Source organism: Thermophilibacter provencensis, from assembly GCF_030372065.1.
Classification (GTDB): Bacteria; Actinomycetota; Coriobacteriia; order Coriobacteriales; family Atopobiaceae; genus Thermophilibacter; species Thermophilibacter provencensis_A.
On the sequence record NZ_JAUDEA010000007.1, the window covers coordinates 1 to 57,671 of the forward strand.

Genomic DNA, 57,671 nt, shown 5'->3' on the forward strand with positions numbered 1-57,671 from the left:
TCTTGTCGCCAACAAACTCCGGCGGGGCCGCGCGCGGCGCGGGGGCGCGCCCCCCGCCCCCCACAAATCTGCCGAGAGGAACGTGGGCTCGCTACAGCGCCATCGCGCGGGCGCGGTCGATGCGGGCGAGACAGTCCTCGCGGCCCACGAGCGCCATCGTCTCGCCGAGCGGCGGGGACACCATGTTGCCGCAGACGGCCACGCGCACGGCCTGGAAGACCAGGCGCTTCTTGAGGTCGAGCGCCTCGGGCAGCGGCTCCAGCGCGGCGTCGATCGCGGCGGCGTCCCAGGCCTCAAGTCCGGCCAGCGCCTCGCGCGCGGCGTCCAGCACCGCGCCCATGCCCTCCTTGGCGAGGCCCTTCTCCACGGACTTCTCGTCGTAGACCAGCGTCTCGGCGGTGGCAAAGACGGGCGCGGCCACCGTGACCACGTCCGCGGGGAACTTGGTGCGCGGCTTCACGATGGCTGCCAGGGCGTCGATCCATGCCTCGTCGTACTCCACGCCGCCCTCGACGAGACCGGCCTCGTGGAGCTCGGGCAGCATGACCTCGTCGGCAAACTCGGCGTCGCTCATGGAGCGCATGTACTCCGCCTGGATCCAGTCGAGTTTCTTGGGGTCAAAGGTCGCGGGGTTCTTGGACACGTGTTCGAGCGAGAACTGCGAGGCAAGCACGTCGCGCGGGATGATCGTGGTCTCGCCGTCGAGCGACCAGCCGAGAAGCGCGAGGTAGTTGACAAAGGCGTCCGAGAGGTAGCCCGCGTCGCGGTACTCCTCCACGTTGGTGGCGCCGTGGCGCTTGGAGAGCTTCTTGCCGTCAGCGCCCAGGATCATGGAGATGTGAGCGAAGGTGGGGACGGGCGCGCCCAGGGCCTCGTAGACGATGACCTGGCGCGGGGTGTTGGAGAGGTGGTCGTCGCCGCGGATGACGTGGGTGATGCCCATGGCGGCGTCATCCACTACGGTGGCGAAGTTGTAGGTGGGGGTGCCGTCGGTGCGCTGGATGACAAAGTCGTCGAGCTCGCGCGCCGCAAAGGTCACGTCGCCGTGAACGGCGTCGCGCACCACCACGTCGCCGCGGTCATCGGGCACCTTGATGCGCAGGACGTACGGCTCGCCGGCGGCAATCCGGTGCCGCGCCTCCTCGGGGTCAAGATCGCGGCAGCGGCGCTGGTAGCCCTGGAAGGGGTCCTTGCGCGCTTGCGCCTCCGCGCGGTCGGCGGCAAGCTGCTCGGGCGTGCAGAAGCAGGGGTACGCCTTGCCCTCGTCCCAGAGGCGCTGCGCGGCGTCGCGATACATCTGCGCGCGCTCGGTCTGCTTGTAGGGGCCGTAGTTGCCGCCGACCTCGGGGCCCTCGTCCCAGTCCAGCCCCAGCCAGCGCATCGCGCGCAGGATGATCTGCGTGTTCTCCTCGGTGGAGCGCTCGGGGTCCGTGTCGTCAATGCGCAGGATGAAGGTGCCGTGGTTGGCGCGGGCAAAGGCCCAGTTGTAGATCGCGGTGCGCGCGCCGCCAACGTGGAGCTTGCCGGTGGGCGAGGGCGCAAAGCGCACGCGAACGGGGGTCTCGGACATGAGGCTCCTCTCCGTGGTTCTTATCGTCACATACGCAACAAGTATAGCGCGCAGCGGGCTCTCACCGTCATGTTCTTGTGCCGAGAAAAACCTGCCCCTGTACCGCATTCCTCAAGGGGCTCCGAGAAAAACCGCCCTCTGTACCAGCGGGAAGGTCACTCCGTTGCCCGACATGGTACAGGGGCTGATTTTCTCGGCGCGCGTTCCCAAAAGTGGTACAGCCAGTCGATTTTCTCGGCACCGGCGCCGCGCCCCTCACATGAGGCGGGTGTCCTCGAGGCGCCGCTCAAACCACGAGCCCAGTCGAATCAGCGGGCGCCTCACCACCAGCCCCAGGAAGAGCGCCGGCGCCAGGTAGGCGAGAAGAACGCCCAGCTCGTGCCAGAAGTCCCCGTTCCAGATCCCAAACATCGCCGCGCGCAGTGCCGCCTCGCTGTGGACGAAGGGCAGCCACCGGTAGAGCTCCTGGAACGCCGCGGGCAGCATCTCCGGGGGAAACGTTCCGCCCGAGCCCGCAACCTGGATCACCATGAGAACCACGGCCACGGCCTTTCCCACGTCCCCAAAGGCCGCCGTCAGCGAGAAGATCACGTTGACGTAGACAATCGACGACGCCACGCACGCGAGCAGCATGAGCCACGGGTGCTCGCACTGGACCCCAAGGTAGAGCAGGTCGCCGCCGCAGATGAGCGCCGCCTGCGCCACGCCCACCGCGCAGAAGAGCGCGAGTCGCCCCAGGTACGCCTGACCTGCCGAGCAGCCCGTCTCCTCGAGGGCCGCCTCGGAGGGCGTGGCCCGCACGAGCGCCGCGAGCACCACGCCGCCTATCCAGATGGCGAGCGTGGTGTAGAAGGGCGCCATGGCGGACCCGTTGTTCTCCACGGCAAACACGGCCGTGCGCTCAACCGAGACGGGCTCCGCGACAAAGCGAGCGAGCTCGGTGGGGCCGGCCGAGAGCACCGCGCGCACCTGGCCGGCGTCCCCGGAGTCGAGGGCGCCGCGCAGTTGCTCGTGAAGGTCGGAGAGGCGCGCGGCAGCGTCATCGAGCTCGTCGGCGGCCCCCGCGAGTGCCGTAGCACCGGAGTCGAGCGACTGCGCGGCGCCCTCCGCGGAGGCGCCTGCGCCCGAGAGCGCGCCCGAGAGCGCGTCGCGTATGGAGTCCGACTGAGCTGCCGCGTCCTCCACCATCCCCGCAAGCTCCTCGAGCGAGCTCCGCGCGCCCCCGTCAAAGGCGGTACCCGCGCCCGTCACCGCGGCCCGCGCGTCCGCAACGAGCCCCGCGAGCTTCTCGCGCGCCGCCTCGGCGTCCGCCTTGCCGGAGTCGAGGTCGGCGATTGTCTTGTCGAGCCCGTCCGCAAGGCCGCTCAGCTCGTCGATTGCCTGGCCCACGCGGTCGCGCAGGCCCTCAACGCTCACGCGCACGCTCTCCACGCTCTGCGCTTCGGCGCTCCCCGCAGTAAGGGCGCCCTGAAACTCCTTCGTGAGGCCGTCCTGCTCGTCAAGTGCGTCGTGGAGCCTCTCGAGCAGGTCAATCTGCGCGGAAACGGCGTCGCGCGCCGCAACGAGCCCCGCGCGCACCTTCGTGAGCTGAGCGCCCGCCGTGTCAAAGGCGCCGTCTATGGCTGTTCCCACGCCGTCAACTCCAGGGCCCGCCTGGGCAAGCGCCTCCTCAACAGAGGTTTGCGCTGCGTCCAGTGCCGACCCAACGCCATCGAGCCCGCCCGCCGCGTCGCGCAGCGCGTCGCCCGCGTCCTGCGCGGGGGAGAGCGCGGCGTCAACCGTCTCTGCGCCGCTTCCCAAAAGACCCTGCGTCGAGGCGAGAAGTGCCGAGAAGCCCCGGACGCTGCCCGCCGCGGACTCCACCTCCTGCTCCGCTGCAGAGACGGCGCTGTCCAGCCTCCCGGCAAGGGCGCTCACCGCGTCGTCGTCGAGCGTTCCGGCGAGCTCCTGGAGCGCGCCGGCGCCCACGCTGGTCACGGCCTCGGCAAAGCCGCGCTCGATGTCGCTCTGCACGGCCGTGGCCGCCTTGCCCGTCACGATGGAGGCGATGGCGTTCTCCTTCTCGTTCTGGTAGAAGCGCACCTCGGCGCGCACGGGATCTGCCGAGAAGACCGTCATCAGGTCGCGCGAGAAGTCCTCGGGTATGACCACGGCAGCGTAGTAGCGCCCGGAGCGCACGCCCTCAAGGGCCTCGTCCGCCGAGGTCACCTCGTAGCCGATGGACGTTGACGAGCAGAGCTTTGCCACCACGCGCTCGCCCAGGTTGACGCGTGCCGGCACGAGCGTCCCCTCGTAGCCCGCGTCCTCGTTGGCAACGGCCACCCTCACGTCCCCGGTCCTGCCGTAGGGGTCCCAGCTGCCCGCGATGTTGAACCACGCGTAGAACGACGGCACGGCGATCATTCCCACGACCACCGCCACGGCCATCACGCTCGTGCGCAGGTTGCGAGCGTCGCGGCGCACGAACCTCAAGATCTTGCCCATCACGCTCGCCCCTCTCCCGCGCCCGCGGCGCGTCCCTCTCCGCCCGCTCCGAGTTCCTCCGCTCGCTCCTGCGTCCGCTCGTGGTCAAACTCGAGCCAGATGAGGCGGCCGGTTGCGACCACGAGCAGGATCACCCACAGCACCAGCAGCGCCATCCTCCCGGGCTGCGCCGGGAGCAGGGCGAGAAGCGCGAGCGGGCAGGCAAAGAGGGCCAGGACGGTACGCCGCGCGCGGCGGGGGTACGTGGCGCTCAGGCGTTCCGCACGGGCGAGAAACGCGTCTCGGCTGGGGGCGGACCCTGCGAGCGCGCGGGCGTAGAGCTCTGCGGGGCCGGTGTCCTTCTCGGCGTCTCGCTCGCTCACGAGCAGGTCCGTCTGGGCCATCTTGCGGTCAAAGAGTCGGTTCACGCCGATGAGCCTCCTTCTGGCCACGATGCCCAAAAGCAGCGCGGGAATGACAAAGAGCAGCAGGGTGAGAAGGTCGCGCGCAAAGAAGCCGTCGTAGAAGCCCGCCACGGCCTCGCGCATGGCGTTGATGCCGTAGGTGAAGGGCAGCCACGGCGAGAGCGCGCGGAAGAGGGAGGGCTGCATCTGAATGGGGTAGAGCCCCGAGGCGCCGGGAATCTGCAGCACCACGAGAAGGACCGCGAGCGCCTTGCCCACGTGCTTGAGCGCCACGGCGAGCGCATAGACGATGAGCACGTAGACGGCGGAGGCCACCATGCCCGCGAGCACAAAGGCCGACGGGGAGACGCACTGCACGCCAAGGGCGATGTCGCCCGCGCAGCAGACGAGCGCCTGAATCTGACCAAGCGTCGCGAGCAGCAGCCAGCGGCCGAGAAAGGCCTGTGTGGGCGTTGCCTCGATCCCCTCCAGGCCGGTGCGGTCCACCTCGAGCTTGTAGATGGCAACGAGCACGAAGCCCCCCACCCAGAGGGCGAGGTTGGTGTAGAACGGTGCCACGCCCGAGCCGTAGTTGGCAACGGGGAAGATGGGCTCGCTCACGAGCTCGGCGGGGGTGCCGAGCGCGCCGCCCGTGCGCGGGGCGCTCAACGAGAGGGCGTCTGCCGCAAGGGGGAGCGACTCGGCGCTCTGAACGGCGGAAAGCTCGTCGGCAAGTTCCCCAACGCGCTCTGCGGAGGCGTCCAGGGACGAGGCCGCCTCGCCAAGGGTCTGGTCGCACTGGGAGAGAAGGGCGTCCAGCTGCTCGAGGGTGCCCTCTGCCTGCCGGATCTCTGGCCCGAGCGCCGAGGCGCCCCCGGCAAGGCGGCCGCCGGCTGCGGCAAGGGCGTCAAGCGCATCCGTGAGCTGCAAAGACGCTCCGGACGCAAGCTCGTCCCTCAGGCTGTCGAGGCTTTTGGTGCCCGTCTGCACCGCGTCGTTGACGGCGCTTGCGAGCCCGCGCGTGGCGTCGGCGCCCGCGGAGAGGTCCCCGGAGATTGCCGTGAGCTCGTCGAGCTGGGCGAGCTGGGCGTCAGAGAGCTGGACGAGCAGGTCGATCTGCGCGGTGAGGGATGAGCTGAGCTCGCCCTGCAGGTTCTTCTCGGCGTCGTCTTGCGGCGTGAGGGACGCTACGGTCTGGTGCGCGTGCTCGAGTGTGGCGCTCAGTGTCTTGACGGTGCCGTTTGCCGCGCGGATCTGCGAGATGGCCGCGTCGAGCGTGCCCTGCGCCCAGCCAACGTCCCCGGCGAGCTGCCCGATGTCATGGCTTGCCAGCGAGGAGAGCCCAGAGATGGTTGAGGCGCCCGTTCCCAGGGCATCGGTGAGGTTGCGCGAGAGGGCGCGCACGCGCTCTCGGGCGTCTCCGAGCGAGCCGAGCGCGCCCTCCGCGGAGGAGGCGAGCGCGTCTGCGGACTGCGCCGTGGCGCTGAGGGCGTCTCGCGCCTGGGCAACCCCCTCGCGCGCGGTGCCGATGCCGTCTCGCGCGGCGCCCACCTGGCCGCCAAGATCTGCCATCTGCTGCTGCGCCGAGCGCAGGGTGGAGACCGCGTCCGTCCGCGCGCCGTCGATCGCGGCCGCGGCATCTCCCACGGCGCCCTGGAGCTTCTCGGTCACCGCCTCGCCCGCCACGGAGACAAACTCGCTCGAGATCTGGTCCTCGAGCGTGGTAGCGCCGGTGTCGGTGACCTTGGGGGCAACGGCGTTGAGCTTCTCGTTGACGTAGTAGGCCACGTGCGCCTGGGAGACGTGGCCGTCGAGCGCGCCCGCGAGCGTGGCCGTGAAGTCCTCCGGAATCACGAAGGCTGCGTAGTAGCGTCCGGAGCGCACGCCGTCGAGCGCCTGGTCCTCGCTGTCAACGAAGGTCCAGCCGAGCTGGTGGTTCTCAGCTAGGCGCTCGCGCACCATGGTGCCGGCGTTGACCTCGCCCATGCCGGGGACCCGCGCGCCGGCGTCCTCGATGACCACGGCGATGGGAACGGTGCCCGTGTTCTCGTACGGATCCCAGTTGGCGAGGATGTTGAGCCAGGCGTAGAGCGAGGGCAGCAGGCACACGCCCACCGCCACGACGAGGGCAACGGGGTTGGTGACGATGCGACGGAGGTCGCGAGCAAAGATTCGCGCGATGACGCCCATGTGATGCCTCTCCTGCCTTTCTGCCGCGCGCCGAGGCGCTTCTCGATAGCGTGCTTGTAGCCGTTGGGGGAACCGTTTATACACGCGAGTCAAAGAAATTTGAGACAAATTCAAAAAGTCTGAACGGATGCTAAAATGGGAGCGCCGGCACGGAGATGATCGGAGGGTCCATGGCAACACGGAGAAGTGCGAGGCTCGCAACGCGCAAGAGCGCGGCCACGCGCGAGAAGATCATGGCCGCCGCGGCGGAGCTCATGGAGGAGCGCGGCGGTGCTGACTTTCAGATGGCCGAGGTCTCGGAGCGCTGCGGCATGTCAAAGGGCTCCCTCTACTACTACTTTGCCGATCGGTCGGAGCTCGTGCGCGCCGTGATGGAGGGTGCGGTCGACGAGCTGGTGGCGAGCGTGGAGGAGGTCGTGGCCACGGCGCCCTCGGCGGCGGAGTCCATCGGCGGCCTGCTGCGGGCGCTTCGCGAGGCCGTTCGACCGGGGGGCGCGCTCGTGCTGGCCATGATGCACGGCGCGCCCGCGGGTGAGGGCACGGGTGGCGCCCGCGTGGAGGAGTCACGCCTCGCGCGGATCGTCGAGATTCTCTCCGCGCAGATCGAGCGCGCCAAGGGCGAGGGGCTCGTGCGCCCGGAGGTCCGCTCGGGCGTGGCGGCGGCAGCGGTGGCCGGTGCATTTCTGGTGTTTGAGCACGTCTCGCCCGTTGTGGGCGACGAGGTGCGCGCGGGCGAGTGGGACATCGCGCGAAGCGTCATGGACCTCGTGTTCTCCGGCATTGGCACCGAGAGGGCCCGTGAGCTGCTCTCCGCGTGACGCCCTCGCGGCGCGTGGCGCCAGATTCGTTGCGAGAAAAGCGGGGGGCTGTATCACACCGCTGGCCCTGCCGCCGAGAAAAGCCCGGCCCTGTACCAGTTTCCAGAAACCCCGCCGAGAAAACCCGCTCTCTGTGCCATCCGCGTGGTTGCCCCGCCGAGAGAATCGGCCCTCTGTACCAAGCCTCCCTCTTCCGCGCCGAGAGAATCGGCCCTCTGTACCACAAACGCGCCAAAGCGCCGAGAAAAACAGGCAGCTGTACCAGCCTTGACGCCCCTCCCGTTGAGGGACTGGTACAGGGGAGAAGTTTTCTCGGCGGCGGGTCCGGCGGGGAGGTACAGAGGACCGCATTTCTCGGCAGGGTTTCTGGAAACTGGTACAGGGCCGGGCCTTTATCGGCAACCGGCTTAGCGGGGTGGCACAGAGGTGGGCTTTTCTCGGCGGCAGGATGAGAACGTGGTACAGAGCCGGGTTTTTCTCGGCGCGGCTTCGCGTGGCTGGTACAGCCCCGAGGTTTTCTCGGCGTCCGGGCCTGTTGCGAGCGGGGTGAGGGTGACTTTGTGAGCGCACGCCTCCCTCGGGTAGCCTCGACGGGCAAGTGGGTAGGATATACACGTTTCTGTTGAAGCCCGGCGGAATGGTAACGGTCGCCGGGCGGCATCGTCTAAGGAGCACCAACCATGCAAGACACCTCTCGTTCCACCACACCCCGCAACTACCTCTTCACTTCGGAGAGCGTGACGGAGGGGCACCCCGACAAGATCTGCGACCAGGTCTCCGACGCCATCCTTGACGCCCTTCTTACCAAGGAGGCCCAGCTCCAGACCGAGGGCTACGTCGCGCCCAACGGCACCCCCGCCAACGTGGACAACGTCCGCTGCGCGTGCGAGACCTTCGTGACCACGGGCACCGTCGTCGTGGCCGGCGAGGTCCGCACCGAGGCCTACCTTGACGTTCAGGCCATCGCGCGCGACGTGATCCGCCGCATTGGCTACGACCGCGCCAAGTACGGCTTTGACGCCGAGACCTGCGGCGTCATCAACATGATCCACGAGCAGAGCCCCGACATCGCGCAGGGCGTGGACGAGTCCTTTGACGCGCAGGCGGGCCGCACCACGGACCCGCTCGACCTCATTGGCGCGGGCGACCAGGGCATGATGTTCGGCTACGCCACGGACGAGACCTCGGTCTACATGCCCATGCCGCACTACCTGGCCTCCCGCATGGCCGAGCGCCTGGCCGCCGTGCGCAAGGACGGCACGGTGCCGTACCTGCGCCCGGACGGCAAGACTCAGGTGACCGTGCGCTACGAGGACGACAGCCCCGTGGAGGTCACGGCCATCGTGGTCTCCACGCAGCACGACGCGGCGGTGGCCGACATGGACCGCGTGCGCGAGGACATGATCGAGCACGTCATTGCGCCGGTGCTGGACGCCGAGGGCATTGCCTGGGACAACGCCACCATCTATGTGAACCCCACCGGGCGCTTTGTGGTGGGCGGCCCCATGGGCGACACGGGCCTCACCGGCCGCAAGATCATCGTGGACACCTACGGCGGCATGGGCCGCCACGGCGGCGGGTGCTTCTCCGGCAAGGACTGCACCAAGGTGGACCGCTCCGCAGCATACGCCGCGCGCTGGGTGGCCAAGAACGTGGTGGCCGCGGGTCTGGCTCACCGCTGCGAGGTGGAGCTTGCCTACGCCATCGGCGTCTCCCACCCGCTCTCCGTGATGGTGGACACCTTCGGCACGGGGGCGGTTGCTGACTCCGTTATCGAGAAGGCCGTCGAGCAGGTCTTTGACCTGCGTCCCGGCGCCATCATCCGCGACCTTGACCTGCGCCGGCCCATCTACGAGAAGACCGCGGCCTACGGTCACTTTGGCCGTGAGCTGCCGGAGTTCACCTGGGAGCGCACGGACCGCGTGGACGAGCTGCTCGCCGCGGTGAACAAGCTTGGATAATATATGATGAGAGGTGACGGTCCCTCTTCATCATTGCGGGAATGGGCGGGCAGGCGTGTACGACGAGGATAGCCACGAGAAGGACAGCGAGCTCAAAGGTGCTCACTTTACGGTGGAGCTGCCCGGAGACCGGGAGTATCTCGAGGGCTCCTCCGTCCGTCCCGCCCATCTGGATGACGAGGCCGCGCGCAGCCTTGCCTCGGGTGCCGTTGGGATGATGCCCGCGCTCATACGCGAGGATTCGGGCGAGGGCGGCGAGAAGGACTCCGTGGCCGAGAAGCACGTCGACGCGGGGCCACGGTCGGAATCGAGGCCAGAACCGGGGCCGGAATCTGCCCCGAGCCCCGAGCCCGCCCCCGCACATGCCGCGTCCCACAGGACCTCTCACGCCCCGGCCCACGCGGCGGGGCATCGGGGCAACCCCCTCGCGCGTCTCTCGCTTCCCGCCAAGGTCCTTCTCGGCCTTGCCGCGGTTCTCGTGGTCGTGGTCATTGCCGGCGTGGCGTGGGTGTCGAGCCTCAACGCTACGATGGGCATTGCCGGAGAGGACCGCGAGGAGCTCAACGCCGCCCTCGCGTCGTCCGAGTCGGCCGTAACCGAGCCCTTCTACGTGCTGCTCATTGGGTCTGACGCCCGCAAGAACGATACGGTCTCGCGCTCGGACACCATCATGCTCGCGCGCGTGGACATCGCCGAGGCCACGGTGTCGCTCGTCTCCATCCCGCGTGACACGATGATCTACACCGAGGGTGGCTACGTCGACAAGATCAACTCCGCCTACAACAACGGCCCGGCGGCAACGGTGCGCGCCGTCTCGGAGTTTTGCGGCGTGAACATCACGCACTACGTTGAGATTGACTTCAACGGGGTGAAGGACGTGGTGGACGCCCTGGGCGGCATCACGGTGGACGTGCCCGAGGACATCGACGACTACAAGGCCAAGCTCACGCTCTCCGCCGGCGAGCAGGTCCTCGACGGCGCCACGGCCCTCAAGTACGCCCGCGCCCGCTACGACGTCACGGGCGGTGACTTTGGTCGCGTGCGCGCCCAGCGCCAGGTGGTGGAGGCCATCGCCCGCAAGGTTCTGGCGAGCAGCCCCATGGATCTTCCCGGCGTGGTTACGGAGCTTGCCGAGTCCATCACGACGGACCTCTCCGTCACCGACATCATCTCCTATGCCCTTGCGGTCCAGCAGAGCGAGGACGGGCTCACGATTTACTCCGCCACCGTTCCGAGCTACGGCTATGAGCAGGGCGGCGTGTCCTACGTGGGCACGGAGTTCGACGAGTGGCGCGCGATGATGCAGCGCATGGACGCCGGGCTTGACCCTGCGGACGAGTCCGCGGCCATCCCTGCCGAGCAGCTCGAGGACGAGCGGCTGGGCGCCGCCACCAACTGCGCGGCACCGCGAGACTACTACTATCTCGCCGAGATCTCCGGCTTTACGAGCGAGGACGTCGCCCAGGCGGGTGTCGACAAGCCCGGGCAGCAGAACTCCCACCCCAACGAGCTCTTGCGGTAGGTGGGCCTATGTCCCGCTTCTACCTCTCGGAGCGCGGCAACGCCGCAAACGAGGACTTTGCCTATGCGGCGGTCTTGCCCGGCGGATCGTACGGCCTGGTCATTGACGGGGCGACGGGCCTTGTGGACCTGCCGCTCGTCTCCGGGGGCTATGCGACCAACGCACAGTGGTTCTCGCACACGGTTGGTGGGCGCGTCTGCCGCTTGCTCGAGCTCGGGAGGGCTCCGGGGGAGGCGCTCGCTGCGGCGGTGGAAGCTGCGCGCGCGGAGTTGGAGGCGGCGCTTGGGTGCGAGGTGGAAAGCCTCGAGGCGGCCGCCGTGCCCTCGGCCACGCTCGCGCTCGCCGTAAGGCGCGGCCGAGAGCTCGAGCTCTGGGGCCTCGCGGACTCGCCGCTCGTGGTGCTGATGCGCTCGGGCGAGCTCGTGGTCTCCACCGATGAGGTGCTCGAGAGCCTCGATGACGCGGCGGTGGCGCTCATGGTTGAGCGCTCTGCCGGGTGCGGCCTCTCTGCCGTCGAGAAGCGCGCGCTGGTGCGCGACGAGGTCATTGCCAACCGGCAGATGAGAAACGTCGAGGGCGGCTACTGGTGCCTGGACCCAACGGGGGAGGGTCTCTCCCACGCGCGGAGGCTCACGCTGCCGGCGTCGGATGTGGCTGCCGTGGCGGGCATGAGCGACGGCTTCTTTCGCGCGTTCGGCCAGTACGGGATGGCTGGTCTTGGCGAGTGGATGGCGGGTGCCACGTACTTCTCGGCCCTCTCGCTCTGCGACCGGATGCGCGTGCTCGAGGCGGCGGATGCGGCGCTCGAGCGCTTCCCGCGCATGAAGGTCGGGGATGACGCGAGCATCTTCTGGATGGGGGAGTGACTGACCCGCCGCGTGTCCCAAAGCAGCTACTTTTGCGCTGGGGCGGGTCCGCGCGCTTCTCGCCTTGTCCTCCCCAGGGTATTCCGGGCGGTTTTGGGCAAAACCTTTTATGTCGCCTCCCCAAGCCCCGCCGCGCGCCCTTCTCGGCGGCGAGGGAACCGCAGGTGGAGACGCCCGTCCCTGTTGGGGCTCCGCGCCCGCATCAAAGGTTTTGCCCAAAATCCCGCCCCCTCGCGCGGGCCCATCAAAGGTTTTGCCCAAAACCGGGCGGTTGCGCTGGGGCCGACGAGAAGGACCGACGAGCGAGAAGGACCCGGACCCGGCGAGAATCGCCGCCGCGCGCCGCCGGCGGGTACAATAGTCCGTCAGGAGACGGCGAGAAGAACGGAGGGCCTCATGCGCTACGCGAGCGTCGTGCTCGACATACCCACGCGCTCGCTGGACGGGGCGTTTGAGTACGCCATCCCGCCCGAGCTGGAGCACGAGGTCAAGACGGGCGCCACCGTGCTCGTGTCCTTCTCGCACCGTGTTGCCGTGGGCTACGTGGTGGCAACCTCACCGGTGCCCCCAGCCGGCCTCAAGTCAGAGAAGATCAACCCCATCGAGCAGGTCCTCGCGCCGCCGGCCTTTGACGAGACGGCGGCTGCCCTCGCGGCGTGGATCGCGCGCGAGTACGCCTGCACGCTGCCGGACGCCATCCGCCCCTTCCTGGCCCCCGGCCAGAAGGTCAAGGTCACGCGCTCCGCGCCCGATGCCCCCTGGGAGCTTCAAAACGAGCGCGCGGGCGCCGTCGACGCGCGCTGGGCGGCGCTTGCCCTCGCGGCGAACGACTACGAGCCCGCTCGCAGCGCCTCGCGTCAGCGTGCCGTGATCGAGGCCCTGCGCGAGGGGCCGCAGCGCGTCTCCGAGCTCTCCGCCACCATCCCCGGCGCGGCATCCGCGGTGAGCGCCCTCGAGAAGCGCGGCGTCGTTGTCGTGGAGACCCGCCGGCAGATCCGCGGCGGCGATCAGACCACGCTCTCCTCGGCAGCTGCCCCGCGCCCCGAGCACCTCACCGCCGGTCAGCGTGCCGCCCTCGCTGCCATCGACGCCGCCCGCACAGCCGCCCGTGGCGACGTGGTGCTCGTCGACGGCGTCACCGGCTCTGGCAAGACCGAGGTCTACCTCGCCGCCATTGAGCACGCCCTCGCGCAGGGCACGGGCGCGCTCGTCCTCGTGCCGGAGATCTCCCTCACGGCCCAGACCGTTGGACGCTTTCGCAGTCGCTTTGGCGACAACGTTGCCGTGCTTCACAGTCGCCTCTCCACCGGTGAGCGCTACGACCAGTGGGACCTCGTGCGGTCGGGGCGCGCCCACGTGGTGGTGGGCGCCCGCTCCGCGCTCTTTGCCCCGCTCGCAAACGTTGGCCTCATCATCATAGACGAGGAGCACGAGGGGTCCTACAAGCAGGACAAGTCCCCGCGCTACCACGCTCGCGAGGTGGCAGCCGAGCTTGCTCGCGCCCGCGGAGCCGCGCTCGCCCTGGGTTCCGCCACGCCCTCGCTCGAGAGCCTCCAGCGCTGTCGCGCCGGCTCCTTCCGCGGCGCCACCTGGACGCGCGTGGAGATGCCGGAGCGCCCGGGCGGCTCCGTCCTGCCGCGCGTTACCGTGGTGGACATGGCGGAGCAGTTCCGCGGCGGCGGTCGTGGGGTCTTCTCGGGGCCCCTTGTCCAGGCGCTGCGCGCCATGGTGGAGCGCCGCGAGAAGGCCGTGCTGCTGCTCAACCGCCGCGGCTTTGCGAACTTCCTCATGTGCCGCGAGTGCGGCTGCGTGCCCGAGTGCCCGCACTGCTCCACGGCGCTCACCTACCACGAGCGCGGCCACATGCTCGCCTGCCACAGCTGCGGGCGCAGCTGGCCGGTGCGCGCCTATCCCGATCCGTCAACGAGCTGCCCCAACTGCGGGAGTCGCTACCTCGCGGCCTTTGGCGTGGGCACGCAGCGCGTTGAGGACGAGCTCTCCATGCTCCTGCCGCCCGACGTCGAGGTCATTCGCATGGACGCGGACACCACGCGCGCCAAGGGCGCCCACCAGCGCCTGCTCGAGCGCTTTGACGCCGCGGAGTGCGCCGTGCTCGTGGGCACCCAGATGATCGCCAAGGGGCTCGACTTCCCGGAGGTCACGCTCGTGGGCGTAATCAACGCGGACACCATGCTCAAGCTGCCGGACTTTCGCGCCGCGGAGCGCACCTACGACCTCCTGGAGCAGGTCGCCGGCCGCGCGGGCCGCGGCGAGCGCCCGGGCGAGGTCATCGTCCAGACGTACTGGGCAACGCACCCCGCCATGCGGGCGGTGGCCTCCCACGACCGCTCCGTCTTCCTGGACGCGGAGCTCGCCGAGCGCGCGGAGTCTGGCTACCCGCCGTTCAGCCGCCTGGCCAACGTCATCGTATGGGGGCGCTCGGAACGCGACGTGCGGGCCGTGACCGATGAGCTCGCCGCCGCGGTACGGGCCCGTGTGGGGCGGACCCCCGGCTGGGAGGTCCTGGGGCCGGCGGACTGCGTGAAGGCGCGAGTGAAGGACCAGACCCGCCGCCACCTCATGGTGAAGGCCCCGGTTGACGCGGACGTGGGCGCACTGCTCGGCGCATGCGTCGCGGGGCTCTCGCGGCGCGCGGGTAGTAACATTGCAGTGGACATTGACGCCTACGACATGATGTAGGCACGACGCGCGGGAGAAGGACGCCCGCCAGACAGGAGGACCATGAACGAGCTCAAGGAGATCGTGCTCTCGCCGGACCCGCGCCTCGCGCAGGAGTGCGAGCCCATCGAGACCATCGACGACGAGGTGCGCGCCCTTGCCAAGCGCATGCTCAAGATCATGTACGCCGCCGACGGCTGCGGCCTGGCCGGCCCTCAGATCGGCGAGATGAGCCAGATCGTGGTGATTGACGTCGACTACGCCGGCAAGGGCTCCAAGAAGAACCCCTATGTGCTCATCAACCCGCGCATCGTCACCGCTGACGGCCTCGAGAAAGAGGGCTCGGAGGGGTGCCTCTCCTTCCCGGGCGTGAGCGTGCGCGTGAAGCGCCCGAGCCACGTGGTGGTGCAGGCGAGAAACCTCGACGGCGACCTCATGCAGTACGAGGCGGCCGACAACCTCATGGCCGTGTGCCTGCAGCACGAGATCGACCACGTCCACGGCGTCACGATGTTCGACCATCTGGCGCCGATGGCCCGCGCCGAGGCGGAGCGCGAGTACGAGGCTGCGCTCGCCGCGGGCGCGCTGCCGGGCGAGACCGAGGTCGTCGAGTAGGAGGTCCCCATGCCCACTGACAAGCTGCGCGTCGTCTTCATGGGGACGCCGGAGTTTGCCGTTCCCTCGCTCGAGGCGCTCGCAGAGCGCTGCGACGTGGCGCTCGTGCTCACGCGACCGGACGCCGTTCGAGGCCGCGGGCGCGCACTCGTGCCCTCGCCGGTGAAGGCCCGCGCGCTCGAGCTGGGCCTTCCCGTCATGGAGGCCTCGCGCGTGACGCCGGAGGTCGAGGAGGCGCTGCGGGCAACGGGGGCGGACGTCTTCTGCGTGGCGGCGTTTGGCTGCATCCTGCCCGACGCGGTGCTCGAGATGGCGCCGGGCGGGTGCGTGAACGTGCACGCCTCGCTGCTGCCGCGCTGGCGTGGCGCCGCCCCCATCCAGCGGTCGATTCTTGCCGGGGACGCCGAGACGGGCGTCTCCATCATGCGGATAGGCCACGGCGTGGACACCGGCGCGTACTGCGCGCAGGCATCGACTGCGGTGGGCGAGAAGGACACGGCCGAGCTCACGGCCGAGCTTGCGCGCATGGGCGCCGAGCTGCTCGTGGAGACGCTGCCGAGCGTGGTTGACGGCTCGGCGCGCTGGGTCGAGCAGGACGAGGCGCTCGTCACGCACGCGGCAAAGATCGAGAAGGGCGAGCTGCTGCTGGACCCGACGGACGGCGCGCGGGCAAACGCCCTGCGCGTGCAGGCGTCCGGCGACACGGCGCCGGCGCGCTGCGTGGTTGCCGGCCGAGGGGCGCGCGTGTGCGCCGCACGCGTTGGCGAGAAGGGCGTGGCGGCCGGTGGCGTCTGCGTGGCGCGCGGGCGCGTGTGGCTGGGCTGCGCCGACGGTGCCCTCGAGGTGCTGAGGGTGAAGCCGGAGGGCAAGCGCGAGATGGAAGCCTCCGCGTGGGCCGCGGGCCTGCGCGGCGACGCCCTTGTGTGGGGGCGTGCCTAGTGGCGCGCGCGACGGTGGCGCGGAGCTGTGCGCTGGCACTTCTCGGCGAGCGAAGGCGGCGCGGGGCGCGTGCGCGCGACCTCCTGCGCGGGGCGAACGAGCTCGATGCGCTCTCGGAGCGCGACCGCGGCTTTGCGGTGCGCCTCGTCATGGGCGCGACCGCTGCCGAGGGCGAGCTCGACCGCGTGATTGAATCCCATCTGCGTCGCGGTGCCAAGCTGGAGCCGCGCGTGCGCGACGCCCTGCGCCTTGCGACGTTTGACCTGCTGTATCTGGGTGCCCGCCCGGACGTGGCGGTGAGCCAGGGCGTCGAGCTCGTGCGCTCGGTTGCCCCGCGCGCCGCCGGGCTTGCCAACGCCGTGCTCCATCGCATTGCCGAGAAGGACGTGAGCGCGCTCGCCGCCGCCCGCGACCGCGTGGCGTCGGGAACGTTTGACGTCTGCGACCTGGCGCGCGTTGGTGCGCTGCCGGAGTGGCTGTGCGAGCGCGCCGTGGCATCGCTCGGGACCGAGCGAGCCGCCGCATGGGCTCGCGCCGCGCTCGAGCCCGTGGGCTCCTGGGTCGCCGCCAACCGTGCCCGCGTTACAAGGGGACAGTCCCTTTGTCACATGCTCGAGGAGGCGGGGTGCGAGCCGGCTGAGGGCCCGCTGCCCGGGTCCTTCTCGCTGGGCGCCCCTGCGCGGCTTGCGCCGTCCGGCTTGGTGGAGCGCGTGGACGCGCTGCCGTGCGACCTTGCGGCGCAGGAGGTCGCGCTCTCGTGCGCGCCCGCACCGGGAGAGCGCGTGCTCGAGGTGGGCCAGGGTCGCGGGACCAAGACCGTGCTGCTCGAGGGCGCGGCCGCTGCGGCCGGCGGACCGTGCCAGATCGTGGCGGTTGAGTCCGACGAGCGTCGCTCCGCGCGTGCCGCGGCTCGCATGGAGGCGGCGGGCATCGCCGACCACGTGCAGTGCCTGTGCTGCGACGGTCGGGGGCTTGATTCCTCACTCGGTACCTTTGACCTGGTCTTCATTGATGCCCCGTGCACGGGGACGGGTACGCTCGCGCGCCATCCCGAGATTGCCTGGGGTCTTGAGGAGAACGCGCCGGAGAGGCTCTCCGCGCTCCAGGGCGAGCTTTTGGCCGCCGGTGCGCGGCGCGTTGCCCCGGGGGGCCGCCTCGTGTACGCCACCTGCTCCATCCTCGCCGAGGAGAACGAGCGCGTGGTGGAGGCTTTTCTTTCCAGCCCGGCAGGCGCGGGCTTTGAGCTCGTGCGGGCGGGACGTACGTCCTGGCCCGGTGCCGACACGCACTTTCACGCACACCTTGTCCGTGTGCGTGGCTAGGGGCGCGTACCGCGCATCGTAACCGTCCGATTGTTGCCCGTACTTGAACCACGGGCAACAATCGGACAGTTTTTCTCGCCAGAACGTCCGCACTCTGCCCGTACTTTGACTACGGGCAGCTTCTGGACGGTCTGACGACAAGAACCGTCCGCCCGCCGCCCGTACTTTGAGGTTGGGACGCCGGGACGGGGCAGCTACGCGCCGAGCACGTGCTCCCAGCCATCAATCCAGAGGTCCGCCCCGCGGCGCAGCTCCGTTGCCGGTTGGCGGGGGTCGTCGCAGCGCACCGCCACCGTGGTCATGCCCGCCCCGCGCGCGGAGAGCACGCCGGGCAGGATGTCCTCGAAGACCACGCACCCCGCGGGGGCCGCACCCAGGCGCCGGGCCGCCTCGAGGTAGATGTCCGGGTGGTCCTTGCCGCGCGCCACGTCCACCCCGCAGACCACCTCGTCAAAGAGCCCGTAGACGTCAACGTGCTGCATGGCCCTCAGTACCTGCGGGTTGTTGGTCGTCGCGAGCGCAAGCCTCACGCCCCTGTCCCGCAGTGCCCGGAGATAGCCCTCCGCTCCCGGTCGCAGCTCAACGGAAGTCTCGTAGAGCGCGGCTCCCAGGCGGTTCCACTCGTCGACGATGTCCTGCACCTCGTCGCGCAGACGGTAGGTCTCCACGCACCAGCGCGCCCCCTCGGCAAAGCCGAGCGTTGCCAGGATCGTGGACGCGCTCTCGTCGAACTCCAGCCCGCGCGTGGCAAAGAAGATCTCGTCCACGCGCCGCCAGAGGTGCCACGTCTCGGCGAGTGTGCCGTCAAAGTCAAAGATCGCCGCACCAAAGCTCGGCGGCCAGAGCGTCACCGAACGCCCGCTCATCGGTCCGGCTCGTCCTCGAGCGAGCGGAGCACCCCAAAGGTCACGTCGTCCCTGAAGAGCGAGCAGAGCGACTTCACGAGGTCGCGCGCCGCCCAGAAGACGCCGGCGTCCACGGCGGAGCGCGCCGCGCCCAGAAGCGCCTCGCCAACCTCCGCGGTGGGCGCAAGGGGGATGCCCGCGCCCCTGAGCGCGTCCTCCTCGGCGTCCTGCGGGAGAGTGCCGTCGGTCGCGCTGCCCACCTGGCTGATGAGCGCCACCACGGCAAGCCCGGCGACGATCGCCGCGCCTGGCAGGCTCCGGCACGCGCGCTGGTAGCAGGCCTGGGCCGCGAGCACGTGACCGTCTCGCCACTGCAGCTGCGACATCCTGAGATAGCCAAGGCCAATGGTCTCCGGGTCGTGCGCCAGCGAGAGGAGCCGGCAGAGCTCGTCGAAGGCCCCCTCGTCCTGTCCCGCCGCCTCGAGGCACTGGGCGAGGTGCAGGCTCGCCTGGGAGGAGAGCGGGGCAAGCTCGCAGGCGCGCTTCGCGTGGGGGAGGGCGTCGCGCGTGCGCCCCTGAGCGAGCGCCGCCGCGGAGGCGATCAGGTGCGCCTCGAGGTAGCTCTCGCTCACAAGCTCGCAGCGCTCGTGGGCGGGCGCGAGAAGCAGGTTGTAGAGCGCGCGGTCGGTATAGGAGCCAAACGCGCGCCAGACGAGGTCGTCCCCGTCGCGGTAGGTACCGGCCTCCTCGACGGGGCTAAGCGCCTCGAGCGCGCACTTCTCGGCACCCTCCATGTTGCGGCCGTAGAGGAGCTCCCGTGCCGCGACCGTCTTGCGGGTGAGCTCGTCTCCGCTCACGAGCGCCTCGGCAACGGCGAGCGGGTCGTCGTCCAGCTCGCCGGCCACGAGCTCGCGCACGCAGCGCAGCGCGGCCTCGCGGACGTCGTCGTGGGAGGTGCCGTCCGCGAGGGAGAGCAGCGCGCGGACGTTCTTCTCGGTGGAGTCCCCCAGTTCGCGCACGAGCTCCGTTGAGGCAAGGCGCCGCGCGCAGGCCTCGTCCGAACCAAGGTCGCGCACGCGCGCGCAGCCGAGCCCCGCCGCGGCGGCGGGGAGCAGCACCCGCTCGGACGTCTCCACGGGCTCGTAGCGCAGCTTGGGGCAGAACGCCTCGTCATCGAGGGAGAAGCCCTGATGCACGGGCATGAGCTCACGGTCCTCCGCGTCCAGGGCGGCCCCCGCCACGCGCATGACGGCGTAGGGGTCAACGGGGCCCTCGAGGTCGAGGCCCTCCAGCAGGGAGCGCGTGATGCGCGCGGAGTAGTAGCAGGTGTGATCGCGCGCCGTGTCCACCACGCCGGCAACCCAGACCTCGGCGAGCTGCGGCGCCACGAGCAGCGCGTAGGCGGAGAGAAGAACCCCCAGCCTGAGGTTGTAGTCCGAGGCCGCGCGCCGGCGCATCTCCGCCGTGGCGCTCACGACGCCGAGGCCGTCCACGTAGGCCGTGGCGGCCCAGGCCTCCGGGGGCACGAGGTCTATCTCGATGCCGGCGCGGCCGTGCGCGACGTTGGTGCGAAAGCGCGCCGTGAGGCGGTAGGGGAGCTGCAGGCGCTCGATTCCCGCGGAGATGGCGTTGCGCACCGCCCACTCGCCGAGCGCGGGCCCGTCGTGGCGGCGGGCCTCCACAGGCGCCTGGGAGACGATGGAGCGGCAGATGCGCTGCTCGCAGCGGACAAGCTCCTCGAGCGACGCCTCGTTGGGGCTGGGGAGCGCCCGCGCGACAAGCAGCGCGCAGTTGAGCGCGGCCTCGATGCGCAGCAGCCTCACCTTTGACGGCCAGGGCATGGACTCGTCAATGACGCGCAGGTAGAAGAGGTCGGAGGTGCGCGGTCTCACGATGGAGAGGGCGGGGAGCGCACCGTCCCTGTCGGCAATGCCCGCCTCGGTGAGGCGCGTGGCGAGATAGAGCTCAAGGGGGCTGGGGGGAAGCGACGGCGCAGGCGAGCCCGCCCCGTCCGCGCGACGGCGAATGTCCGCGACCATCCCGCGCAGCACGCCCATCGGGTCCGTTGACTTTGCGAGGACGCGAGAGAGCGCCTCCATGTCCAGGACGGTGGTGTTGCCCGCGTCTGAGGGGGCGTCAACCGCGGCCTCGCTCGCGCCCGCGCCGACCGTGAACTCGTCCTCGTTGCCCACGAGGGCCGCGAAGAGCCGCCCCAGGCGCCCGCGCGTGCCCTGATCGTCAAGCTCGTCGGACATGGCTTCCCTCCCTCCGTCGACTCATATGTGCGTTATACCCCGCTTTGCGACTCGCGTCGCGCCTCAAGCGGCGGCGGGTCGCCGGTAGCCCTACTCCTCCGGCTTGCGCTCCTGGGTGCGGTCCGAGTGGGACTCGCAGTGGTTGATGCGCCTGATGAGCAGCCCGGAGAGCAGCTTGGGATCGAGCCAGGTGGACTTGGGCGGCATGATGAGGCCCCGGTCCGCCACGTCCATGAGCTCGCGTAGCGAGGTGGGGTAGAGCGTGAAGGCCACGCCCTTCTCGCCCGCGCGCTCGGCGACCTCCTCTGCCGTGGCGAGGCCTCCCACAAACCCCAGTCGGTCGCAGCTGGTGGGGTCGTTCACGCCGAGCACGGGGCCGAGCACGCGGTCCTGCAGGAGGGAAACGTCGAGGCAGCCCACCGCATCGTCGGGGACGCCCTGCGCCACGAGCTCGCGCCAGGCGCCAAAGGCGTGCATCCCAACGTGGCCGCGCTCGGCGGGCATTACGGGCTCCTCCCGGCGCGGACCCACCGAGAAGCCCGCGGACTCGATGCCGCACACGAGACCCTCCTCGGAGAGGTCGGCTGCGTCCGTGACCACGCGGTGATAGGGGAGCACCGTGAGCTGGCTCGTGGGGAAAAGGGCGCACAGCACGTAGTTGTAGGCCTCGTTGCCCGTGTGGCGCTCGCCGCGCTCGGTGCGCATCTTCTGGCACACGTGCGCGGAGGCCGCCATGCGATGGTGACCGTCCGCGATGTAGGCGCGGCCCACGTGCTCGAGCATCATGCGCAGGGACTCCACCGCCGCCGGTCGGGCGACGCGCCAGATCGTGTGACGCACGTGGCGCTCGTCGGTGAAGTCGTAGAGGGGCTCGGCCACCTTTGCGGCCTCGACGAGCGCCTCCAGGACGGGGTTGTCGTGGTAGGCGAGAAACACCGGGCCGGTCTGGCAGCCGGTCGCCTCGATGTGGCGGAAGCGGTCCGCCTCCTTCTCCGGGCGCGTGAGCTCGTGGCGACGGATGATGCCATTGGTGTAGTCGTCCACCGAGCACGCCGCCACGATGCCGGTCTGCTCGTGGCCGTTTGCGCGCAGGCGATAGAGGTAGTAGCAGCGCGTGCCGTCGCGCAGCAGGGTGCCGTCGGCAACGCGTGCGGCAAGGAGCTCGTGGGCCTTCTCGTAGACGTCGTCCGCGTAGGGGTCGTGGACGGGGGAGAAGGCGGTCTCGGGGCGGTCTATCGCGAGAAACGAGCGCGGGTGGCACGAGACGTACGCCGCGGCCTCCGCGCGGGTGAAGACGTCGTAGGGAAGCGAGGCAAACTCGGCCGCCGCCTCGGGGCGCGGCCGGTAGCAGGTGATGGGTTCGGCGTGCATGGGCCCTCCTTCAAGTGGGACTGGGCAATCATAGCGCGTGCGCGTTTTGGCTGTGTGCACGCGGGGGCGAGCGGCGGGCGACCCTCGGCTGCGCGGGTGGTCTGGACCCCTTTGCAGGGGGTCGGCGCCGAGAAAACCGCGGGGCTGTACCGGCATCCCGGTTGCGTGCCGAGAAAACCGCGGGGCTGTACCGGCATCCCGGTTGCGCGCCGAGAGATGCGGGTCTCTGTACCAGCCCCGCGTCTCAGCGCCGAAAGAACTTCGCCTCTGTACCAGTTTTGAGAAACCGCGTCGAGAAACCCCGGGCTCTGTACCATCACCAGCGCAAGGTGCCGTGCTCCGCGGGTGCACTATGGTACAGCCCCGCGGTTTTCTCGGCGATGACCTTACGCGCCCCCGCCGCGGACGTGCTACGCTTGACAAACGCAACGAAGGGAGAGGGATGGACGTTACCAGCAGAGACGTGGTTCTCTTTGACTTTGACGGGACGCTCGCCAACACCGTGCCGGCAATCGCGCGCACCGCGCGGCGCGTCCTTCTTGCGCACGGCCTCACCGACGAGACGATCGGCGATATCATGCGCCTCATTGGCCCTCCCTTCCCGCAGGCATACAGCCTCGTCTACGGCTTCTCTCCGGAGGAGGCGGTCCAGATCACGGCCGAGTACCGCGCCATCTACACCACGCTGGGCGTTGAGGGCTGGCCGCTCTTCGAGGGCACGCGCGAGCTGCTCGAGGACCTGCGCGCCGCGGGCAAGCGCCTGGGGGTGGCGTCCTCCAAGCGAACGACCCTCGTGCGACAGGCCCTTGCGGACAACGACGCGCTCGACCTCTTTGACGTCGTGTGCGCAAAGCCCTCGGACGATGAGATCTCAAAGTCCCAGATCATCGACGGCGCCCTCTCCGAGCTGGGCGCATCTCCCGACCAGGCCGTCATGGTGGGAGACCGCCACAACGACGCGGAGGCCGCCATCCAGAGTGGCATCCCCTGCGTGGGCGTCTCCTACGGCGGCGCCACAAAGCCGGGCGAGCTCGAGGCCGCCGGCGCGTGCGCCGTTGCGTCCACGGTTGACGAGCTGCGCCGCATTCTCCTCGGCTAGAGCCAGGAGCGTCGGGGCGCAAGCGGCGGGCGTCCCCCGGCCCCCGCTGCCGCCCGCCGACCGAAAAGTCGTCGCGCATTTTGGGTAGAAGGTTGAGCATGAGGGTGCAGGTTCGGCCCACGCCAAGAGATGGGAGCAGACATGGCAGACTTTGACCTTACCGAGGGTATCCGTAAGCTCTTCCTTGCCAGCGTCGGTGCCGTGGCAATGGGTGCCGAGAAGTCCCAGGAGGTCGTTGAGGACCTCGTCAAGAAGGGCGAGCTGACCGTCGAGCAGGGCAAGACGCTCAACCAGGAGCTCACCCGCAAGGCCAAGGAGGTCTTCGAGAACACCTCCGACAGCGCCCTGCGCGCCCACCTGGCCTCCATGACGTCCGAGGAGCGCGCCGCCTATGCCAAGAAGGTCGCGCAGATGTCCGCGGACATCGATGCCGCCTCCGTCAAGGTTGAGGTGGACGAGGCCGAGAAGACCGAGGACGCCGCCGAGTAGGGGAACGCGTGACGCCGAGCGAGAGGGACGAGAGAGTAGATGACGCGTCGGGCGAGGGTCCGGACGTCCCCGAGGTGCCCGAGGGCGCCGAGGGGGGGCGCGGCCTTGGCTCGACGCGCACCTCGCAGGAGATCATCGACGCCTGGTACGAGCGGATGGTCTCTGGCGAGGAGGGCTCTGGCCTGCAGACCATCGGACTTTTTGGGGGCAGGAGCGGGGAGGACTACGGCCTCTCGCGCGGCTCTCGCCTGGCGCGCATCGGTCAGATCGTCTCCATCGTTCGCCGTTATGACATTTTCCACGGCCTCACGCCCAAGAGCCTGCGTCGCATGCTCGAGGAGCTGGGGCCCACGTTTGTGAAGGCCGGCCAGATCCTCTCGATGCGCTCTGAGATCTTGCCCCAGAGCTTCATGCGCGAGCTTGGCAAGCTGCGCACCGACGTGGAGCCGATGGACCGCAACACGGTGCTCGAGGCCCTGCGCGCCGAGTACGAGACCCCCATCGAGGACATCTTTGACGCCATTGATGACCAGCCCCTCGGCTCGGCGTCCGTGGCGCAGGTCCACAAGGCGCGCCTCGTAACCGGCGAGATGGTTGCGCTCAAGATCCAGCGTCCGCACGTCCAGGAGATCATGGCGCAGGACATCTCGATCATGCGCTCCCTTGCGCGCTACGCCAGCAAGTTCATGGGCGACGAGCAGTTCCTCGACCTGCGCTCCGTTGTGGACGAGCTCTGGCAGAGCTTCCGCGAGGAGACGGACTTCCTCGTTGAGGCGCGCAGCCTCGAAGAGTTCCGCCGCAACAACGCGGGGTGCGCCTTCGTGGACTGCCCCAAGCCCTACCCTACGCTCTGCACCAAGCATGTTGTGGTGATGGACTACGTTGAGGGCATCCCCATCAACGACGCCACGCGGCTCGTGAGGGAGGGCTACGACCTCTCCGAGATTGGCATCAAGCTTGCGGACAACTACACGAGCCAGATGCTCGACGACGGGTTTTTCCACGCCGACCCGCACCCCGGCAACCTCGTGATTCGCGACGGCAAGATCGTCTACCTCGACCTCGGCATCATGGGGCGCCTCTCGAGCCACGACCGCTCGGCGATGCGCGACATGGTGACGGCCGTGGCGCAGTGCGACTCGCCGGGCCTCGCGGAAGGCCTCAAGCGCTTCTCGATCTCCGACACCTCCGAGGTTGACGACGCACACCTTCTGGCAGACCTCGACGCCATCGTTGCGGACTACGGTCTGGCCGACCTCTCCGACCTCGACGTGGGCGCGTTTCTTAACTCGCTCATCTCGATGGCGCAGAAGGACGGCATTGAGCTCCCGAGCTCGGTGACGATGCTTGCGCGCTCGCTCGTGACGCTCGAGGGCACTGTGCACGCGCTCCTGCCGGGGACGTCGATCGTCGAGATCATCCATGCGCACCTGCGCGCCCACACCAGCGCCTCCGAGCTCGCGCGCCGCGAGACCAAGCGCATCGCCCGCGAGACCGTGGCCGCCACGCACGGCCTTCTCAGCGCGGCGAGCGACGCCGGGCTCGCCATGCGTATGCTCACCCGTGGCCAGCTCCGCGTGAACCTCGACCTTGCCGGTACGGAGGACCCACTCGAGGACCTTGCGCGCATCGCAAACCGCGTGACGCTGAGCGTGATCATTGCCGGCCTGTTCATCGGGTCGTCGGTGGTTTACTACGCGCGCATCCAGCCGGTCATCTTTGGCATCCCCATCATCGGCTTTGTGGGATATCTCGCCGCGCTCGTGCTGGGCGTCTGGGTGGCCCAGGACATCATCCGCGAGAGCCACCGTCGCCGTCGCCGCAGGTAGGCTCTCACGCGCGGTTCTTCTCGGCGGTGCTTGGCCCCGTTGCGTTGCCCCCCCGTCTGTTGCGTTGCCCCTCCCGTTGCCGTTTCTCCCGGTTTTGGGCAACAAGTTTGATGCGCTGGCGCGTCCCGTCCGCACAAAACTTCCCATACTGTGCAGATCGCTCGTAATTGCTTGGGTTTTTGTCGCGCGGTCATCCCATCGGATGCTGCGATATAAAAAATGTGCCCCACAACTAGGGGAGAAGCGACAAGAACGGTCTTCTCGCCAGCGCGTCGGCTCCCAAAACCCAAAAGTGCCCGTTTCTGGACACGTTGCGGCAAACGACGGCTTGCGACCATTCGGGTCAGTTTTGGGCAACAAGTTTGATACAAGGGTGCTCCCCGCAGGTTAATTTGCCGTTGGCGAGAAGATTGACCTGCGGAAACGTTGTCGAGTCAGCCGAGATGCCACTGCCGTGACTGCCTAGACATAAAACTTGTTGCCCAAAACCGGAGAGATCGTCTCCAGACGGGCGCTCTTCTCGGCTCCAAACGTCCCGAGCGGCCTCTGGAGGACTTGGGAAGGCAAAAACTATTGAACTGCATACGGAGAAGGACGAGAAGACCATCCGCGTAAGTTTTTGAGCTCGCGAAAGGAAGGGAGTCCCTGGCGCGTGCGTGACGGTGTGCTTGTCCGCGACAAAGCTCGATGCTGCGGCAGGGGGGACCGCGCGCGGCTATCGCCATGGTTGCGGACACAACTGGGTGCGGTCAGCTCACGTCGAGCTGTGTGGAGGAACGGTGTCGGTGCGCCTTCTTTCAGAATTGTGAGTTCTTAAGTAACAATTTGGGCAGAAGAGAAGTATCAGCCGGCCCGACACCCGGGCCGTCCCTTGGAAGGAATCCCAGTAATGGAACGGTATGACTCAAGCTTTGACCACGTTGGCGACTTTGTCGAGCGCTGGAACTCCAGCGTCAGGCGGACGCGCCTGTGGATGATTCTCCTTGCCGTCGCGCTCATTCTCGTGGGGATGGGGAGCGCCGTTGCGCCCTTTGGTCTCTACGAGCTCATTCAGACTCTGGTCTCCGTTGCGCTCGTCGTGGGAGGCGTGGGACAGGTCGTGTCCTATGTGCGGACGCCCGAGCTCTTCCGGAGTGCAACCAAGCTGGTCATGGGCGTTCTCAACGCGCTTCTCGGCGTGCTGCTCTTTGTGCTGCCCGCCTATCTGACGGCGGGGACCATCGTGTTTCTGCTTGCGTTCCTCTTCATCATCGCCGGCGCGGAGCGCATCACCACGGCGCGCCACCTGCGCTACTTTGGCGTGGAGGGAACGGGCCTTGCCACGGCAACGGGCGTTCTCAACGTCATTGCCGGTGTGGTCTTTCTGCTCATGCCGGCGTTCTCGAGCCTGGCCTTTAGCTACGTGCTCGCGGCGTATCTCGTGGTGGGCGGCGTGAGCCTCCTGGCCGAGGCGCTCACGATGCATCCCATCGAGCGGTAACGCCCCAGCGTACGCGCCGCTCCTACTGGACGGGCCGCCCCCGCTTCCGCGCCGAGAGAATCCGTCCTCTGTACCACTTTCCCGGAACCACGCCGAGAAATACGGGAGGCTGTGCCACGGTCCCCGATGAGGTGCCAAGAGAAGCGTCCCACTGTACCAGATTCCACGGGGCACGCCGAGAAAAGCCCTCATCTGTACCGTCGCCGCTCGGGGGAGCCCGCCGCGGGCGGCACAGCCCCTGGGTTCTCTCGGCATGCGCGCCAGAAAGCGGTACAGCGGGCGGATTCTCTCGGCGGCCGCGCCCGGACGCCGGTACAGCCCCGGGCCTTTCTCGACATGCATCCGGGCGCGCCGGTACAGTGGCGGGCTTTTCTCGGCGCACCCTGCGGAATCTGGCACAGCGGCCCGCTTCTCCCGGCATCGGGAGGGGAGAGCAAACCGGGGTCGGCACAGGCCCCGGCTTCTCTCGGCAACGAGAAGGGCCGGCGCCCCGTAAGGAGTGCCGGCCCTGCTGAGAAACCGATGGCCCTTCTCGCTACTCGAGCTCGAAGGCTCCCGTGTAGAGCTGGTAGTACGTCCCGCGCGCGGCAATGAGCTCGTCGTGCGTGCCGCGCTCGATGATGCGGCCGTGGTCGAGCACGATGATCACGTCGGAGTTGCGCACGGTGGAGAGGCGGTGGGCAATGACGAACGTGGTGCGGCCCTTCATGAGGGCGTCCATGCCGCGCTGGACGATGGCCTCGGTGCGCGTGTCGATTGAGGAGGTTGCCTCGTCGAGCACCATGACGGGCGGGTCGGCAACCGCGGCGCGCGCGATGGAGAGCAGCTGGCGCTGGCCCTGCGAGAGGTTGGTGCCGTTGTCCGTGAGCATGGTGTCGTAGCCGTTGGGGAGGCGACGGATGAAGTCGTCCGCGCCGGCAAGTCGCGCCGCGGCAACGCACTCGTCGTCGGTGGCGTCGAGTCGCCCGTAGCGGATGTTGTCCATCACCGTGCCCGTGAAGAGGTTCACGTCCTGCAGGACCACGCCGAGCGAGCGGCGCAGGTGCGGCTTCTTGATCTTGTTGATGTTGATGCCGTCGTAGCGGATCTTGCCGTCCTCGATGTCGTAGAAGCGGTTCAGCAGGTTGGTGATCGTGGTCTTGCCCGCGCCCGTGGCGCCGACGAACGCCACCTTCTGGCCGGGCTTGGCGTAGAGCGAGACATCGTGCAGCACCGTGTGTCCCGGCTCGTAGGCAAAGTCCACGCCAAAGAGGCGCACGTCGCCCGCGAGCGGGGTGTAGGTGACGGTCCCGTCGGCCTGATGCGGGTGCTTCCAGGCCCACTGGCCGGCCCAGTTCTCGTCGCGGCGGTCGCACTCGGTGACGGTGCCGTTACGGTCGATGGTACAGGCCACGAGCTCGACGTAGCCCTCGTCCTGCTCCACGGGCTCGTCGAGCAGCTCGAAGATACGCTCGGCGCCGGCGAGGCCCATGACGACGGAGTTCACCTGGTTGGAGATCTGGCCGATCTGGTTGGCAAACTGCTTGGTCATGTTGAGGAAGGGCACGCCCACGGCAATGGTGAGCGGCAGCCCGGAGAGCGACGGGTTGGGGGCACCCACGACGAGCAGCACGCCAATGGTCACGGCAACGATCACGTAGAGCAGGTTGCCGGCGTTCATGAGGATGGGCATCAGCGTGTTGGCGTAGGAGTTGGCCGTGCATGCGGCGTCCTGGTACTCGTCGTTGAGCTCGTCGAAGGCGGACTCGATCTGGCGCTCGTGCGAAAACACCTTGACGACCTTCTCGCCGTTCATGACCTCCTCGACGAGGCCCTCCACGGCCGCGACCGCGCGCTGCGTGCGCAGGAAGTTCTTGGCCGAGCGCCCGGCGAGCGTCTTGCCGAGAAACGCCATGATGGCCGCGCCGCCCACCACCACGAGGGTCAGCGGCAGGCTGTACCAGACCATGATGCAGCCCACGGAGATGAGCATGAGCATCGTGAGGAAGAGCTGCGGCATGGACTGCGCGATCATCTGGCGCATGGCGTCGATGTCGTTGGTGTAGTAGCTCATGACGTCGCCGTGCTGGTGCGTGTCAAAGTACTTGATCGGCAGGTCCTGCATGTGGTCGAACATGAGGCAGCGGAACTTCTTGAGCGAGCCCTGCGTGAGGATGGCCATGCACTGCTGCCAGACCGCGTTGCAGACGAGGCTCGCAAAGTACAGGACGGCGAGAATGGCGGCGTTGGTGAAGACCTGCGGCTGTGCCGTTGCCCAGTCGCCGGACTCCCATGTCTGGCCCACCACGGTGAGGGCGCGCTCCATGAAGACGTTGGGCAGCGCCTGGACGACGCACTGCACGAGGATGCAGATCGCAACGGCCGGGAGCATCACCGGGTAGAAGCCGCGCAGCATCTTGAGGACGCGCAGGGCGGTCCTGCCCATGGACTTGGGAGCACGCCCGCGGTGCATGTTCCTACTCATCGGCGCTCACCTCCAGCTCGCCGAGCTCGCGCTCGTCGTGGCTCTGCTTGTTCTGGGAGAGGTAGACCTCGCGGTAGATGGCGTTTCTCCGCAGGAGCTCCTCGTGGGTGCCTATGTCGTTGATGGTTCCGGAGTCCATGACCACGATGCGGTCGGCGTCCTCAACGCTCGAGGTGCGCTGCGCGATGATGATCTTGGTGGTCTCGGGCAGGTAGTTGCGGAAGCCCTCGCGGATGAGGCGGTCGGTCTTGGTGTCCACGGCGGAGGTGGAGTCGTCGAGGATGAGGATCTTCGGCTTCTTGAGCAGGGCGCGCGCGATGCACAGGCGCTGCTTCTGGCCGCCGGAGACGTTGGTGCCGCCCTGCTCGATGTAGGTGTCGTACTTGTCCGGGAAGGTCTGGACGAACTCGTCCGCCTGGGCCAGGCGCGCCGCCTCGAGGACCTCCTCGTCGGTGGCGTGCTCGTTGCCCCAGCGCAGGTTCTCGGCGATGGTGCCGCTGAAGAGCACGTTCTTCTGGAGCACCATAGCCACGGCGTCGCGCAGGGTCTCGAGGTCGTACTCGCGCACGTCGTGCCCGCCCACGCGGATGGAGCCCTCGGTGACGTCGTAGAGGCGCGGGATGAGCTGGACGAGCGAGGACTTGGCCGATCCCGTCGAGCCAATGACGCCGATGACCTCGCCGCTCTTGATGTGCAGGTCGATGTTCTTGAGCGCCTCGCGGCTCTTGTCGCCGCTGTAGGAGAAGCCCACGCCGTCAAAGTCGATCGAGCCGTCGGCGACCTCGGTCACGGCGTTCTCGGGCTGGTCGATCGTGGTCTTGGCGTCGAGCACCTCAAAGATGCGGCGGGCGTTCTCCTCGGACATGACCACCTGGGCAAAGATCATCGAGAGCATCATGAGCTGCATGAGCATCATGAAGCCGTAGGTGATGAGCGACGAGAACTGGCCCACGTCGAGCAGCTCGCCGCGGGTGGAGACGATGGCGTAGGAGCCGGCGTAGATCACGAAGACCATGACGGTGTAGACGCAGAAGTTCATGATCGGCGCGTTGAGGGCCAGGATGCGCTCTGCGTAGGTGAAGTCGTTCTGGACCTCGGTGGCGGCGCGGTCGTACTTCTGCTTCTCGTAGTCCTCGCGCACGTAGGACTTGACCACGCGGATGCCGGCGAGGTTCTCCTCGGCGCGCTCGTTCAGGGCGTCGTACTTGCGGAAGATGCGGCGGAAGATCGGGACGACCCTGCGGATCACGGTGAGAAGGGCGAGCGCCAGCACCGGGATGATCACCACGAAGACGAGCGCGAGCCAGCCGGCCATGCTGTAGGCCGCGATGAATGCGAGCACGAGCATGAACGGCGAGCGGATGGCGGTGCGGATGAGCATCATGTACGCCATCTGGACGTTCATGACGTCCGTGGTGATGCGCGTCACGAGCGAGGAGCTCGAGAAGCGGTCGATCACGGCAAACGAGAAGGTCTGGATGTTGTAGAACATGTCCTTGCGCAGGTTCTTGGCAAAGCCGGTGGATGCCTTCGCGCAGGTGAGGCCAGCCGCCGCGCCAAAGGCGAGCGAGATGAGGGCCATGAGGGCGAGCACGCCGCCCGCGGTGAGGATCTGCTGGAGGTCGGCGCCGGCCTTGATGGCGTCGATGAGGTCCGCCGTGTAGAGCGGGATCATGACCTCAAAGACCACCTCGCCGAGCACGAGCAGGGGAGTGACCACCGCGGCCCTCTTGTACTCGCGCACGCTCCCCATGAGCTTGCGGCCCACCGATGCGTAGCCCACGTGGGCCGCGGTCTTGACAAACTCCTGGTCGATGACGGGCTTCTTTGGAAGCAGGCTCATCGCTCATCTCCCTTCTTGTCCTTCTCCAGCTGCGCCCAGTTGGCGGCGATGCGGTCGAGAACGTCCACGAGCTCGCTCTTCTCGTCCTCGGTAAGGCAGTCAAACGCGCGCTCCTCAAACTCCGCGCGCGTGCGGACGACCTCGCGCGCCTTGTGCTCGCCCTCGGGCGTGAGCGTCACGGTGAGCTGGCGGCGGTCCGTCTCGGAGCGCTCGCGCGAGACGAGCCCCTCCGCCTCGAGCTTGGCGATGACCTCCGAGAGCGAGGCCGACGTGATGCAGGAGGCCTCCTGCAGGTCGCGCTGCGTCATCTCGCCGTCATGGGCGAGCAGCTCCACGAGGATGTGCTGCTTGCCGTTTCTGCCTCCCCAGTGCATGTGGAGGTAGTAACCAAAGTATCCAAAGTTGCGCATGATGCGCGTCTCTCTGCTGGGCGTGTCGCCCTTCTCGCACACGTTGGTCTCCTTCCCGTGCTCCCAATCTAAAAACGTGTTCATATCCTACTCTGAAGCCGGCGAAGGGCGATGTCAAGGTACCATGCGATTTTCTCATAGCACCGTGCGATACGTGGGGTTTTCTGCCAAGAACCCCGCCCCTAGCACCGGATTCTAGAAAACATGACAAAGGTGACAGGGTAAACTGTCAGGTTTTCCAGCCGGGACGAGAAAAATCCGCCCCAGTACCAGTTTTCAAAAATAGCGCCGAGAAAACTCCGAGGTCTGTACCACCCTCGCCAGGACTATGTCTAGAAATCCGAGGGGCTGTACCACTTCGCCCGGACCCATGCCGAGAAGACAAGGAGCCTGTGCCACTTGGGAGGAGCTCATGCCGAGAAAACCCGCCCTCTGTACAAGTGACCTTCTTGATCATGGTACAAGGGCGAGCTTTTCTCGGCGCTTATCGAGAAATCCGGTACGGAGGTGGCCTTTTCTCGGCGTCGAGAAGGGAGGGGTCGGTGGGGCTGGTACAGAGGGTGGGTTTCCTCGGTTTCGAGAGAGGGAGCCCTCCGGGGCTGGTGCAGAGACGAGACTCTCTCGGCAATGAGAGGGGGCCGGCACTCCAGTGGGAGCGCCGGCCCGGCAAAAAGCTATGGTCCTTCTCGCTACTCGAGCTCGAAGGCTCCCGTGTAGAGCTGGTAGTACGTGCCCTTCTTGGCGATGAGCTCGTCGTGCGTGCCGCGCTCGATGATGCGGCCGTGGTCGAGCACGATGATCGCGTCGGAGTTCTGGACCGTCGAGAGACGGTGGGCAATGACGAACGTGGTGCGCCCGGTCATGAGGGCGTCCATGCCGCGCTGGACGATCGCCTCGGTGTGCGTGTCGATGGAGGATGTGGCCTCGTCGAGGATCATGACGGGCGGGTCCGCCACGGCGCAGCGGGCAATGGAGAGCAGCTGGCGCTGGCCCTGTGACAGGTTGGAGCCGTTGTCCGTGAGCATGGTGTTGTAGCCCTCGGGCAGGCGCTTGATGAAGCCGTCGGCGCCCACGAGGCGGGCGGCCGCCATGCACTCGTCGTCGGTGGCGTCGAGGCGGCCAAAGCGGATGTTGTCCATGACGGTGCCCGTGAAGAGGTTCACGTCCTGGAGCACCACGCCCAGGGAGCGGCGCAGGTCGCTCTTCTTGATCTTGTTGATGTTGATGCCGTCGTAGCGGATCTTGCCGTCCTCGATGTCGTAGAAGCGGTTGATGAGGTTCGTGATCGTGGTCTTGCCCGCGCCGGTGGCGCCCACGAAGGCGACCTTCTGGCCGGGCTTGGCCCACACGCTCACGTCGTGCAGGACGGTGTGGCCGGGACGGTAGGCAAAGTCCACGTCAAAGAGGCGCACGTCGCCGGCGAGCGGGGTGTAGGTGAGCGAGCCGTCACCGTGCGGGTGACGCCACGCCCACTGACCGGCCCAGTTCTCGGCGCGGCGGTCGCACTCGTGCACGGTGCCGTTGCGGTCGATGGTGCAGGCCACGAGCTCGACGTAGCCCTCGTCCTGCTCCACCGGCTCGTCCATGAGCTCAAAGAGGCGCTCGGCGCCCGCAAGGCCCATCACGACGGAGTTGATCTGCTGGGAGATCTGGCCGATCTGGCCGGCAAACTGCTTGGTCATGTTGAGGAAGGGCACCGTGACGGCAATCGAGAAGGGCAGGCCCGAGATGGAGAGGTTGGGCACGCCGGTCTCGATGAACACGCCGCCCACCAGGGCTACGATGACGTAGATCAGGTTACCGAGGTTCATGAGGATGGGGCCCAGGGTGTTGGTGTACATGTTGGCGGCGCGGCTCGCCTCAAAGAGGCGGCGGTTGCGGACGTCAAAGTCCTCCTGCGCGGCCTCCTCGTGGCAGAAGACCTTGACCACGCGCTGGCCGTTCATGACCTCCTCGACGTGGCCCTCCACGATGCCGATCTCGCGCTGCTGCGCCACGAAGTTGCGCGCGGAGCGGCTGCCCAGCACCTTGGTTATGTACGCCATGAACAGCACGCCGGCCACGATGACGGCGGCCATCCACACGCTGTAGTAGATCATCACCGAGAAGACCGAGATGAGGGTGACGATGGTGAGCGTGATGTTGGGCAGCGACTGGCCGATCATCTGGCGCAGCGCGTCGATGTCGTTGGTGTAGTGGCTCATGATGTCGCCGCGCTGGTGCTGGTCAAAGTAGCTGATCGGCAGGTCCTGCATGTGGCCGAAGAGGCGCTCGCGGAACTTCTCGAGCGAGCCCTGCGTGATGACGGCCATCGCGCGGGTGTAGGTGAAGTTGAGGATGAGCGAGACCACGTAGATGCCCACGAGCGTGAGCACGAGCGAGGTGATGCTGCCGGCGACGGACTCCCAGTCGCCGCTCTCCCAGGTAGCGGTCACAATCTCGAGCGTGCGCTGCATGAACGTGGCGGGCAGGGCCGAGAGCACGGCCGAGACCACGATGCACAGAATCACGAGCGGCAGCATCTTGGGATAGAACGAGAAGAGCATCTTGATGAGGCGGCGGAGCGTCTTGCCGCGGCCCCCGCGACGGCGCACCTGCGCGACCTGGCGGCCGGCCACGTTCTGGCGCTCCGGCTCGCGCTCGGGCTCGGTGGGGTGGTTGGATCCGGTCACGTTCTTGAGGATGTTCTCGGCGGAGTTGTTGTTAGCGGCCATTCGCCTCACCTCCCTTCGCAGCGGAGGCGGGCAGGGCGGCGTCCTTCTCGTCCGCGTCCTTCTTTTCGGCGTCCTGGCTCGTGCGGTTCTGGGCGAGGTAGGTGTCGCGGTAGAACGGGCAGCTCTCGAGGAGCTCCTCGTGGGTGCCGAGTCCGGCCACGTGACCGTTGTCCAGCACGAGGATGCGGTCGGCGTCCTGCACCGAGCTCACGCGCTGGGCGATGATGATCTTGGTGGCCTCGGGCAGGTAGGTCTTGAGGCCCTCGCGGATGAGCGCGTCGGTCTTGGTGTCAACCGCCGAGGTGGAGTCGTCGAGGATCAGCACCTTGGGGTGCTTGAGCAGGGCGCGCGCGATGCACAGGCGCTGCTTCTGGCCGCCGGAGACGTTGGTGCCGCCCTGCTCGATGTAATAGTCGTACTTCTTGGGCAGCTGCTGGATGAACTCGTCGGCCTGCGCGAGCTTGCAGACCTCGACGAGCTCGTCGTAGGTAGCGTCTGCGTTGCCCCAGCGCAGGTTCTCCTTGATGGTGCCCGAGAAGAGCACGTTCTTCTGCAGGACCACGGCCACGTTGTTGCGCAGGAACTCGAGGTCGTAGTCGCGCACGTCCACGCCGCCCACCTTCACGGAGCCCTCCGTGACGTCGTAGAGGCGGCTGATGAGGTTGACGAGCGAGGTCTTGGCCGATCCCGTGCCGCCCATGATGCCTATGGTCTCGCCGCTCTTGATGTGAAGGTCAATCTCGGCAAGCGCGCGGTGCTCGGCCTTCTCGGAGTACTTGAAGGTCACGTTGTCAAAGTCGATCGAGCCGTCCACCATCTCGGTCTCGGGGTGGGCGGGGTTCTTGATCGTGGGCTCGGTCATGAGGACCTCGCAGATGCGCTCGGCGCTCTCCTGGGCCATCGTGATCATGGCAAAGACCATGGAGACCATCATGAGTGCCATGAGGATCATGAAGCCGTAGGTGGTGAGCGCCGAGAGCTGGCCCACGTTCAGCAGGCTGCCCTGGCTGGAGATGATGAGGTAGCTGCCAAACTGCAGGGTCACGGCAAAGACGGTGTAGACCGCGAAGTTCATCATCGGCGAGTTGAGCGCGAGGATCTTCTCGGCACGCGTGAAGTCGGCGCAGACGTCCTGGGCGGCGCGGCCGAACTTCTCCTTCTCATAGTCCTGGCGCACGTAGCTCTTGACGTCGCGCATGCCGGTGACGTTCTCCTCGATGGACTCGTTGAGGGCGTCGTACTTGTGGAAGACCGAGCGGAAGATGGGGTGTACGGTGCGCACGACCTTGTAGAGGCCAAAGCCCAGAATCGGCACGATGATCACAAAGACCAGCGCGAGCGGGCCGGCCATGATGAAGGCCATGACGATGCCCGCGAGCAGCAAGAACGGGCAGCGGATGGCGGTGCGGATAATCATCATGTAGGCGAGCTGCACGTTGGTGATGTCCGTGGTGAGGCGCGTCACGAGCGACGAGCTCGAGAACTGGTCGATGTTGGCAAAGCTGAAGCGCTGCACTGCGGCAAAGACGTCGTGGCGCAGGTTCATGGCCAGGCCGCAGCTCGCCTGGCTGCAGGTGACGCCGGCGCCGATGCCAAAGGCGAGGGACGCCAGCGCCATCGCCACGAGGATGCCCGCGTAGGGGAGCAGCTGGGGGAGACTCGCGCCCGCCTGGATCGAGTTGATGAGCTGGGCGGTCACAAAGGGGATGGCGACCTCCATGACGACCTCGCCGGAGACGATGATCGGCGTGGCGATGGAGGCGCCCCTGAACTCACGGATGCTCTTGCCGATCGCGTGGACGATCTCGCGTCCGGAGAGACCTTTCTCTTCTTTGGTCTTCTTCATATGACTCCTTTCGACAAGTGGTCATTTTGCGCCCCTGAACGGTAGTTTTCAAGGTACCGTGCGATTATTCTCACGGTACCTTCAAATCATTGTGCGAACGGTCTTTCTCCTCGGACCGTCCGCCTGCCGCACGCTCGTGAGGCATGGGCGGCATGAGGGCAAAAACCCATCCTAAGGCGTCCGAGCGCCGCCCGTACCTATCGACAGGAGGATTGTAAGCTCAGCAAGAACAGGAGAAATACCAGCTCAGAAGCAATTGTAAGGTCGAGAAGAACCTCGCCTTACAATCCGGACGTCAATTGTAAGGCCCTTTGTAAACCCAACGTAAACGGCTGTCAGGCTCCCGTAATGCATCGCCGGCCACGAAAAACGGCCGCCGAGAAGCCCGTAGGATTCCAGTCGAAACGGCCCGCCCCAGGGCCGGTCAATCCACGGGAAAGGATTAGCATGTCCAAGTTTGATCTCTCTCGCCGTCAGTTCATTGGCGCCCTCGGCGCCACCGCCGCCATTGCCGGCCTCGCCGCCTGCGGCAACACCGGCAACACCGGCACCGACACCCCCAGCGACTCCACCGAGGGCACGGACACCGCCGCGCTCGTGGGCTCCATCTCCTGCTCCGGCGCCACCTCCTTCCAGCCGCTCGTCGAGAAGGCCCGCGACGCCTTCCAGGACGCCAACCCCGACGTCTCCGTCGCCATCTCCGGCGGCGGCTCCGGCCAGGGCCTCTCTCAGGTTGCCGAGGGCTCCGTGCAGATTGGCCGCTCCGACGTCTTTGCCGAGGAGAAGCTCGAGGCCGACCAGCTCGAGGGCCTCGTTGACAACCAGGTCTGCATCGTGGGCATGGGCCCCATCGTGAACGCTGGCGTTGACGTCACCGACCTCACCACCGATCAGCTCAAGGGCATCTTCCTCGGCCAGATCACCGACTGGTCCGAGGTGGGCGGCACCGCCGGCGCCATCCAGGTCATCCAGCGCGAGGCCGGCTCCGGCACCCGCGCCACCTTCGAGGCCGCCGTCCTCGGTGGCGAGGTTGCCCCGGACAGCTTCCGCCCCGTTGCCGAGGTCGACTCCTCGGGCACCGTCGTGGAGCAGGTTGCCGCCACCGCCGGCTCCATCTCCTACGTGGCCTTCAACTACATGGAGAACGACGGCATCAAGGCCCTCACCGTCGACGGCGTTGAGCCCACGCAGGAAAACGTCGAGTCCGGCGACTTCATGATCTGGGCGTACGAGCACATGTACACCCGCGAGGACGAGGACGAGTCCACGGCTGCCGTGACCAAGGCCTTCATCGAGTTCATGCTCTCCGACGACTTTGCCGCCACGGTGGTGGAGGAGGGCTTCATCCCCATGGCCGACATGCAGGTCAAGAAGGACGCCGACGGTAACATCACCGCCGCCTAGCCCAGCCTCACCCTTCCCACGGCGGCGTCCCCAAGCGCGGGGGCGCCGCCGTACTCTTGACGAGAAAGGCTCCTCCATATGGCAAACCTCATGCCCAAGCGGAGGCTCGAGAACATCGGCTTGGGAATCACGGGCTTCTGCGTCGCGCTCGTCGCGCTCGTCGTGATCACGCTCATCTTCATGGTGGCCCAGCAGGGCCTCACCACGTTCTTCGTTGACGGCCTGAACCCAATCGACTTCTTCTTCGGCCAGAACTGGATTCCCGAGCAGGAACGCTACGGCGCGCTGCCCATGATCGTGGGCTCCTTTGCCGTCACGCTGCTCTCCACCCTCTTTGCCCTGCCCATCGCCATCGGCTCCGCGATCTTTGTCGTGGAGGTGGCGCCCTCGTTTGGCCGCCGCGTCTTCCAGCCGTTCATCGAGCTTCTCGTGGGCATCCCGTCAGTTGTCTACGGCGTCCTGGGCCTCTACGTGGTCAACACGTTCGTGAAGGCGATCTTCGGCGATGCCGCGCCCACCGGCGCCGGCATCCTCTCCGGCTCGATCGTGCTCGCCATCATGATCTTGCCGACGATCACCACGCTCTCGATGGACGCGCTGCGCGCCGTGCCCAACCAGTACCGCGAGGGCTCCTATGCCCTGGGCTGCACGCGTTGGCAGACGGTCTGGCACGTGGTGCTCAAGAGCGCCCTGCCCTCGCTCATGACGGCCGTCATCCTGGGCATGACCCGCGCCTTCGGCGAGACGCTCGCCGTCCAGATGGTCATCGGCGGCGTTGAGCGCTCGATGCCCATGGGCCTTCTCGACCCGGCCTCCACGCTCACGGCGGCGCTCACGGCCGGCCTCTCCAACGCGGTCTCCGGCTCGGTCTACTACCACGCGCTGTGGTCGCTCGGTCTGATCCTTCTCGTCATGTCGCTCGTCTTCATCATGATCATCCACCTCATCGGCAGGAAGGGGGCAAAGGCCAATGGCTAGCGAGAACAGTCGCGCGCTCTCCCTGGACGAGCACGTCAGGCGGATCAACTCCCAGGACAAGGTCGCAACGGGCGTCCTCACCGTCATCGTGGGCCTGGTCATGCTGCTCGTCGTGGCGATCATCGCCTACATCCTCGTCCGTGGCGCCGGTCGCGCGCTCACGCCCGGGTTCCTCACCAACCCGTATAACGACGAGGCGGTACCCGGCATCATCTACCAGCTGTGGGACTCCTTCTACATGCTGATCGTGACGCTCGTCATCTCGGTGCCCATCTCGCTGGGCGCGGCCATCTTCCTCGTTGAGTACGCGCCGGACAACTGGGTCACCTCCGCGGCCAAGACCGCCATCGAGACGCTCTCCTCGCTTCCCTCGATCGTGGTGGGCATGTTCGGCTCGCTCTTCTTTGTGGTGACGCTGGGCTGGGGCATCTCCATCCTCGCCGGCGCGTGCGCGCTCACGATGTTCAACATCCCCATCCTGGTCCGTACCATCCAGCAGGCGCTCGAGGACGTCCCACGCAGCCAGCGCGACGCCGCGCTCGCCATGGGCCTCACGCGCTGGGAGACCACGATCAACGTCCTTCTCCCCGCCGCCATGCCCGCCATCGTGACCGGCATCGTGCTCTCCGCAGGCCGCGTCTTTGGTGAGGCCGCCGCGCTCATCTTCACCGCCGGCTCCGCGCCCGCGCGCCTCAACTTTGCGTCGGTGAACTTCCTGAGCCCCACCAACCCCTTCAACATCTTCCGCCCGGCCTGCTCGCTCGCCGTTTACATCTGGCGACTCACCTCCGAGCCCACGGCCGGCTCCACGGAGATCGTCTGGGGCACCGCGACGGTCCTTCTTGCCTGCGTGCTCCTGTTCAACCTGCTTGCCCGCCTGCTCGGCAAGCTCCTCTCGAGGAGGCTGACCGCAGAATGACAGACACCACCACCCAGGCCATGGTCGCAGGTAAGAAGAGCGCCTCGCTGCTCACCACGCATGACGTGACCGTCACCTATGACCTTACGCACGAGGCCCTGCACAAGACTTCGCTCACCTTTGATAAGGGGCAGGTCACGGCTCTCATCGGACCGTCCGGCTGTGGCAAGTCCACGTTCCTGCGCTGCCTCAACCTCATGAACCGCGAGATTCCTCGCTGCTCCATCGGCGGAGAGATCCTCTATCACGGGCACAACATCAACACGCCCAAGGAGAACCTCTTTGAGCTGCGCAAGTCCATCGGCATGGTCTTCCAGCAGCCCACGCCCTTCCGCAAGTCCATCCGCGAGAACATCCTCTTTGCGCCCAAGAAGCACGGTCGCGTGAAGTCGCGCGAGGAGGAGGACGAGCTCGTGGAGACGTCGCTCAGGCAGGCGGCGCTCTGGGACGAGGTCAAGGACAAGCTGCGCCAGTCCGCGCACGCGCTCTCGGGCGGCCAGCAGCAGCGCCTCTGTATCGCGCGCACGCTTGCCATGAAGCCGGACGTGGTCCTCTTTGACGAGCCCTGCTCCGCGCTCGACCCCATCTCCACCTTTGCTATCGAGGAGACCATCCGCGACATTGCCTCGACGGGCATCTGCGAGATCATCGTCACGCACAACATGGAGCAGGCCACGCGCGTCTCGGACCGCACCGCCTTCTTCTACGTGGGCGACATGGTGGAGACGGGCTCCACGCAGCAGATCTTCTCCGATCCGCACGACCAGCGCCTGGTCGACTACCTTACGGGCCGCTTTGGCTGATGGGAGGCACCATGGAAACAGATAACACCCAAAACGCCCATCGCAGCATAAGCGGCGTGGAGACGGCCATCACCGTGCGCGACTTCAACCTCTGGTACGGGGACTTCCAGGCCCTCAAGGGCGTCAACCTGGAGATTCCCAAGAACCGCGCCACGGCCTTCATCGGACCGTCGGGCTGCGGCAAGTCCACGCTGCTGCGCACCTTCAACCGCATGTGCGACTTCGTGGAGTCCGTGAAGACCGAGGGCACGATCGAGTTTGGCGGCAAGGACATCTTCCAGATGGACTCCAACGCGCTGCGCGTCTACGTGGGCATGGTCTTCCAGCACCCCAACCCGTTCCCAATGAGCATCCGCGAGAACATCCTCTACGGGCCCAAGCGCCAGCGCCGCATCTCCAAGTCCGAGGGCGACGAGATCTGCGAGCGCTGCCTTACCCGCGCGGCCCTCTGGGACGAGGTCAAGGACGACCTCAACAAGAGCGGACTGGGCCTCTCCGGCGGCCAGCAGCAGCGCCTCTGCATCGCGCGCGCCCTTGCCACCGACCCGGACATCCTGCTCATGGACGAGCCCACCTCGGCGCTCGACCCCATCTCCACGAGCATGGTGGAGCAGCTCATGAGCGAGCTTGCCACCGACCACACCGTGGTCGTCGTGACCCACAACATGCAGCAGGCCGCACGCGTGGCGGACAAGACCGCCTTCTTCTACTTGGGTGAGCTCATCGAGGAGGGTCCCACGCGCGACCTTTTTGCCAACCCCACCCAGCAGCGCACGCAAGAGTATCTCTCAGGGAGGTTCAGCTAATGGTCATCAGCACCCGCACCAAGTTCACCGACCAGCTCAACGAGGTCGAGGGCCTTGTCCGCCGCTTTGGCGAGAAGACCGTGGCGGACGTTCGCGCCGCCGGTCTTGCCGTGACCGGCGACAAGGGCGCCGCCGAGGGCGTCATGGAGGGCCGCAAGGCGGAGGACCGCCTGCGCTCCGCGATTGAGAACACCTGCCTTGACATCATGCTGCTCCAGCAGCCGCTCATCGGCGTTGACCTGCGCTTTGTTACCGGCTCCTTCCGCATGGTGAGCGACCTTTCCCACATTGATTCCATGACGCGCGACGCGGTCTTCCTCGCCGAGGAGATTCCCGCCAAGGCGGCCAAGAAGCTCGAGAAGGAGTTCACGACGCTCTCCGCGTATGCGGCCAACATGGTCAACAAGGCCGTCGACGCCTTCTGCACCACCGACGTGGAGATGGCCCAGCAGGTCATGGAGGCCGACACCGCGGTGAATGACCTCTATGCCGAGGCCGAGGAGAAGCTCGTGGGCCTCATCCGCGACGGCAAGTCCTCCGCGCAGTACCTGCCCGAGCTCCTCATGGTTGCCAAGTACTTTGAGCGCATGGGAGACCTTGCCAAGCGCATCGCCGCGTGGGCGGTCTTCCGCGCGACCGGAGAGCACACCGTTGCCGAGAAGGAGAGCCAGCGTCTGGTTCAGCTCGGCTCCGAGGAGTAGGCGCTCGTAGTAAGATTTGTCCAGTCACCATGATTGAGAGGGAGTGCGACGTGGTCTACTACGTCGAGGATGACAAGAACATCCGCGAGCTCACGGTCTACGCGCTTGGCCAGGGCGGCATCGACGCCCGTGGCTGTGCTGACGACGCCGAGTTTCGCCGTGCCTGTGCCGAGCGCAAGCCCGACGCCGTCCTTCTTGACATCATGCTGCCGGACACAGACGGCCTTGAGATCCTCGCTCGGCTGAGAAGGACGCCGGGCATGGAGAACGTGCCCGTCATGATGCTCACCGCAAAGGACACCGAGCTCGATACCGTGAAGGCGCTCGACTCCGGTGCGGACGACTACCTCGCCAAGCCCTTTGGCATGATGGAGATGGTGAGCCGCACCCGTGCCCTGCTGCGCCGTGCCGGCCGTGCCTCCGCCACCGGCGACGAGCCCGTGGCGCTGGTCGCCGGCGACGTGACCCTCTGGCCCGACCGCCGCGAGGTCACCGTGGACGGGCGCGAGGTCCAGCTCACGATGCGCGAGTTTGACCTGCTCGAGTTTCTCATGCGCTCGCCTGGCGTGGTCTTCTCGCGCGAGACGCTGCTCCAGCGCGTCTGGGGCTGGGACTTTGACGGCGGCTCGCGCACCGTGGACGTTCACGTCCAGCAGATCCGCGCCAAGCTCGGCGACTCCTCGGACCTTATCGAGACCGTCCGCGGCGTTGGCTACCGCGTCCGCGGCTAACACGTGATTTCATGACAAAGGTGACAGGGTAGTTTGTCAGGTTTTGAGGAGGCTGATTGGTCAGGGAGCCGGGTGCAAAGGGTTCGCTCTCACGGCGCGTCTTTCTCGCTCTTGTTGCGGCGTGCGCGGTCGTTGCCATTGTGGTGACGGCCGCCGCGTCGCTCCTCTATCAGTCGGCGTTTCTCGAGGACGAGCGCGAGCAGCTGGCGGGGGAGTGCCGCACCGTGGCCTCGCTTCTGAACCTCACCGACGACGATGCGACGCTGCTCTCCCTGCTTGATTTTGACGAAACGCGCGTGACCCTTATAGCCGCCGACGGAACCGTCACCTACGACGGCCTGGCGGACGCGTCCACGATGGAGAACCACGCCGACCGTCCCGAGGTGATCGACGCGCTGGCAACGGGCTCGGGGTCCTCCGACCGTCCGAGTGAAACGGCCGGCTACGTGAGCCTCTACGAGGCAGTGCGTCTGGAGGATGGCGAGGTCATCCGCCTCTCCGTTGACCGTGCGAGCGTGGTCACCTTCCTCATGCAGGACTTTGTCGTTCTCGCCGGGCTTGCCGTGGTGGTGGTTGCCGTGAGCTGGCTCATCTCGCGCCGACTTTCCCAGCGCTTTGTGCGGCCCATCCTCGCGATCGATCCCGCCTCAGGTGACGGCGTTGCCCCCTACGAGGAGCTCGACCCGCTGGTGAGCCGTCTGAACGAGCAGCACAAGGAGCTCGTCCAGCGCATGAACGCGATCCAGGACGCGGCGGACATGCGCCGCGACTTCACGGCAAACGTGACGCACGAGCTCAAGACGCCCATCGCCTCCATCCAGGGTGCCGCGGAGCTCATCCGCGACGGCATCGCGCGGCCCGAGGACGTCAAGAACTTTGCGGGGCGCATCTACAGGGACGCCCACCGCCTCTCGCTGCTGGTGAGCGACATCCTCACGCTCTCGCGCCTCGACGAGTCCGAGCGCTCGGGAGACCGCGAGGTCTTTGGCGTGGCGGAGCGCGTGGACCTTCTGTCGGTGGCGGGTGACGCGGTTGAGCGCCTGCGGGTCCGCGCGCGGCAGAAGTATGACGTCACCATCTCGCTCTCTGGCGTCTCCACGCTCCTCATGGGCAACGCGCGCCTGCTCGACGAGCTCGTGAGCAACCTCATCGAGAACGCCATCCGCTACAACAAGCCTGGCGGGAAGGTCTTTGTCTGGGTGCTGCCTCAGGGAGGGCGGCCCTGCCTGCGCGTGAGCGACACGGGCATCGGCATTCCGGAGGAGGCGCAGGGCAAGGTCTTCGAGCGCTTCTATCGCGTGGACAAGGGCCGCAGCCGCGACATGGGCGGCACGGGCCTGGGCCTTGCCATCGTCAAGCATGCGGCCACCTACCACGGCGCGGACATCCGCCTGGACAGCCGTGTGGGCGAGGGAACCACGATCACGGTGACGTTCCCCAAGCAGTAGGGAGCGGGCTGCGGGCTGCGGGCGACAATCGGACGGTTTTCCGGCAGAAACCGTCCGCGCGCCGCCCGTACTTCTCGGTTCCCTGTTCCGGCACTTTCTCCGAGTTTTGGGCAAAATATTTGATGGGCTTGCGCCCGAAGGGGCCCTGGATATCAAAAGTGTTGCCCAAAACCCGTGAGAAACGTGTCTTGTGGCGCAAACCTGCGATCTCCGAGCGACTTCGTCAGGGAGCAATATAAAACCTTTTGCCCAAAACCTGCCAAAAGGCTTGGAAAACGGCATAACGAGAAGCGCGCGGACCACTGTCAGCGCAAAACTTCCTAAAGCGTGCAGGCCAGCCGCGGTTTCACGGCAAGAAGGACCGCGCGGCGAGAAGAACCTGCGCCCCCTAGACCTCAAGCTCCCAGAGGTTGGACCAGCCGGGGAGCGGCAGCCCCGGGTAGGGGAGCCAAATGGGGCGGTAGCGCGTGAAGCCGCGGCTCGCATAGAGCGCGTTGGCGGGCACGTTTGCGGTGCTCGAACTGATGCGCACCGCCTTTGCCCCCAGCTCGCGCGCCGCCTGGATTCCCGCGGCAAGAAGCGCGTCCGCCACGTGACGCCCGCGCGCCGCGGGGTCGACGGCCAGAAGGTGCCAGCTCGCCACGTCCTTCTTTGCGCAGCGCTTCCAGCTGGGCCCGCCAAGTCCGGTGCCGTGGCCGGGCGCGCGCCCGTTGCCCACGTCGGCGTTTCCGTCTACGGCCACGGCGCCCAGGAGCGCGGCATCGTCCGCGGGGCGACCGTCGCGCACCGCGTCGGCCTCGAACACGCCCCAGTACGAGCCGGCGGCAAGCAGCTCCGCCACCCGTCCCGCGGGCGGCCACACGTCCTGAACCCACCCTGAGGTGCCGGGCTCGGCGTCCACGCGGCGGTACAGCCCGTCGAGCTTCTCGGCCCAAAGCCCGGAGACCGGGATGCGGCAAAACGCCAGGTCAGACGGGGGCTCGATGGGGCGTTCCTCATGGCACTCGTCATTTCTCGCCACGCAGGCCAGAAGCTCGCGCGCTACGGCGGCGGGCGCCATCTTGGGGAGGTTGTGGTCGATCCCGGGCTCCACCACCTTGATCGCGCCGGGAATGGCGGCCACGATGCGGTTGGTCTCCTCGGGCAGGATCTCGTCGAACTCGCCGACCATCACCGTGACGGGGCAGTCAATGCCCGCAAGCGACGAGGCCTCGATCTGGGGGTTGTCAACCATGAGCTGCAGGAGCTCGGCGATGCGGGCGGACTCGGCGGGGGAGGGCACCGGCGTCCCGTCCTCGAGCGCGGCGCCCTCGTAGCCCTCCTCGGCCCAGCGGCGGTTCTCGGCGGCGGCAAAGGCCATCCAGTCCGTGTCCTCCTTCGGGAGCCCCGCGGGCGTGAGGTTGGCGCCAAGGGCCGTGAGGGAGAGCACGTGCGCTCCCCAGTCTCGCGCGAGGAGAAGCCCCAGGATGCCGCCGTCAGAGAAGCCCAGCACGTGGACGAGCGAGACGCCCAGGCGCGCGCAGACCTCGATGGCGTCGGCCGCCATGAGCTCGTAGGTGAGCGGCGCGCTGCCGCGCGTGGAGGCGCCCTGGGCGCGCGAGTCAACGGCGATGACGGAGCGGCCGCTCGAGCACACCGCGTCGATCACGGGGCCAAAGATGCCGTGCTCCTCGCCGTTGCCGTGCAGCATGAGCACGGGCGGGACCGCGAGGTTTATGCCGTAGGGCGTGCCCGGCGCGTCGGTCACACCCGCGGGAGCGTACGTCCACGCCACAATGGTGGCGCCGTCCGGCATCGGGCACTCCACGCGCGCCGCGAGCGGCGTCTGCGGCAGCGCGTACGGACGCGGTACGTGCACGGGCGGGAACTCAACTGGCATGGCGCTTCTCCATCCTCGAGGCGGCAGTGTCTCCATCATAGCCGCGCGCCGGGCGCGCGTGCCTGACTCGTGGCGGCGGCGCAGGACATCGAATTCTCCGACTCAAATCCGGATTTGAGCAAACGACGCGCTCAAATGCTGGATTTGAGCGTCAGCGCCTCAAGCCGAGGTCCTTCTCGGCGACAAAAGCCCAGCTGGCGAGAAGGACAGTCGTGTCCGAGCCCTAATTTCTCGGCCCCCGCGACGCCACTGGCACTCAATTCCAAGATTTGGGCGCAGCGTTTGCTCAAATCCGGATTTGGGTCTGCGGCGCGTCGCCCTTTTAAAACTCACTTGAGATCGATAAGGACCTCGGGCTGTCACAGGTCGCCTTCTGGCGGCAAGGTTGTTGCACGCAATCGCCCCGCGGGCCTACGGGCCTGCGGGGCGACCGGGACTGGGCTCGGGCGAGCTACTTACCCTTGACCTGCGACGGGTGCTTCTCGAAGAAGTCAAAGCGCGGCGGCAGCGGCACGATGGCGTGCTGCTCGGGCGTCTCGCCACAGGCCGCCGCCAGCTCGACAGGCCCCTCGAAGGCGTGCTCCCACGAGAAGAAGACGTCGGGCGAGAAGCCCATGTGCTCGCAGATCTTCTCGCAGCCCGCGGGCACGGCGGGGTGCATGAGCAGCGCCGTCGTGCGCAGCGCCACAAAGGCGTCGGCAAGGGCGGCCTCGTAGGCGGCGTCGTCGCCCTTGGCGGCCTTGGAGGCGTCGTCCCAGCGCTTGTTGGCCGCGCGGGCAAACTCCTCCGCCACGCCAAGCGCGCCGTGGGCGTCAAAGCCGTGTGCCAGGCGCTCAAACTCGAGCACCGCCTCGCGCGCGGCCTCCACGGCCTCGGCCGAGGGTGCGGCAACGGGCAGGTGCGCGTCGCACACGTTGGCGGCGCCGTAGAAGCACGAGCGCGCCAGGCGGTTGAAGATGTTGGTGAGGAAGGCGCTCTCCTTGAGGGCGGGGTCAACCACGCGCGGGTCGTCGCGTACGAGCACGTCCTCGCCGGTCTTCTTGTCCTTGTGGCTGACGGAGGTGTCAAACGCCTTGGGGTTGAAGGAGACGGCCTTCTGGTCCAGGCCCAGCGAGAGCCAGTGCGCGCGCAGCTGCTCGGGGGTGTAGTGCTCCAGCAGCTCGGCGGCCATGGGCGGCGCGATCTTGCCGGAGCTCGAGGCCTTCTTGTTCATGAACAGGATGTGGTAGTTGGCCACGGGGACGTCCTGCGTGAGGCCCCAGCCCAGCGCCTCCCAGAGCGCCGGCTGCGCCACGCAGTAGAAGTAGATGTTGTCCTGGCCAATGAACTGGTAGACGCGCGCGTCCTCCGAGCACCACCAGTCGTGCCAGTCGCGGCTGGAGTAGCGGCCCTCCTCGGCGAGGCCCAGCGCCGTCTGCGTGAAGGAGATGGGCGCCCACAGGCTCTCCGGCCACACCCATACCGTGAGGCCGGAGCTTCCCTCAAGCTCGGGCGCGGGAACGCCCCACTCGATGTTGCCGGTGATGCGCAGCGGCAGCAGGCACTTGCCCGTGCGGAAGCGCACGCCCGCGGCATCGAGGACCTCGCGGGCATCGTCGCGCGCCTCCCAGCCAGAGAACGTGAGCGAGAAGGACTGCTGGCCCTTCTCTGCCTCCGTGAGCGTGTGCTCGGGGAGCTTGTCCGCAACGGCGTCGTAGGCCTCGCGGAACTTGGTCTGGACGTAGATCACGGGATCGACGAGGCTCTCGCGCACGGTCTTGGTGACCACGGCGCGCACCTGCGGGTCAACGTCCCACTCGTCCATGAGGCGCTCGAGCTCCTCCCGGAAGGCCGGCAGGTCGAAGTACCAGTTGTCAACCGGGCGCAGCTCGGGCGTGGTGCCGGTGAGCTGCGAGACGGGCGCGATGAGCTCCTCGGGGTCAAACTGGTGGCCGAGGTCGCACTCGTCTGCGTAGGCCTTCTCGGACTTGCAGCCGCGCACGGGGCAGCGGCCCTGGACCTGGCGACCGTTGAGGAAGGTGCCGGCCTCCACGTCATAGAACTGGCGCGTGGTGCGGCGGTGCAGGTAGCCACGCTCGTGGAGGCGGCGGATCAGCTCGTCGGTGAGGCGGGCGTGGACGTTGCGCGCGGGCTCCAGGCCAGATCCGGCAAAGAGGTCGAGCGAGATGCCGTAGGCGTCAAGCGCGGCCTTCTGCGCGTCGTGGTTGGCGCGCACGTAGTCCTCGATCGTGCCTGTGTAGCCCTCGTTCTCGACCTTCTTGCGAAAGCCCTCGGCGATGGGGGAGCCGTAGCAGTCCGTTCCGGAGACAAAGAGCACGTTCTCGGGCCCAATGCGGTCGCGGAGGAACCGCGCAAAGAAGTCGGCGGGCACAAAGACGCCGCCAATGTGGCCAAAGTGCAGGTTCTTGTTGCCGTAGGGCATGCCGCCGGTGATGACGGCGCGCTTGGGAAAGCTCGGGCGATTCTCGGGCATGGACGCTCCTTACGGGACGGTTTCAGCTGTTCTATTTTGGCACTTATCGGTATGGGGTACCATGACCACATGCAAAAGATAACTGACATAGACATTCTTGGCGACAAGGACGTGCAGCTGCGGGTCACCCGTCTCTCGCTGGCGTTTCTTGTGGTGACGTTGGCTGCGGCCGCGCTTCTTGCCGTCTGCGGCGCGCTCGAGCACGTTGACGTGGGGTGGTGGTGGGTTGCCCTTGCGCTGGGCGTCGTCGTGGCGCTTCCCGCCCACGAGCTCGTTCACGGGGCGGCGTTCAAGCTGCTCTGCCCGGGATGCCGTGTGAGCTTTGGCTTTCAGGACGCCTTCCTCTACACCAAGACTGACGGGGCGGTTGCCGCACGAGGGCACATGGTTGCGGTGCTGCTTGCGCCGGCGGTGCTGGTGACGGCGGCACTGGCGGCGGGTGCTCTTGCGTTTGGGTGCCCTGTGCTCGCGGTTCTTCTCGCCGGGGTGCATCTCTCCGGCTGTGCGGGGGACCTGCTGATGAGCGCGGCCGCGCTTAACGAGCCGCGCTGCACGCATGTCGTGGACACGGAGACGGGAATTGCCCTGCTTTCCGATGTCTTTGAGGGGGCCTGATGATGTTGTGTGTGGTTTTGAGAAGGTACCCTAAGTACTACCTGATAGATCGCAATTGTCTACCTGCGGCTTTGTGGCGTGAAATCCGTTCATACTCTGCCTCCCCCTCAAAACTGACACACAACCGGTCCGCCCTCTGAAGAACCTCCAAGACTTGGCTCAAACACAACGATGTGATGGGATTTGCGTGAAACCACTGCTCCTACATGCCTGCTGCGGCCCGTGCTCGCTCGAGCCGGTGAGGCTGCTGCGCGAGGAGGGCTTTGAGCCCACAATCTGCTGGACCAACCCCAACATCCAGCCCGTTGCCGAGTGGCAGCGTCGCCTTGACACGCTGCGCGCCTGGGCTGCCGACGTGGCGCACGTGGACGTGATCGTGGCGGGGGACGACCGCGCGGTCTGGGAGCGCGCCGCGGCGCCCGCGGGCTTTGACCGGGAGCGTCGCTGCCGGGCCTGCTACGCGCTGCGACTGGCAGAGGCCTGCCGCGTTGGTCGCGAGCGGGGCTTTGAGTATGTGTCCACGACGCTCGCTGTTTCCCCGTACCAGCTCTTTGATGCCTGCGGGGAGATTCTGCGCTCCGTGGCGCCGCGCTATGGACTGACCCCCGTGTGGCGCGACTTCCGCCCGTTCTACCCCGAGGCCACGCGCGAGTCCCGCGAGCTGGGGATGTACCGTCAGAACTACTGCGGGTGCCGCTTCTCCGCCGCCGAGGCCGCCATCGAGCGCCACAACGCCCGCGACGCCCGCAAGCAGTCAAAACGGGGCGCGTGACTGCTTTCAGGTTGCTTTTACATGTAAGGATTTGACAAGGCCGGGAACGTCTCGCCGACCTTCTCGGCCGTTTGGGCTACCGTGATGGGGCCCAACGGGACCACGAGAGCGCAAAGGATGGTGGAAGATGATCGAGTGCCTGCTGACCGGTGCAAATGGAACCATGGAGAGCGTGGAGACCCCCAGTCCGGGGTGCTGGGTCAACGTTGTTGCGCCGTCCTCCGAGGAGCGCGCGTGGCTCGAGGGCGAGCTCGGCGTCCTGCCGGAGTTCGTGCGCTCCGCCCTCGACGAGGAGGAGACCTCGCGCATCGACTACGATGACGACGCGCACCAGATCTTCGTCATCGTGGACTATCCCGTCGTGGACGAGGAGGGCACCGGCGTGCGCGCCTCCCTGCCGCTCCAGTACGACACCATGCCGCTCACCATGGTCTTTCTCCCCGAGAAGAGCCTCTTTGTGACAATCTCCATCAGGGAGAACGAGGTGGTGCGCGACCTCAAGGACGGTCGAGTCCGTGGCGTGGACACCCGCTATCGCACGCGCTTCCTGCTGCAGATGCTGCTGCACATTTCGCAGCTCTACCTCGTCTACCTGCGACGCATTGATCGCCTCTCGTCCAACACCGAGGCGCGCCTTCACGCATCCGTGCGAAACGAGGAGCTCATCCAGATGCTCAAGCTCGAGAAGTCCCTCGTGTACTTCTCCACCTCGCTCAAGTCCGACGAGGTGACGCTCAACAAGATCATGCAGGGCCGCATCATCCCGCTCTACGAGGACGACCAGGACCTGCTGGAGGACGTGCTCGTTGAGATCCACCAGGCCATCGAGATGGCAAACATCTACGCCGGCACGCTCTCCGGCACCATGGACGCCTTTGCGAGCATCATCTCCAACAACCTCAACATCGTGATGAAGGTCCTCTCCGTCATCACGATCGTCATGGCCATCCCCAACATTATCTTTGGCTTCTACGGCATGAACGTGGACCTGCCCTTTGACGGGGTGCCGCTGCTCGACAACTGGGCGTTCCCGCTGCTTCTGGCCGCGGCAGGCTGCCTGGTTGCCGCGTGGATCTTCAAGCGCAAGGGCATGTGGCACTAGGCGAGAAGGGCATCGAGCCGTCCGCGCGGCGAGAAGGTCCGGCGCTCAGACAGTCCTCGCCGCAAAGAGCGCGGCTGCGGAACTCGCGACGGACCTTCTCGCCGCGCTGTCGCAGACCGGTCGCCACGTCTCCCGGCGGGCGACTTCGCGCAGCGAGCGAAGCGAGCGCTGAGCCCGCGGGAGACGTAGTGACCGGCCGGTGGTATCGTAGTGCGCTGGAAAACAGCCGAAAGGACCCCCATGCGCACCGATGATTTTGACTATCCGCTGCCCGACGAGCTCATCGCCCAGGCCCCGGCCGAGCCGCGCGACTCCTGCCGCCTGCTCGTGCTGCACCGCGAGGACGGCTCCGTGGAGCACCGCCGCTTCACGGACATTCTCGAGTACCTCGAGCCCGGCGACCTGCTCGTGGCCAACCAGACCCGCGTCATGCCGGCGCGCCTCGTCGGCCGCAAGCGCGGCACGGGCGGCGTGTGCGAGACGCTGCTGCTCAAGCGCCGCGAGGACGTGGATTCGCTTGGGGGCGTGTGGGAGTGTCTGGTCAACCCCGGCAAACGCCTGCGCCAGCCGGGAACCGTGATCGAGTACCGCGCCGGCGGCCTGCACGCGCCGGAGTCGGCTCCGGTGGTGCTCACGGGAGAGATCGTGGACTTCGTCGAGGGCAGCAAGGGCGGGCGCCTCGTGCGCTTCTCGCCGGTGGGGGAGGGTGCAAACGGTGCGCCGCGAACCCTTGACGAGGCCATCCACGCGGCGGGCCACGTGCCGCTGCCGCCCTACATCACCCAGTACGAGGGCGACCCCGAGAAGTACCAGACCGTCTACGCCATGACCGAGGAGCACTCCGCGGCGGCGCCTACGGCCGGCCTGCACTTCACGCCCGAGCTCATCGAGCGGATTCGCGAGAAGGGCGTGGGCTGGGCAACCGTTGAGCTTGAGGTGGGTATCGACACGTTCCGCCTGGTCACGGAGGACGACCCCACCCAGCACGTCATGCACACCGAGCGCTACCACGTGAGCCAGGAGGTCGTCGACGCCGTGCACGCCACCAAGGCGGCGGGGCACCGCGTGATTGCCGTGGGGACCACCTCGGTGCGCTCGCTCGAGAGCGCGTGGGAGGAGGGCGCTGCGCCGAGCGAGCCGCCGGTTGCCGCGCGCCGCTTTGAGGGCACGGCCGGTACCGGCGACATCGTGGCTCGCGAGAACGCCACCACGAACCTCTACCTCATGCCGGGCTCCGATTTCCACGTGGTTGACGCCATGATCACCAACTTCCACGTGCCGCGCTCCACGCTCATGATGCTCGTCTCGGCCTTTGCCACGCGCGACCAGATCATGGCCGCCTACCAGGCCGCGATTGAGGAGCGCTACCGCTTCCTCTCCTTCGGCGACGCGATGTTCATCGAGTAGGCGGGCGGGGCTCAGCGCGGCGCGAACACGAGCACCAGGACGAGCACGACGACAACCACGACGACAACGGCCGCGCCGAGAAGCGCGAGCCTGGACCCACGCGTCTGCGCGCGCAGCGTGCGCTCGCCCTCGGCGAGGCTCTCAACCTCGGCCTGCTGCGTCTCAACCGCGCGGCGCTGGCTGGCGATGCTCGCCCTCAGGCGCTCCGTCTCCTCGGGCGTGGCGTGAACGCCCTCGGTCTCGTCGAGAAGGGCCTGGGCGTCGTCGTGCTTCTCGGCAGCCTCGTCGTATGCGGCCTTTGCCTCGTCAGCGGCCTCCTTGCGCTGGGAGATCTGCTCGTCCAGCGCCTTCTCCTCGGCCTGGGCCTTGGAGAGAAGGTCCTCGTACTCGCCCTTCTTGGACTCGTGCTCGCGCTTTGCCGCGTCTGCCTCGCGCTGGGCGCTCTCGAGGGACTGCCTCTGCGTCCAGAGGTGCGTCTGCGCCGCGTCCACGGCTGCCTGGGCGTCCTTGGTGGCAACGCCCACCTCGGCGCGCGCCGCGTCCACGTGGGCAAGCTCGGCGGTCACCTCGCCCTGCAGCTGGCGGAGCACGTCCTGCGCGGCGCCGTTGGTGCGCGCGCGGGCCAGCTCGTCCTGAACCTTGCGCAGGCGTGCCTGGGAGGAGTCCACGGCGCGGTTTGCCGAGGAAATGCTCTGCTCGCGGCGCTCGGAGGCATCCTTGACCTGGCCCTCGGCGGTCTTGACTGCGCGCTTTGCCTCGCCTACGGCGCGGTTTGCCTCGTCCAGGCGCTCGCGCGCGGCCTCGGCCATGCGCTTGTAGGGGCGAAGCTCCTGCTCGTGGTTGTCGCGCATCTTGGCAAGGCGCTCGTCGAACTCCGCCGCCTCGGCTTCGAGCTGCTCGATCTTTCTCTGCTGCCTCTCGAGCTCCTCGTTGGTCCGCTCCACGATGCCGCTCTGCTCGGCAACGATCTGCTCGTAGTTTGCCTCAAGCTCGTCTCGGCGGGCGAGAGTCTCCTCGTCGCCCTGGAGCCTCTCGGTCATGTCGCGCAGCGTGGCGCGGGCCTCCCCGTGGCGGCGCGAGGCAGCGTAGACGTCCCTCACGGCGGAGATGCCGCTCCTCAGCGTGGAGGCGGCACCACTCGTGGCCTTGCGCAGCGCGTCCTGTGCATCGTTCAGCCCGCTCTTGTCGGTGTCCCTCTGCTCGTCGCGCTCGTCTGCCATGGTGGTCTCCTCTCAAGAGGCGCCGCGCGCCCCATCGGCGTACTCCTCTCCATTGTGCCCCAACAGCTCGCTCGGCCCCCAAAAAATTCCGCTGAGCGCCCATCTTTGCATCCTTGCCGAGAACGACGGCACCAGTTGTCGCTTCGTTTGCTAGGATATAACGCGTTATCGGGGGAACAGATGTCCCCGATTGTCAGGGAAATCTGGAAAGGGAGTTTCAGACATGGTTTCTAAGCAGACGAGCATCATCAACGCTACCGGCCTTCACGCGCGCCCCGCTTCCGTCTTTGTGACCGAGGCCAAGAAGTACCAGTGCAACGTCACCATCAAGAACGTTGACAAGGACTCCGCTCCCGTCAACGCCAAGTCCATCATGATGATCCTGGCCGCTGGCCTGGGCACCGGCACCAAGGTTGAGGTTGCCTGCGACGGCGCCGACGAGCAGGAGGCCCTGGACGCCCTCATCGCCCTCATCGACTCCGGCTTCGGCGAGTAGTCGTAGGGACACCTTCCATCACTCGATGGTTTGGCCCGGCGCCCGCGCGGCGTCGGGCTTTTTGTGTGGCGTGGGGGCTCTTCTCGGCGCCGGGTTCTTCTCGCCGTGTTGCCCTTCTCGCCGGTCCCAGACGCTTAGGCCGGTTTTGGGCAAAATGTTTGATGCAAAACGTCTCAAGCCCGATAAAACCGATCAGCCGAGAAGGACTTACCTGCGCATTTGTTGCCTGCGCCTCACCCGGAGCGCCCTCCACGTGGCTCAAACATAAAACCTTTTGCCCAAAACCACCCCAAACCTCTCGGCCGGGTGCTTCCGGCGAGCCCGGGGACCCCTCAAAACGCAAAAGTACGGTTTTTAGGACACCTGGGGGACCTTGGACCTTGCCCCCGTCCCCGCGCCACCGTCTTTTGTGTACGATGTGACCCCGAGCCCACCAACCGCCTGCCCGGGCGAGAAAACCGAGGACCCATGGACCAGAGCCTCTTCACCTATGACATCCTCGCCGAGGACCCCGCCACTCACGCGCGCACGGGCGTGCTGCACACCCCCCACGGGGACGTGCCCACGCCGATCTTCATGCCGGTGGGCACCAAGGCCACGGTGAAGGGCCTGCTCCCGTCCTCGCTCGAGCAGATCGGCACCAAGATCCTGCTCGCCAACACCTATCACCTCTCCATGCGCCCCGGGGCGGACCTCATTGCCGAGATGGGCGGCCTGCACGACTTCATGGGCTGGCGTCACCCCATCCTCACGGACTCCGGTGGCTTCCAGGTCTTCTCTCATGAGGAGTTCTGCAAGCTCTCCAACGACGGCGTGCGCTTCCGCGCGGTTGACTACGACGGCCGCTGGGTCACGTGGACGCCCGAGGACAACATGGACATCGCGCAGAAGCTCGGCGCGGACATCGTGATGCAGCTCGACCAGTGCGTGGGCTACCCGGCCACGCGCCGCAAGGTGGAGCGCTCCGTTGAGCTCTCCAGCATGTGGGCAGAGCGCTGCTATGCGGCGCACACGCGTCCCGACCAGGCACTCTTTGGCATCGTGCAGGGAGGCATGCACCTCGACCTGCGCCTGCGGAGCCTGCGTCACCTCGAGGAGATCGGCGACTTTCCCGGCTACGGCATCGGCGGCTACTCGGTGGGTGAGGACCACGACACGATGTTCGAGTCCCTCGCGCCGCTCGTCTCCGAGCACATGCCGCGCACCAAGCCGCGCTACCTCATGGGCGTGGGCAACCCCACCACGCTCGTGCGCGCCGTCGCCTGCGGCGTTGACATGTTCGACTGCGTGCTGCCCACGCGCACGGCGCGCACCGGCAGCGCCTTCTCCAGCGAAGGGCGCCTCAACTTCCGTCACGCCCGCTTTGCGCACGACCACGGCCCGCTCGACCCGGCGTGCTCCTGCCCCACCTGCACCGGGGGCTTCTCGCGCGCGTACCTGCACCACCTCGTGCGCCAGAAGGAGATGCTCGGCTCCATCCTCATCTCGCAGCACAACATCTTCTACCTCCTCGACCTCATGAGGCGCATCCGCGAGTCCGTGGCGGCGGGAACCTACGGCGCCTTCGTGGACGACTGGATGGCGTCGCCCGCAGCGCAGGACTGGTAGCCGCGCGACTCCTTCAGTGCCGAGAAAACCCCGTCTCTGTACCACGATCCGGAAAACGCGGCGAGAAAAACCCGACTCTGTACCAAGGGCCTCACGGGCGCGGGTGCCGCGACGGTACAGAGGACGGCTCTTCTCGGCATGCTGGCCTGCGGCGTGGTACAGAGCGCGGCATTTCTCGGCGCAGCTGGTACAGAGGGTCCCTTTGCTCGGCAGGGAAGGCCGGGGCGTGGCACAGCCCCCCGGTTTTCTCGGCGCGTCTTCCAAGATGTGGTGCAGCCCCTGGGTTTTCTCGGCATCCGATGCGGCATCACGCGCTCGCGGCGCCGCTCGGGCTCGCTGGAGGAGTTTGTCCGCCCCCTCTGGTAGAATCTCTCTCGATAAACAGCCGGGCGCCCGTGGCGCCCACCCTCGTGAGAGACGCAGTATGACAAACGAGAAGAACCTGCCCCCGGCGGCTGCCGTCGGGAGCCTGACCGTATCAACCCACGCCGGGAGGGCCGCGTCATGGCGGGCCTAGCGCAGAGCCGGCGGTGGAACGTCCTGCCCTCCAGCCCGGAGGCGGAGCGGCGGCTCGTCGCGGAGCTTGGCATATCGCCGCTCGTCGCGCGTGTGCTCGTTGCCCGCGGTCACGCGTCCCCCGAGGATGCCCGCGCATTCCTCTCCCCCTCGCTCGAGCGCGACTGGGGGGACCCGCTCTGCATCCCCGGCATGGACGCCGCCGTCTCCCGCGTGAAGGAGGCCCTCGAGCGCCACGAGACGATCGCGGTCTTTGGCGACTTTGACGTTGACGGCATGACCTCGGCCTGCCTGCTCACGCTCGCGCTGCGCCGCCTGGGCGCCGACGTCCACCCCTTCATCCCGCGTCGCTTTGGGGAGGGCTACGGGCTCTCCCGGGAGGCGCTCCAGCGCGTCTTTGCAGAGTGCGCCCCGCGCCTGACGGTGACCGTGGACAACGGCATTGCCTCCGCGCGCGAGGTCGAGTGGCTCGTGTCCCAGGGCGTCGACGTGGTGGTGACAGATCACCACGAGCCCTCGGACCTCGTGCCCACGGGCGTTCCTGTGACGGACCCCAAGCTCTCCGAGGACTGCCCCTCGCGCGAGCTCGCCGGTGCGGGCGTTGCCCTCAAGCTCGTCTGCGAGCTCGGTCGGCGCCTGGGCGCCCCGGAGCTCTGGCGCGACTACGTTGACATTGCCGCCCTCGGCACGCTCTCGGACATGATGCAGCTCACGAGCGAGAACCGCGCGCTCGTCACCGAGGGCCTCGAGCGCATGCGCCACTGCACGCGCCCCGGCCTCGTTGCCCTCGCGGCAACCGCGGGGGTTGACCTCGCCCAGATTACGGCCGACGGGCTGCCCTTCTCGATCATCCCGCGCCTCAACGCGGCGGGCCGCATGGGCTCGACCGACGTTGCGCTCGAGCTGCTCCTCACAGACGACCCAGCCGAGGCGGCCGTGCTGGCCGGCAGGCTCGACGCCGTCAACACCGAGCGCCGTGAGACCGAGGCGGCCCTGTCCGAGGCCGCGCTCGAGGAGGCGCGCCGCACCTACCACGGGGAGCGCGTCGTCGTTGTGGGCGGGGAGGGGTGGCACGAGGGCGTCAAGGGCATCGTCGCCTCGCGCCTGGTGAACCAGTACCACGTGCCCGCCATCGTGTTCACCATCGCCGACGGCATCGCGCGCGGCTCCGGTCGCTCCGTGGGCTCCGTCGACCTCTTCCGTGCCGTCGAGCGCTGCTCGGACGTGCTCGTGCGCTTTGGCGGGCACTCCGGGGCGGTGGGCGTGACCTGCGAGGCCGCGCGTCTCGCCGAGTTCCGCGCGCGGCTCGGCGCGGTCCTGGACGAGCTCCCCGCCGAACAGTTTGAGGACACGGGCGAGGTTGCCGCCATCGTCTCCCTTGGGGAGCTCAGCGTTGAGTCGATTGACTCGCTCGAGCGGCTCCAGCCCTTTGGCCAGGGCAACAAGCGCCCGCTCCTCGCGGCATGCGGCGTGACGATGCGCAACCGCGCACTCGTGGGAGCCGATGCCTCTCACCTGCGCTTTGTTGCCACCGATGGCGTGAGCTCCGTTCCCGCCATCATGTTCCGCGCTCCGGACCCCGCGCGCGCCGTTGAGTGGGACGGCGCCGTCGACGTGGTCTTTGAGGCACTCAACGAGACCTGGCAGGGCCGCACCAAGCCCAAGCTCATGGTCAAGGACGTCATCATCCGAGATGCGCCCGACGCGCCCGACGCGCTCGCCACGACTGCAGACGAGCTCGAGCGGGACGCCGAGAGGCCCATGGCCCCCGTCGCCGAGGACGACGCCGTGGAGCCTGC

Annotated in this window: 41 protein-coding genes (1 of these 41 running past the window's edge); 27 read left to right on the forward strand and 14 right to left on the reverse strand. The window is 67.4% G+C overall.

The features are described from left to right. Positions 1 to 91: 91 nt before the first annotated feature. From gltX to QUW25_RS05580, 3 genes are all read right to left on the reverse strand, one after another. Positions 92 to 1,570: a glutamate--tRNA ligase gene (gene gltX, locus QUW25_RS05570; RefSeq protein WP_289511232.1), complete on the reverse strand. Its 1,479-nt coding sequence runs from the start codon at positions 1,568 to 1,570 to the stop codon at positions 92 to 94. A gap of 255 nt (positions 1,571 to 1,825) precedes the next feature. Further along, positions 1,826 to 4,054 (reverse strand): YhgE/Pip family protein, encoded by a 2,229-nt coding sequence (locus QUW25_RS05575; RefSeq protein WP_289511320.1) that lies wholly within the window; start codon positions 4,052 to 4,054, stop codon positions 1,826 to 1,828. Next, positions 4,054 to 6,627 carry a YhgE/Pip domain-containing protein gene (locus QUW25_RS05580; protein WP_289511233.1) on the reverse strand — a complete coding sequence of 858 codons (2,574 nt, stop codon included), beginning with the start codon at positions 6,625 to 6,627 and terminating at the stop codon, positions 4,054 to 4,056. The genes QUW25_RS05575 and QUW25_RS05580 overlap by 1 nt, the downstream gene beginning before the upstream one ends. Positions 6,628 to 6,797: 170 nt before the next feature. Here QUW25_RS05580 and QUW25_RS05585 point away from each other — a divergent pair, with 170 nt between their 5' ends. The 8 genes from QUW25_RS05585 to QUW25_RS05620 all read left to right on the forward strand — a co-directional run bounded on the left by QUW25_RS05585 (position 6,798) and on the right by QUW25_RS05620 (position 17,349). Then, the gene (locus QUW25_RS05585; protein WP_289511234.1) at positions 6,798 to 7,445 is read left to right on the forward strand and encodes a TetR/AcrR family transcriptional regulator; all 648 of its coding nucleotides are present in this window, start codon (positions 6,798 to 6,800) and stop codon (positions 7,443 to 7,445) included. A gap of 680 nt (positions 7,446 to 8,125) precedes the next feature. After that, positions 8,126 to 9,406, forward strand: coding sequence for a methionine adenosyltransferase (gene metK, locus QUW25_RS05590; RefSeq protein ID WP_289511235.1), 1,281 nt, complete (start codon positions 8,126 to 8,128; stop codon positions 9,404 to 9,406). A gap of 55 nt (positions 9,407 to 9,461) precedes the next feature. Beyond that, complete coding sequence (locus QUW25_RS05595; protein ID WP_289511236.1) at positions 9,462 to 10,928, forward strand: LCP family protein; 1,467 nt, start codon at positions 9,462 to 9,464, stop codon at positions 10,926 to 10,928. An 8-nt stretch (positions 10,929 to 10,936) separates the two neighbouring features. Then, positions 10,937 to 11,794 (forward strand): protein phosphatase 2C domain-containing protein, encoded by an 858-nt coding sequence (locus QUW25_RS05600; RefSeq protein WP_289511237.1) that lies wholly within the window; start codon positions 10,937 to 10,939, stop codon positions 11,792 to 11,794. A gap of 396 nt (positions 11,795 to 12,190) precedes the next feature. Then, positions 12,191 to 14,494, forward strand: a complete 2,304-nt coding sequence (gene priA / locus QUW25_RS05605; RefSeq protein WP_289511238.1) for a replication restart helicase PriA — start codon at positions 12,191 to 12,193, stop codon at positions 14,492 to 14,494. Positions 14,495 to 14,536: 42 nt separating this feature from the next. Next, positions 14,537 to 15,088 (forward strand): peptide deformylase, encoded by a 552-nt coding sequence (gene def / locus QUW25_RS05610; RefSeq protein WP_289511239.1) that lies wholly within the window; start codon positions 14,537 to 14,539, stop codon positions 15,086 to 15,088. A 24-nt stretch (positions 15,089 to 15,112) separates the two neighbouring features. Next, entirely contained in the window at positions 15,113 to 16,027 is a 915-nt protein-coding gene (gene fmt, locus QUW25_RS05615) for a methionyl-tRNA formyltransferase (RefSeq protein WP_289511321.1), read from the forward strand. After that, positions 16,027 to 17,349 (forward strand): transcription antitermination factor NusB, encoded by a 1,323-nt coding sequence (locus QUW25_RS05620; RefSeq protein WP_289511240.1) that lies wholly within the window; start codon positions 16,027 to 16,029, stop codon positions 17,347 to 17,349. Before fmt ends, QUW25_RS05620 begins: the two co-directional genes overlap by 1 nt. 194 nt (positions 17,350 to 17,543) lie before the next feature. Here QUW25_RS05620 and QUW25_RS05625 read toward each other — a convergent pair whose 3' ends face one another. The 3 genes from QUW25_RS05625 to QUW25_RS05635 all read right to left on the reverse strand — a co-directional run bounded on the left by QUW25_RS05625 (position 17,544) and on the right by QUW25_RS05635 (position 21,820). After that, positions 17,544 to 18,215, reverse strand: a complete 672-nt coding sequence (locus QUW25_RS05625) for an HAD family hydrolase (protein WP_289511241.1) — start codon at positions 18,213 to 18,215, stop codon at positions 17,544 to 17,546. Continuing rightward, entirely contained in the window at positions 18,212 to 20,449 is a 2,238-nt protein-coding gene (locus QUW25_RS05630) for a tetratricopeptide repeat protein (protein WP_289511242.1), read from the reverse strand. Before QUW25_RS05630 ends, QUW25_RS05625 begins: the two co-directional genes overlap by 4 nt. Before the next feature lie 90 nt (positions 20,450 to 20,539). Next, positions 20,540 to 21,820, reverse strand: coding sequence for a DUF1015 domain-containing protein (locus tag QUW25_RS05635; RefSeq protein WP_289511243.1), 1,281 nt, complete (start codon positions 21,818 to 21,820; stop codon positions 20,540 to 20,542). A 442-nt stretch (positions 21,821 to 22,262) separates the two neighbouring features. Between QUW25_RS05635 and QUW25_RS05640 the strand changes: the two genes are divergently transcribed. From QUW25_RS05640 to QUW25_RS05655, 4 genes are all read left to right on the forward strand, one after another. Beyond that, a complete protein-coding gene (locus QUW25_RS05640; protein ID WP_289511244.1) occupies positions 22,263 to 22,919 on the forward strand; it encodes an HAD family hydrolase in 657 nt (218 codons plus the stop codon). 141 nt (positions 22,920 to 23,060) lie between these two features. Further along, complete coding sequence (locus QUW25_RS05645) at positions 23,061 to 23,408, forward strand: hypothetical protein (protein WP_289511245.1); 348 nt, start codon at positions 23,061 to 23,063, stop codon at positions 23,406 to 23,408. 8 nt (positions 23,409 to 23,416) lie between these two features. Beyond that, the gene (locus tag QUW25_RS05650) at positions 23,417 to 25,237 is read left to right on the forward strand and encodes an ABC1 kinase family protein (protein WP_289511246.1); all 1,821 of its coding nucleotides are present in this window, start codon (positions 23,417 to 23,419) and stop codon (positions 25,235 to 25,237) included. 889 nt (positions 25,238 to 26,126) lie between these two features. After that, entirely contained in the window at positions 26,127 to 26,717 is a 591-nt protein-coding gene (locus tag QUW25_RS05655; RefSeq protein ID WP_289511247.1) for an HdeD family acid-resistance protein, read from the forward strand. Between the two features lie 535 nt (positions 26,718 to 27,252). On the opposite strand, the gene QUW25_RS05660 is transcribed toward QUW25_RS05655, so the two are convergent. The 5 genes from QUW25_RS05660 to QUW25_RS05680 all read right to left on the reverse strand — a co-directional run bounded on the left by QUW25_RS05660 (position 27,253) and on the right by QUW25_RS05680 (position 35,994). Further along, positions 27,253 to 29,181, reverse strand: coding sequence for an ABC transporter ATP-binding protein (locus QUW25_RS05660; RefSeq protein ID WP_289511248.1), 1,929 nt, complete (start codon positions 29,179 to 29,181; stop codon positions 27,253 to 27,255). Further along, complete coding sequence (locus QUW25_RS05665) at positions 29,174 to 30,934, reverse strand: ABC transporter ATP-binding protein (protein WP_289511322.1); 1,761 nt, start codon at positions 30,932 to 30,934, stop codon at positions 29,174 to 29,176. The genes QUW25_RS05660 and QUW25_RS05665 overlap by 8 nt, the downstream gene beginning before the upstream one ends. Before the next feature lie 86 nt (positions 30,935 to 31,020). Continuing rightward, positions 31,021 to 31,476 (reverse strand): MarR family winged helix-turn-helix transcriptional regulator, encoded by a 456-nt coding sequence (locus QUW25_RS05670; protein WP_289511249.1) that lies wholly within the window; start codon positions 31,474 to 31,476, stop codon positions 31,021 to 31,023. Between the two features lie 647 nt (positions 31,477 to 32,123). Then, positions 32,124 to 34,148: an ABC transporter ATP-binding protein gene (locus tag QUW25_RS05675; RefSeq protein ID WP_289511250.1), complete on the reverse strand. Its 2,025-nt coding sequence runs from the start codon at positions 34,146 to 34,148 to the stop codon at positions 32,124 to 32,126. Further along, complete coding sequence (locus QUW25_RS05680) at positions 34,138 to 35,994, reverse strand: ABC transporter ATP-binding protein (protein WP_289511251.1); 1,857 nt, start codon at positions 35,992 to 35,994, stop codon at positions 34,138 to 34,140. Before QUW25_RS05680 ends, QUW25_RS05675 begins: the two co-directional genes overlap by 11 nt. A gap of 447 nt (positions 35,995 to 36,441) precedes the next feature. Between QUW25_RS05680 and QUW25_RS05685 the strand changes: the two genes are divergently transcribed. The 8 genes from QUW25_RS05685 to QUW25_RS05720 all read left to right on the forward strand — a co-directional run bounded on the left by QUW25_RS05685 (position 36,442) and on the right by QUW25_RS05720 (position 43,784). Continuing rightward, a complete protein-coding gene (locus tag QUW25_RS05685) occupies positions 36,442 to 37,398 on the forward strand; it encodes a phosphate ABC transporter substrate-binding protein (RefSeq protein ID WP_289511252.1) in 957 nt (318 codons plus the stop codon). Between the two features lie 78 nt (positions 37,399 to 37,476). Then, positions 37,477 to 38,376, forward strand: a complete 900-nt coding sequence (gene pstC, locus QUW25_RS05690) for a phosphate ABC transporter permease subunit PstC (protein ID WP_289511253.1) — start codon at positions 37,477 to 37,479, stop codon at positions 38,374 to 38,376. After that, the gene (gene pstA, locus QUW25_RS05695; protein WP_289511254.1) at positions 38,369 to 39,295 is read left to right on the forward strand and encodes a phosphate ABC transporter permease PstA; all 927 of its coding nucleotides are present in this window, start codon (positions 38,369 to 38,371) and stop codon (positions 39,293 to 39,295) included. Before pstC ends, pstA begins: the two co-directional genes overlap by 8 nt. After that, positions 39,292 to 40,098, forward strand: a complete 807-nt coding sequence (locus QUW25_RS05700; protein WP_289511255.1) for a phosphate ABC transporter ATP-binding protein — start codon at positions 39,292 to 39,294, stop codon at positions 40,096 to 40,098. Before pstA ends, QUW25_RS05700 begins: the two co-directional genes overlap by 4 nt. An 11-nt stretch (positions 40,099 to 40,109) precedes the next feature. Next, the gene (pstB, locus tag QUW25_RS05705) at positions 40,110 to 40,904 is read left to right on the forward strand and encodes a phosphate ABC transporter ATP-binding protein PstB (RefSeq protein WP_289511256.1); all 795 of its coding nucleotides are present in this window, start codon (positions 40,110 to 40,112) and stop codon (positions 40,902 to 40,904) included. Beyond that, positions 40,904 to 41,605, forward strand: coding sequence for a phosphate signaling complex PhoU family protein (locus QUW25_RS05710; protein ID WP_289511257.1), 702 nt, complete (start codon positions 40,904 to 40,906; stop codon positions 41,603 to 41,605). Before pstB ends, QUW25_RS05710 begins: the two co-directional genes overlap by 1 nt. A gap of 29 nt (positions 41,606 to 41,634) precedes the next feature. Beyond that, complete coding sequence (locus tag QUW25_RS05715) at positions 41,635 to 42,336, forward strand: response regulator transcription factor (protein WP_289511258.1); 702 nt, start codon at positions 41,635 to 41,637, stop codon at positions 42,334 to 42,336. Positions 42,337 to 42,392: 56 nt separating this feature from the next. Beyond that, positions 42,393 to 43,784 carry a sensor histidine kinase gene (locus QUW25_RS05720; protein WP_289511259.1) on the forward strand — a complete coding sequence of 464 codons (1,392 nt, stop codon included), beginning with the start codon at positions 42,393 to 42,395 and terminating at the stop codon, positions 43,782 to 43,784. 388 nt (positions 43,785 to 44,172) lie between these two features. Here the strand turns inward: QUW25_RS05720 and QUW25_RS05725 are convergent, their stop codons facing one another. Next, positions 44,173 to 45,663 (reverse strand): alpha/beta fold hydrolase, encoded by a 1,491-nt coding sequence (locus QUW25_RS05725; RefSeq protein WP_289511260.1) that lies wholly within the window; start codon positions 45,661 to 45,663, stop codon positions 44,173 to 44,175. A gap of 451 nt (positions 45,664 to 46,114) precedes the next feature. Next, positions 46,115 to 48,136: a class I tRNA ligase family protein gene (locus QUW25_RS05730; protein WP_289511261.1), complete on the reverse strand. Its 2,022-nt coding sequence runs from the start codon at positions 48,134 to 48,136 to the stop codon at positions 46,115 to 46,117. Between the two features lie 69 nt (positions 48,137 to 48,205). On the opposite strand from QUW25_RS05730, the gene QUW25_RS05735 reads away from it, so the two are divergent. The 4 genes from QUW25_RS05735 to queA all read left to right on the forward strand — a co-directional run bounded on the left by QUW25_RS05735 (position 48,206) and on the right by queA (position 52,032). Continuing rightward, a complete protein-coding gene (locus QUW25_RS05735; RefSeq protein ID WP_289511262.1) occupies positions 48,206 to 48,751 on the forward strand; it encodes a DUF3267 domain-containing protein in 546 nt (181 codons plus the stop codon). A 187-nt stretch (positions 48,752 to 48,938) separates the two neighbouring features. Beyond that, positions 48,939 to 49,523, forward strand: coding sequence for an epoxyqueuosine reductase QueH (locus tag QUW25_RS05740; protein ID WP_289511263.1), 585 nt, complete (start codon positions 48,939 to 48,941; stop codon positions 49,521 to 49,523). 127 nt (positions 49,524 to 49,650) lie between these two features. Continuing rightward, positions 49,651 to 50,625, forward strand: coding sequence for a magnesium transporter CorA family protein (locus QUW25_RS05745; protein WP_289511264.1), 975 nt, complete (start codon positions 49,651 to 49,653; stop codon positions 50,623 to 50,625). Positions 50,626 to 50,865: 240 nt separating this feature from the next. Next, positions 50,866 to 52,032, forward strand: a complete 1,167-nt coding sequence (queA, locus tag QUW25_RS05750; RefSeq protein ID WP_289511265.1) for a tRNA preQ1(34) S-adenosylmethionine ribosyltransferase-isomerase QueA — start codon at positions 50,866 to 50,868, stop codon at positions 52,030 to 52,032. A gap of 11 nt (positions 52,033 to 52,043) precedes the next feature. Here queA and QUW25_RS05755 read toward each other — a convergent pair whose 3' ends face one another. Then, positions 52,044 to 53,252, reverse strand: a complete 1,209-nt coding sequence (locus tag QUW25_RS05755; RefSeq protein ID WP_289511266.1) for a hypothetical protein — start codon at positions 53,250 to 53,252, stop codon at positions 52,044 to 52,046. 223 nt (positions 53,253 to 53,475) lie between these two features. Between QUW25_RS05755 and QUW25_RS05760 the strand changes: the two genes are divergently transcribed. The 3 genes from QUW25_RS05760 to recJ form a co-directional block, all read left to right on the forward strand. Further along, positions 53,476 to 53,748, forward strand: coding sequence for an HPr family phosphocarrier protein (locus tag QUW25_RS05760; protein WP_075280393.1), 273 nt, complete (start codon positions 53,476 to 53,478; stop codon positions 53,746 to 53,748). 468 nt (positions 53,749 to 54,216) lie between these two features. Then, positions 54,217 to 55,356 (forward strand): tRNA guanosine(34) transglycosylase Tgt, encoded by a 1,140-nt coding sequence (gene tgt, locus QUW25_RS05765; RefSeq protein WP_289511267.1) that lies wholly within the window; start codon positions 54,217 to 54,219, stop codon positions 55,354 to 55,356. Between the two features lie 504 nt (positions 55,357 to 55,860). Next, positions 55,861 to 57,671, forward strand: the 5' portion of a protein-coding gene (recJ, locus tag QUW25_RS05770) for a single-stranded-DNA-specific exonuclease RecJ (RefSeq protein ID WP_289511268.1). It continues 1,522 nt past the right edge of the window; 1,811 of the gene's 3,333 nt are visible here — the first part of the coding sequence; the start codon lies at positions 55,861 to 55,863; its stop codon lies beyond the right edge, outside the window.

Bases quoted from the DNA above. Each gene is read 5' to 3' on its own strand.
- pstC (WP_289511253.1), top strand. From the start codon at position 37,477: ATGGCAAACCTCATGCCCAAGCGGAGGCTCGAGAACATCGGCTTGGGA.
- QUW25_RS05730 (WP_289511261.1), bottom strand. From the start codon at position 48,136: ATGCCCGAGAATCGCCCGAGCTTTCCCAAGCGCGCCGTCATCACCGGC.
- QUW25_RS05660 (WP_289511248.1), bottom strand. From the start codon at position 29,181: ATGAGTAGGAACATGCACCGCGGGCGTGCTCCCAAGTCCATGGGCAGG.
- QUW25_RS05725 (WP_289511260.1), bottom strand. From the start codon at position 45,663: ATGCCAGTTGAGTTCCCGCCCGTGCACGTACCGCGTCCGTACGCGCTG.
- pstA (WP_289511254.1), top strand. From the start codon at position 38,369: ATGGCTAGCGAGAACAGTCGCGCGCTCTCCCTGGACGAGCACGTCAGG.
- pstB (WP_289511256.1), top strand. From the start codon at position 40,110: ATGGAAACAGATAACACCCAAAACGCCCATCGCAGCATAAGCGGCGTG.
- QUW25_RS05575 (WP_289511320.1), bottom strand. From the start codon at position 4,054: ATGGGCAAGATCTTGAGGTTCGTGCGCCGCGACGCTCGCAACCTGCGC.
- QUW25_RS05625 (WP_289511241.1), bottom strand. From the start codon at position 18,215: ATGAGCGGGCGTTCGGTGACGCTCTGGCCGCCGAGCTTTGGTGCGGCG.
- def (WP_289511239.1), top strand. From the start codon at position 14,537: ATGAACGAGCTCAAGGAGATCGTGCTCTCGCCGGACCCGCGCCTCGCG.
- queA (WP_289511265.1), top strand. From the start codon at position 50,866: ATGCGCACCGATGATTTTGACTATCCGCTGCCCGACGAGCTCATCGCC.
- QUW25_RS05680 (WP_289511251.1), bottom strand. From the start codon at position 35,994: ATGAAGAAGACCAAAGAAGAGAAAGGTCTCTCCGGACGCGAGATCGTC.
- QUW25_RS05600 (WP_289511237.1), top strand. From the start codon at position 10,937: ATGTCCCGCTTCTACCTCTCGGAGCGCGGCAACGCCGCAAACGAGGAC.
- QUW25_RS05580 (WP_289511233.1), bottom strand. From the start codon at position 6,627: ATGGGCGTCATCGCGCGAATCTTTGCTCGCGACCTCCGTCGCATCGTC.
- QUW25_RS05645 (WP_289511245.1), top strand. From the start codon at position 23,061: ATGGCAGACTTTGACCTTACCGAGGGTATCCGTAAGCTCTTCCTTGCC.
- QUW25_RS05760 (WP_075280393.1), top strand. From the start codon at position 53,476: ATGGTTTCTAAGCAGACGAGCATCATCAACGCTACCGGCCTTCACGCG.
- QUW25_RS05640 (WP_289511244.1), top strand. From the start codon at position 22,263: ATGGACGTTACCAGCAGAGACGTGGTTCTCTTTGACTTTGACGGGACG.
- QUW25_RS05745 (WP_289511264.1), top strand. From the start codon at position 49,651: ATGATCGAGTGCCTGCTGACCGGTGCAAATGGAACCATGGAGAGCGTG.
- QUW25_RS05755 (WP_289511266.1), bottom strand. From the start codon at position 53,252: ATGGCAGACGAGCGCGACGAGCAGAGGGACACCGACAAGAGCGGGCTG.
- metK (WP_289511235.1), top strand. From the start codon at position 8,126: ATGCAAGACACCTCTCGTTCCACCACACCCCGCAACTACCTCTTCACT.
- QUW25_RS05585 (WP_289511234.1), top strand. From the start codon at position 6,798: ATGGCAACACGGAGAAGTGCGAGGCTCGCAACGCGCAAGAGCGCGGCC.
- QUW25_RS05685 (WP_289511252.1), top strand. From the start codon at position 36,442: ATGTCCAAGTTTGATCTCTCTCGCCGTCAGTTCATTGGCGCCCTCGGC.
- QUW25_RS05630 (WP_289511242.1), bottom strand. From the start codon at position 20,449: ATGTCCGACGAGCTTGACGATCAGGGCACGCGCGGGCGCCTGGGGCGG.
- priA (WP_289511238.1), top strand. From the start codon at position 12,191: ATGCGCTACGCGAGCGTCGTGCTCGACATACCCACGCGCTCGCTGGAC.
- QUW25_RS05635 (WP_289511243.1), bottom strand. From the start codon at position 21,820: ATGCACGCCGAACCCATCACCTGCTACCGGCCGCGCCCCGAGGCGGCG.
- tgt (WP_289511267.1), top strand. From the start codon at position 54,217: ATGGACCAGAGCCTCTTCACCTATGACATCCTCGCCGAGGACCCCGCC.
- QUW25_RS05710 (WP_289511257.1), top strand. From the start codon at position 40,904: ATGGTCATCAGCACCCGCACCAAGTTCACCGACCAGCTCAACGAGGTC.
- QUW25_RS05665 (WP_289511322.1), bottom strand. From the start codon at position 30,934: ATGGGGAGCGTGCGCGAGTACAAGAGGGCCGCGGTGGTCACTCCCCTG.
- QUW25_RS05675 (WP_289511250.1), bottom strand. From the start codon at position 34,148: ATGGCCGCTAACAACAACTCCGCCGAGAACATCCTCAAGAACGTGACC.
- QUW25_RS05700 (WP_289511255.1), top strand. From the start codon at position 39,292: ATGACAGACACCACCACCCAGGCCATGGTCGCAGGTAAGAAGAGCGCC.
- gltX (WP_289511232.1), bottom strand. From the start codon at position 1,570: ATGTCCGAGACCCCCGTTCGCGTGCGCTTTGCGCCCTCGCCCACCGGC.
- QUW25_RS05735 (WP_289511262.1), top strand. From the start codon at position 48,206: ATGCAAAAGATAACTGACATAGACATTCTTGGCGACAAGGACGTGCAG.
- QUW25_RS05655 (WP_289511247.1), top strand. From the start codon at position 26,127: ATGGAACGGTATGACTCAAGCTTTGACCACGTTGGCGACTTTGTCGAG.
- QUW25_RS05715 (WP_289511258.1), top strand. From the start codon at position 41,635: ATGATTGAGAGGGAGTGCGACGTGGTCTACTACGTCGAGGATGACAAG.